Raw genomic sequence first — 56,178 nt, forward strand, 5'->3', positions numbered from 1 at the left:
GCCCGCGAGCGTCCGACCTTTGAACAGCTGGATGCCGATGGCGATGGCGCGCTGAGCCAGGCCGAACTGGCCGCCCAGGGCCAGAAACGCTTTGCGGCGGCCGATGCGGATGGGGACGGGCTGCTCAGCGCCGAAGAATTGGCGACCCGGGCGCAGGAAAGGATTGCCAAACGCACCGATGCTATGATCGAACGGTTCGACGAAAACGGCGATGGCGCGCTCAGCGCCGAGGAAATGCCGCAGCACCGGGGGCCGCAACGGATCCTGGAGCGGGCAGACACCGACGGCAATGGCACGATCTCCAAGGCGGAGTTCGATACCGCGCAGGCGATCCTCGATGCCGTGATGAAGAAGAAACATCACCGTGGCGGCCCGGACAAACGGGATCACGGCGCAGACGCGGAGTAAGTCGGATCCGGACGCAAGACTGCATATGCGGACCGTCAAACACCTGCCTTCCCATACCGGGGGGGCATCCATGATGGGGTTCGGACGGGCTGCGTCGGCACCGGCCCCCCGTGCGCCTGCGCCGGCAGAGGCGCCGGCCAGCGATGACGCCTTGCTGGTGCTCTATGCCAATGGCGATCCCGCCGCCGCCACGGAACTGACCCGGCGCCATGCGCCCCGGGTGCTGGGCGTGGCAACGCGGGTGCTCGGCAGCCGCGCCGAGGCCGAGGACGTGACCCAGGATGCGATGCTGCGCCTGTGGAAGGTCGCGCCGGACTGGCGCCCGAGCGAGGCGCAGGTGTCGACCTGGCTCTACCGGGTGACGATGAACCTCTGCATCGACGTCAAGCGCAAGGCGCGCGGCGGTCATGTGGACCTCGATGCCATTCCCGAACCGCCGGACCCCGCTGCCGGCGCGGCGGAGACGCTTCAGAACAGCGCCCGCCACGATGCCTTGCAGGCGGCGCTGATGACCCTGCCGGAGCGGCAGCGACAGGCGGTGGTGCTGCGCCACATCGAGGAACTGACGAACCCGGAGATCGCCGGGATCATGGAGATCAGCGTGGAGGCCGTGGAAAGCCTGACCGCGCGCGGCAAACGGACACTGGCCAAGGCTCTGGCCGGTCGTCGAGAGGAATTGGGGTATCAAGATGGCTGATCGCGAGAACCACCAGAACCAGCAGCAGGACGTCGACGCCTTGGAAACGCTCTTTGCCGAGGCGCGTGCGACACGTCCCGACACGGTGCCCGACGGGCTGATGTCCTCGATCACCGCCGCCGCCGCGGCAGAACAGGCGCTCCGGGCAACGCCGACGCCAGGACCTGCCGCTGCCAACCGCAACCGGAGCCCGCTTGGCCTGCTTCTGGCCGCCCTCGGCGGATGGCCCGCGGTGGGCGGCCTGGTGGCGGCCAGCTGTACCGGGCTGTGGATCGGCGTGGCGGGGCCGGAGGCGCTGTTGGGCGCGCCGGGGCTCGACAGTCTCGCGGCCTCCGCTACGGTAAGTGCCGATTACGCGGCCTATGAAACCTTCGATCTGGCCAGCGTTCTGGCCGAGGATGTGCAATGACACAGACATCAGACCCCAGAGCTTCGTCCCGGATGCCGCGCTGGCTGAAGGCGGTGTTTGCCCTGTCGCTCGCCGGCAACCTGGCGGTTGTCGGGCTGGTGGCCGGGGCAGCGCTGCGCGATGACGGGCCCCGTCGTCCCCGCCACAAGGCGCCGCCGCCGCCCGCCGCCGCCGAGGCGATCGGCGCAGTGATGTACCGCAGCTTTGAACCGGAGCAGCGCCGGGCGCTGCGGCAGCTGGCGGACGGGCCGTTTGACAACATCGTCGAACGCCGCATCGCGGAACTGACCGACCTGCTCGGCGTGATCCGGGCGGAGCCGCTGGATGTGGCGGTGCTGCGGGCGCGGATCGACGCACAGGCGCAATCCATCCAGCAGTTCCGCGGCGCCATGCAGGAGGCCTGGATCACCGAGCTGGAGACCATGACCCCGCAAGAGCGCGCCGCCTTTGCCGATCGGGTGGAAAAACACATCGCCCGGTTCCGCAAGCCGCGTCAGCCGGGCGGCAAGGACGGGGCTGCGTCCGGGCGCGACACCCGCGCGGATTGAGGCCCCGCCGCGCGCCCCCATGCGGGGGCGGTCAGGGGCGCGCCGTCCGATCCCTGACGGGGATGCGGCTCATCTCAGCGGGCGTCTGCCCGGCGGCCTCGCATCTCTCAGGGGGGGGCAGGATCGGCGGTCAGGCACCAGGGGCAAGAGGGGCGGCACCGGTGCCGAGCGGTTTTTCAAAGCGCCAGATCTCCAGCGGAAAAGCGCTCTCTGCGGTCTCCAGATCCACCACCTGCCGACCGGCATGGCTCCAGCCCGATTTTTCGTAAAAGCGGGCCGCGCGGGTGTTGCCAATGGCACAGGCCAGCCAGGCCCGGTGATGTCCGGCCGCGCGTATCCGGGTTTCCCCATCCTGCATCAGGGCGGCGGCGACGCCGGCACCGCGCGCTTGGGGCGCGACATACATCTGGTAGATCTCGTCGTCCTTGACCATGCAGAAGCCAAGCACCTCGGCGCCGTCGCAGGCCACCCGCGTCAGCGTCAGGTTACTCAGGCTGCGGTCGTGAAAGCTCTGCGGCGTGCGCAGGGCACGCAGCTCCGCGGGAACGATGTCACCATGTGCCTCATGCCACCCCGCCGCCCAGATTGCAGCAATCTGGCGGGCCTGGGCCGTGGTTGGAGTGTCCAATGTGAATGCCATGGCACAAGGCTATCGGGCGGGCGGCGTTTCGACAACCGGCGGATGTGGCCCGGTGCACGGATCCGATGCACGCTCCCCAACAGGTCGCGGCATATGGCGCCGTGTGTCCGGCCACCGCATCGAGGCCGGTTGCGGCGGGCGGATCGGCGGGAGGGGCGGTCCTGCGGGCTCAGGCGGCGGCAGTGCGCGGCGGCGCCTTGATCGCGGTGCGGTTGCGGCCCGCATTCTTGGCATCATAGAGCGCCCGGTCGGCGGCCGCAAAGAGCTCCTCGACCGCCAGGTCCGGACAGCCATCGCCCCCGCCGCCGCCGACCACTGCACCAATGCTGACGGTGACCGGGATCTGGGGGCCTCCCTGCAGTGCAAACGGGCTGGCGTTGATGGCATTGCACAGGCGGGTGGCCATGGCGGCGGTGTCACCGGCGTGAATGGCGGGCATCACCACCAGGAACTCCTCGCCGCCGATCCGGGCCAGCAGGTCGCCGCCGCGCAGTTCCGCCTTCAGGCGGCGGGCCGCCTCCACCAGCACCGCATCCCCGACCGGGTGGCCGTGCTGGTCGTTGATCCGCTTGAAATGATCGAGGTCGGCAATCATCACCGCGAAACTCTCGCCGCGATCCTGTGCATCCTGGGCCACCCGCTCCAGAAAGGGCTTGGCATAGCGGCGGTTGTAGAGCCCGGTCATCGGGTCCTCCATCGCTGCGCGCAGACCGTTGCGCAGGTTGTCGCGGATCACCTCGGCGCGGTGCTTGTGCTGCAGCTGGCTGGAGATCCGCAGTGCCAGCTCGTCGACCTGAAACCCACAGTGCAAGACGTCATGGGCACCGCGATCAAGTGCTTCGGCCGCGATCATCGCATCGGCCGGGTTGGGCACCGCGATCACCACGCTGTCGCGGGTGCTGATCCGCGCCCGCAGATCCGCCAGCAGCCGCAGGGCCAGCCCGGCGCAGGTCTCGTTCAGCTCGATCACGATCACATCGGGCACCGGGTTGCGCATCAGATCCTGGATCGCGTCGACGGTATAGGCCCGCAGGTCGTGGTCGACTTCGCCCGCCAGGCGGTGGCGCCATTTCTGCGCCGTCGCCAGATCATGGCAGACCAGGGCGACCCGGGCCGTCGGCTGGGGCAGCGGGGCGGTGCCGGTTGCCTCTTTCAGCGGCATCACGAAAGACGGCACGCCATCTTCGCGCAGATGCAGGTCCTCGTCCTGCAACCGCATGCGCAACAGGCTGCGGATGCGGGCCTGGAGGATCATGTCGTCCACCGGCTGCGGGAGCACCTCGTCGATCCCGGCCGAGAGCGCCATGATCCGGGTCGACCGGTCGTTCTGCGCACTCAGCGCGATGACCGGCACATTGGCCATCTGCGGGATCTGCGCCATCGCGCGCTTGATGCCGGCGGCATCGGCATCGGGCAGGGACATCGCGGTCAGGATCAGATCCGGGCGATTGTCGGCCACCAATGCCAGCGCGCTGGCCAGGCTGTCGGCCTGCAATACGTGATAGCAGGCGGCCGTCAGCTGCACCTTCAGAACGATGCGATTGGTGGAAACCCCATCTATGACCAGGATCGTGCCTTGCACGGCGAAACACCTTCATTTTCGGCTATGAGTTAATTTTGAGTGTTGATGAGACTGGTTAACAAACCCTTTCGGGGTTAGTGCAAATTGACGTAAAAGTGTCGACAAGGAGGCCGATATGCCAATTTCCGCCGATCACGCCGAGGTTTTGGGCTTAAAAGCGCTGAGCTGGCTGGCCAGCAGCGATGAACTGCTGCCGGTGTTCCTCGGCTCCAGCGGGGCGTCGATCTCGGATCTGCGCGATCGGGTCAACGATCCGGCGTTCCTCGGTGCCGTGCTCGATTTCCTGCTGATGGATGACGCCTGGGTGATGGCCTTCTGCGACAGCGCGGAGGTGGGCTATTCCGCCCTCACCGAGGCGCGCGCGATGCTGCCCGGGGGTGAACAGGTGCATTGGACGTGATAAGCGCAGGCGCATCACATTGGCCGATCAAGGATGCCCCATGACCCTCTCCGCGCTTCTCTTTGACAAGGACGGCACGCTGTTCGACTTCGCCATGACCTGGAACGGCTGGGCCAAGGCCATGCTGACCGACCTGGCCGCAGGGGACGGCCAGCGCCTGTCCGCCATGGCCGCGGCGGTGCGCTATGATCTTGCCACGGCGGCGTTTCGCCCCGACAGCCTGGTGATCGCCGGCACCAATGACGAGGTGGCCGAGGTGCTGGCGCCGCATGTGCCCCACATGGACCGGGTCGCGCTGGCCGACTACCTGATCCGCACCGCCGCCGAAGCGGAGCTGGCGCAGGCGGTGCCGCTGGCGCCCTATCTTGCGGCGCTGCGCACAGGCGGGCTGAAGCTTGGGGTGATGACCAATGACGGCGAACATTCGGCGCGCCGCCACCTGACCCGGTCCGGGGTCTACGACCACTTCCACATGGTGATCGGTGCCGACAGCGGCTATGGCGCCAAACCCGACCCGGAGCCGCTCCTGGCCTTCTGCGCCGCACAGGGGGTGCGCCCCGAGGAGACCGCGATGGTGGGCGACAGCCGCCATGACCTGATCGCGGGCCGCGCGGCCGGCATGCGCACGATCGGGGTGCTGACCGGCATGGCCAGTGCCGGGGACCTCGCGCCCCTTGCGGATGTAGTGCTGCCGAACATCGGCCATATCCCCGACTGGCTGGCAGCAGGGGACCAGCCCGCCTGACGACGCCCGGCGACCTGAATTTCGCGGCATATATAGGCGGGAAAGCGACATCGCGTGTCGGTAATGGACAGGTGTGTCTGGTTCTCGCCGGGGCACAGTAAGAGGGAACGGAAAACCAGGCATCACAGGGGGCATCATGTCGGAGACAGTTGCACGCAAGCGCCGCGGTGGCGGCAGGGCGGGGGCGGCGGCACGCCGTGGCACCGCCACGTTGGAGCAGATGCCCTGGAACCCTCCGACCAATATCGACCGTCCGATCGAGCCGCTGACCGAAGAGGGCATCGCCGCCATCCATGACGGGGCCATGCGCATCCTCGAGGAAATCGGCGTGCAGTTCCTCAACGACGAGGCGCTGGAGATCTTCAAGCAGGCCGGCGTCAAGGTCGAGGGCGAACTGGTCCGCATGGACCGCGACTTCGTGATGGAGATGGTGGCCAAGGCCCCGCGCGACTTCACCCTGACGCCGCGCAACCCCGACCGAGCGCTCCATGTCGGCGGCACCACGATGCTGTTCGGCAATGTCTCCTCGCCGCCCAACTATTGGGACATGGAGCTGAAGCAGAAAATCCCCGGCACCCGCGAACACTGCCGCAACCTGTTGAAGCTGACCCAGTATTTCAACTGTATCCACTTTGCCGGCGGCTACCCGGTGGAGCCGGTAGACCTGCATGCCTCGGTGCGCCACCTCGATGTGCTCTATGACAAGCTGACCCTCACCGACAAGGTGATGCATGCCTATTCGCTGGGCAAGGAGCGGGTCGAGGATGTGATGGAGATGGTGCGCATCGCCGGCGGCCTCAGCCATGAGGAATTCGACGCCAAGCCGCATATGTACACCAATATCAACTCCACCTCGCCGCTGAAGCATGACGAGCCGATGATCGACGGCTCGCTGCGGCTGATCCGGCGCGGCCAGCCGGTGATCGTGTCGCCCTTCACGTTGGCGGGGGCGATGGCGCCGGTGACCATGGCAGGCGCTGTGGCGCAGTCGCTGGCCGAATCGCTTTGTGCGATCGCCCTGTTCCAATACGTCGCCCCCGGCGTGCCCTGCGCCATCGGCACCTTTACCTCCAACGTGGACATGAAATCGGGCGCCCCGGCCTTTGGCACCCCGGAATACATGCGCTCCACCCAGATGACCGGCCAGATGGCCCGCTTTTACGGCCTGCCGATGCGCTCCTCCGGGGTCTGTGCCGCCAATGTGCCGGACGGGCAGGCGATGTGGGAGACCTCCAACTCGCTCTGGGCGGCGGTGCAGTCGGGCACCAACATGGTCTATCACGCGGCGGGCTGGCTGGAGGGCGGGCTGATCGCCAGCCCGGAGAAATTCATCATGGACTGCGAAGTCCTGCAGATGATCCAGCGCTACATGGATCCGGTGATCAACGCCACCGGCCCGGACGAGATCGCGCTGGATGCGATCCGCGAGGTCGGCAACGACGGCCATTTCTTCGGCATCCAGCACACCCAGGACCGCTATGCCACCGCCTTTTACCAGCCGTTCCTGAGCGACTGGCGCAACTATGAGGCCTGGGAAGCCGCCGGCGCCACCTGGACCGCTGAACGCGCCCACGGGATGTTCAAGCAGATTCTGGGCGAATTCGAGGAGCCGCCGATGGATCCGGCCATCCGCGAGGAACTCGCCGCCTTTGTCGAACGCCGCAAGGCCGAGGGCGGCGCGCCAACGGATTTTTAACGTTCTGTCCGGATTCCGGTCAATCAGGCAGTTTTCCGCAAAATGCCGCCCGCACCAGCCAATAATCGGTTGGAGCGGGCGGTTTTCTTGTCTTATGATGCCCGCGTAACGATCAAACGCGAAGACAGGATACGAGTTTTTGGGCACCTCTCCCGGCAGCTTTACGCATCATTTACGACGCAGGCTGTAGAGGGCATAACTGGAAAACATGCAGGCAGGGGAATGCAACAGCCGTGGCGCCAGGTCACCGGCCAGCGGGTTATTACCGCTGCGGGACGGCGCAGGGGCGGGGCAATGACGGGGGGGTCCCCTGTTTCAAATGCAGGTTCAATTTTAGCTATTCGGCCTTTCTTAAGCATGCTCGCCTAGGATCGGGTCAGGGTGAAGTAGGGAACAACCGTATGCACGGTTTGATTAACAGAGCTGTCCAGGCCTTTGTCTCCAGCACCTATGGAACAGGACGCTGGACGGACATCATGGACGCGAGCGGGCTTGGGTTTACCGAGTTCGAAGCGATGCTTGTCTACTCGGAAGAGCAATCCGAGCGCATGCTGCGCGCCGTGGAGCAGAATCTGGAACGGCCCTTGCCCGAGATCCTGGAGGATGTGGGGACCTTTCTGGTCTCCAACCCCCAGGTCGAGGCCCTGCGCCGCCTGCTGCGCTTTGGCGGCGTGAACTACGTCGATTTCCTGCACTCGCTGGATGACCTGCCGGATCGCGCCCGGCTGGCGGTGTCGGACCTGCGGTTGCCGGGGCTGGAGCTGATCGAACAGGCGCCGGGGCAATTCGACCTGCTGTGCCAGCCCGGCGTGCCCGGATATGCCCAGGTGATGACCGGCGTGCTGCGCGCCATGGCCGATGACTACGGCGCCCTTGTGTTCCTGGAGCAATCCGGCAGCCAGGACGGGGCGGATGTGATCTCCATCACCCTGGTGGAGAGCGAATTTGCCGAGGGGCGGACCTTCGATCTGGGAGCGCATACACTATGATGAGCTTTGACGATCTCGCCGGGTTTGCAAACCAACTGTGCCCGATGCATGTCATCATCGACGCCGAGGGTCAGGTGCTCAGCCACGGGCCGACCCTGCACAAGCTCTCGGGCGAGGACAGCTGGACCGGCAAGCCCTTCTTTGATGTGCTGGACCTGCAACGCCCGCGCTGGATCAAGACGATTTCGGATCTGATGGAAACCGCGGGCACCAAGCTGCATTTCCAGCTGCGCGCCGCGCCGCACACCCGCATGAAAGGCGTGCTGGTGCCGCTGCCAAACGGGCAGGGGGCCTTTATCAACCTGTCGTTCGGGATTTCGGTGCTGGATGCGGTGCGTGACTTCAACCTGACCAGCCAGGATTTCTCGCCCACCGACCTGACCATCGAAATGCTCTATCTGGTAGAGGCGAAATCCGCCGCGATGGAGGCCTCGCGCCAGTTGAACCTGCGCCTGCAAGGGGCCAAGATCGCGGCCGAGGAACAGGCCTTTACCGACACGCTGACCGGGCTGAAGAACCGCCGCGCCATGGATCATGTGCTCAACCGCCTGATCCTGGGCGGGCGCGATTTTGCGCTGATGCATGTGGATCTCGACTTCTTCAAGCAGGTCAACGACACCTACGGCCACGCGGCAGGCGATGCGGTGTTGCAGCGCGTGGCGGCGATCATGGTCGAGTGCACCCGCAAGTCCGACACGGTGGTGCGCGTTGGTGGCGATGAATTTGTGATTATTTTCGAAGGCTTGCTGGATCGCAAGCGGCTGTCCGATCTGGCCTGCCGCCTGATCACCCGCCTCGAAGAGCCGATCCAATACGGTGCCGAGAGCTGCCAGATCTCGGCTTCGGCAGGCACCACCCTGTCGACCTCCATGGCGCAGCCCGATGCGGCCGTGCTGCTGCACCAGTCCGATGTGGCGCTCTATGCCGCCAAACGGGCGGGCAAGGCGCAGCACATGTTCTACACCCCGCATCAGGAAACGGAGATGGTGGAGCCGGACAGCCGCTCCGCCTGATCCGTTCAATCCCAATCTGCCAAGGTCTCTGGCCCGTCCGCAATGACGCTGCGGGTGGGGTCTGTTGTGAGATCGCGCGCCGGGGGGGCGGCCGTCGGAGGGGGCTGCTGTGCACTGGCGTTGTGAAAACGGGGCTGCGGAAAATTGGTCTGCCCGGATTGGCCTCTATTGGAGCTTTTGACCGGGCCTGCGCTGCGCTACCCCGGGGGCACAGCCATCGTGGAGCACAGCCATGTCCAGCCATTCCCCCTCCGCCGCCACCCCGCGCATCCTGCCCAGCGTCTGCCCGTTGGATTGCCCCGACACGTGTAGCCTCAGCGTTGAGGTCACGGGCGATCAGATCACCTCTGTGCGCGGCTCTGACGCCAATCCGTTTACCGCCGGAGTGGTCTGCAACAAGGTCACGCGCGCCTATCCCGATTTTGTCCACGGCCCTGCGCGGCTGACCCATCCGTTGCGGCGGGTTGGCCCACGCGGGTCGGATCAGTTTGAGCGTATCAGCTGGGATGCGGCGCTGGACTTGGTGGTGGCGGGCTTTCGCGCGGCGATCGACGCCCATGGCGCTCAATCCATCCTGCCGCTGAATTATGCTGGCCCGCATGGCGAACTGGCCGGCGGCTCGCTGGATCGGCGGTTCTTCTATCGCCTCGGGGCGACCCGGATGAACCGGGGCCCGCTCTGCGGCGGGGTGCGCAGCCTCGCTTACGAGAGCCTTTATGGCAACGCGCCCGGCATGCCGCCCGAGCAGGCGCAGCACGCCGATCTGATCGTGGTCTGGGGCAACAATGTCACCGTCTCCAACCTGCATCTGACCCGTGTGGTGAAGGCCGCGCGGGCCAAGGGCGCGCGGCTGGTGGTGATCGACCCCAAGCGCATCAAGATCGCGCAGCAGGCTGACCTTTATCTTCAGGTCAAACCGGGCACCGATGTGGTGCTGGCCCATGCGCTCGCCACAGAGCTGGAACGGCGCGGGGCCTTTGATGCGGAGTTTATCGCGCAGTGGGTGCATGGCGCAGAGGCCTACATGGCCGAGGCGCGCAGATACTCCATTGAGGACGCCGCAGAAATCTGCGGTCTTGAGGTGCGCGACATCCTGCAACTGGCCGACTGGATGCAGGCGGCAGAGCGGCTCGCGACCTCCACCGGCAACGGGATGGAGCGTGGCCGCTCCGGCGGGTCCGGCCTGCGTGCGGCCATGGCGCTCAATGCGCTTCTGGGTCAACACGGGCGGCTGGGGGCCGGGGTGGTGGCCAAATCCGGCCTTGCCTCGCCCAAGACCCGGGCGCGACTGCAAGGCGATCACCTGATCGACCCCGACACACGGGTTGTGAACATCCTCGACGTGGCGCGGCTGATGCTGGACCGGGACCAGCCCACGCCGATCAATGCGGTGATGATCTACAACCACAACCCCGTGGCCACCCATCCGGATCAGGCCCGCATGATTGCGGCGCTCAGCCAGCCGGAGATGTTCACCGTCGGCTGTGACGTGGTGATGACCGACAGCATGGCCTATTGCGACGTGATCCTGCCTGCCGCGACCCATTTTGAACATGACGAGATCTTTGCCGCCTATGGTCAGAACTACGTGCAGCGCGCCGAGCCGGTGATCGCGCCGGTGGGGGAGAGCCTGCCCAATACGGAAATCTTTCGCCGTTTGGCGGCGCGCTTTGGCTATACCGAAGCCGCCCATCAGGCCTCGGACGTGCAGCTGATGGATGACGCCATGGACGCCAGCCATCCGCAGTTTGAGGGCCGCCCACCCAGCCAGATGCCGACCGACCGGGCGCTGGAAATGCAAAACAGCGACGGTGCGGCGCTGATCCTGTGCGATACGGTGACGCCGGACACGGAAACCGGCCGGATTGAACTCTTCAGCGCCGCGCTGGAGGCTGAAACCGGCTTTGGCGTGCCGCGCTTTGATCCGGTGCCGCAGGATCTGCCCTTGGTGCTGATTACGCCCAGTTCCGACAAACGCATCAACGCGACCTTCGGCAGCGCACCGCTCTCTGCCGGTCCCGAAAGCATCGAGGTCCACCCCGAGGACGCCGCCGCGCGCGGGCTTGAGGAGGGCGACACGGTCGAGGTGGCAAATGCCCGTGGGGCCGTGACCTTCCGTCTGAAGATCTCGGACGCGATGCAGCGCGGGGTGGTCTATGCCCCCAAGGGCACATGGCGCATCAGCTCCGAAACCGGCCTCACCGCCAATGCGCTGATCCCGGTGGAGGTGCGCACGGATATCGGGGATGGCGCCTGCTATAACGAGACCTTCGTGGAGCTGCGCGCCTATGGCGGGCATCACGCGGCCGAGTAGCGATCCCGCCAAACGCGACCAAAAGGCCGGGCCATGTGTCCGGTCTTTGCTTGTGTGCAAATTGGCTGAGGCATAGCTTTGGCTTTGGATCACTCTGAACGGACCAATTCCATGCCCGGTGACACGCCCGCCTTCATGCCGGATCGCACGTCAGATGTGCCGATCTTTGAGCAGATCTGTGCCTCGTTTCGGGGCCGTATCCGCTCCGGCGCGCTTGAGACCGGTGCCCGGCTGCCCGCCACCCGCGCGCTCGCGGGGGATCTGGGGGTGGCGCGGGCCACGGTGGTCACCGCCTATGAACAGCTCGTCGCAGAAGGTTATCTCGCGTCGCGTCGCGGTTCTGGTTACACGGTCTGCGCCATGGGTGAGGTGGAGCTGTCACCGGGCGCATCCGCAGCCCCTGCGCCCAAACTCAGCGAACGCGGCGATCTGCTGCTGGAGGCGGGCCAGCCCGATATGCGGCTGTTTCCGCATCGTGCCTGGGCGAAATGCGTCGCGCGCCTGTGCCGGACCCGGCCCGAGGACATGCTGACGGGCTGTGGCCGCTTTGGTCACCCGGAGCTGCGGCAGGCCATCGCCAGCCACGTGCGCGACTGGCGCGGGATCGCGGCACGTCCCGAACAGGTGCTGGTGACCTCTGGTGCGACCGAGGCGCTGGACATCTGCCTGCATGCGCTGGCCTCGGCTGAGGGCCGCGTCGGTGTCGAGGATCCGGGCTACCCGCCGATCCGCCGCTTTGCCGAGGCACAGGGCCGCCGCACCCGCGATCTGGCGTTGGATGCGCAGGGGGCAGAGGTGCCGAGGCTTGGGGATGAGACCGATGTGGTGGTGCTCACCCCCTCGCATCAATATCCGCTGGGCGGCGCGATGAGTGCGGGCCGACGGCAAGAGTTCGTGCGCTGGGCGGCGCAGTCGCAGGGCTGGATCATCGAGGACGATTACGATTCGGAGTTCCGCTACGCAGGCCGACCGATTCCGGCGCTGGCGGGCGTCGACGGGCAGGGGCGCACCGTCTACATCGGCAGCTTTTCCAAGATCTTCTCCAACAGCCTGCGGATGGGTTACATCGTGGCGCCCGAGGGGCTGATCGACCGGCTTGCGCAGGCGATGCGCATGAAGGGCGCGCGGGCCAGCGCCATGCCGCAGGCGGCACTGGCAGAGTTCATGCAGCGCGGCGAGTTCTACCGCCACCTGCGCCGCGTGCGCCGCACCTACGCCGAAAGACACCGCACGCTCATCGACCGCTTACGCCGGGATTTTGCCGATGTGGGTCACGTGGAGGATCATCACGCGGGCATGCAAGTGGTGCTGCACCTGCGCCCGGAGCTGTGCGATCAGGCCATCACCGCGGCAGCCCGCGCGGGCGGGGTGGGGGCGGAATCGCTCTCGACCTACAGCCGTCGCGCCGGGGCATATAATGGGGTGGTTCTGGGGGCCTGTCTCAACGATCTGGAGGAGCAGGCAGAGGCGCTCACACACCTGCGGCGGGCGATTTCCTCAACAGGATAATCCCCCGCCGCGCATGCAAATAGGGCGTGCGTGAGTGGTGGAACGTGCCAGTTTTCAAAATGAAAAATGGTACTCCGTAGGGGAATCGAACCCCTCTTTCCAGGTTGAAAACCTGGCGTCCTAACCGATAGACGAACGGAGCACACTTGGTGTGAGCGGGTGTTTACTGAAGCCACCCGGGCCGTGCAAGAGGAAAAATGCACAAACTGCAAAGTTTTTGCGACAGCCCGAATTTTCCGAATAATAGCATTTATATCAACGCGTTAAGCGCCGCATCTGAAGACAGAGCAGCGCAATCGCGACATCCACACGGGATGCGCATCAAATTTTTACGGGAGGAGAAAATGGTACTCCGTAGGGGAATCGAACCCCTCTTTCCAGGTTGAAAACCTGGCGTCCTAACCGATAGACGAACGGAGCACTCTTGGTGTGAGCGGCTGTTTAGGGTTTTGCGCCCGGTGCCGCAAGCGAAAAAATCGCCTGCGGCGCAAAATTCTTATCCACAGGCAAAATCCCCGCCAGATCTGGCGCGGCTCAGGCCTCCGCCGCATCCTCCAGCCGCAATTGCGCGCTTTGGCGGCCGCCCCAGGTGTTCACTTCCAGCCGTCCGGCCACATGAAACCGCGCGCCGCCATGCTCCAGCAGGCGCGGCCCAAGGGGCGTGTCAAACGCGCCAAAGGCGATGGCGTCAATGTTGCCGCCCATACCATCGGTGAAACTCACCTTGAGGTGCGATTCCCCAACCCGCTTGGCAAAGCGCACCGCCAGATCGGGAAAACCATAGCGCGGGGCAGGGGCTCCGGCCCCAAACGGCCCGGCCTGTTCGATCTGCTCGATCAGCTCCACCGTGGCAGCACCGGGCATCAGCATCCCGTCCAGCTTCAGATCCGCCGGGCCCAGATCACCCGCGCCCTGTTTGTCTAGGAGCTCCGCCAGCCGCGCCATTGCAGGCTCCAGCTGGTCGCGCGCCACCGTGAGGCCCGCCGCCATCTTGTGGCCGCCGCCTTTGAGCAAAAGCCCCTCCATCGCGACCTTCTGGATCGAGGCCCCAAGGTCGATGCCGGACACGGACCGTCCCGACCCTTTGCCCTCATCGCCATCAAGTCCGATCACCACCGCCGGGCGACCGGTGGCTTCTTTCAGGCGCGAGGCTACGATGCCCACCACGCCCGGATGCCAGCCTTCGCCCGCCGCCCAGACCAGCGGCGCGTCAAAGCCACGCTCCTCGGCCTGTTCCAGGGCGGCGGCGCGCACGGCGTTTTCAATGTCGCGCCGCTCGGTGTTGAGTTGATCCAGCCGTTCGGCAAGGGCTGCGGCCTCATGCGGATTATCCGTCGACAGCAGCCGCGCACCCAGATCCGCCTTGCCGATGCGCCCGCCTGCGTTGACGCGCGGACCCAGCAGGAACCCGAGGTGATAGGTGGAGGGCGCCGAATCCATCCGGCTCACATCCGCCAGCGCCACCAATCCTGCGCGCTGACGCTGTCCCATGACCTTGAGGCCCTGCCGCACCAGCGCCCGGTTGGCCCCAATCAGCGGCGCCACATCCGCCACCGTCGCCAGGGCCACCAGATCCAGCATCGCCATCAGATCCGGCCCCGCGCCAAGCCCCTTTTCACGGGCCTGACGGCGCACCTCCACCAGCATCAGGAACACCACACCGGCAGCGCAGAAATAGCCCAGATCGCCGTCTTCATCCTGCCGATTGGGGTTCACCACCGCCACGCAGTCGGGCAGGGTCTCGCCGCCGAGGTGGTGATCCAGCACCACCACATCCGCGCCCTTGGCCGCCGCGATCGGCCCATGCGAGAGCGTGCCGCAATCGACACAGACAATCAGGTCGTGATCGCGCGCCAGCGCTGCCATCGCCTCGTCATTGGGGCCATAGCCCTCGTCGATGCGATCGGGGATATAGAGCGTCGCCTGCTGACCCATCTGCCGCAGATAGACCAGCAACAACGCCGCCGACGATCCGCCATCCACGTCATAATCGGCAAAGATCGCAATCCGCTCGCGCCGCTCCACCGCGTGCAGGAACCGCGCAGCGGCGGTTTCCATGTCCTTCATCCGGCGCGGATCGGGCAGTAACTCCTTGAGTTGCGGTGTCAGGAATCCCGTTGCCTCATGCGCAGGAACACCGCGCCGTGCCAGCACCTGACAGACCGCCGGGGGCAGGCCGGTTTCCTGCGCCAGATGTTCACCAGCACGGGCCTGCTCCACACCGGGACCGATCCAGGACCGCCCGGTCAGAGAGGTCTCAACACCCAGAAAACTCAAATCCACTCTCCCGATCTTTTTGCAGAAAAGGCCGGACCCGCGCGGGACCCGGCCTTTCATCTTTTCCCAAATACCTAAATCCCGACCGCAGCTGCAAGCGCCGCGGCCCGATCAGGATTACTGATGCGCGCTCAGCGGCGTGCGGTAGGTCATGCGGCGCACCGATCCGGTCTTGGAGCGCATCAACAGCGTGGTGGTCTCGACCCAGCCCGGCTGGCGCTTGATGCGCGGCAGCAGCGAGCCACCGGTGACGCCGGTGGCGGCAAAGATCACATCCTGCGTGACCATCTCGTCACGGGCATAGATGCGGTCCAGATCGGTGATACCGGCCTTGGCGGCGCGGGCTTTTTCATCGTCGTTGCGGAACAAGAGACGGCCAAAGATCTGGCCCCCCATGCATTTCAGCGCCGCCGCCGCCAGCACACCTTCGGGTGCGCCGCCCTGGCCCATATACATGTCGATGCCAGTGACCTCGGCCTCGGCGCAGTGCATGACGCCGGCCACATCGCCATCGGTGATCAGGCGGATCGAGGCGCCGGTTTCGCGCACCTCGGCGATCATCGCCTCGTGGCGGGGGCGTTCCAGAATGCAGACGGTGATGTCCGAGGGCGCGCAGCCCTTGGCCTTGGCCAGCGCCTCGACCCGTTCACGCGGCGACATATCGAGCGAGACCACGCCCTCAGGGTAGCCCGGGCCAACCGCCAGCTTGTCCATATAGGTGTCGGGCGCGTGCAGCATGGAACCACGCGGCCCCATGGCGATCACGGTGAGCGCGTTGGGCATGTCCTTGGCGGTCAGCGTGGTGCCTTCCAGCGGGTCCAGCGCAATATCGACGCCGGGGCCGTTGCCGGTGCCCACTTCCTCGCCGATATACAGCATCGGCGCCTCGTCGCGCTCGCCTTCGCCGATCACCACCACGCCGGCAATGTCCAGAAGGTTCAGCTGCTCGCGCATGGCGTTCACGGCGGCCTGGTCGGCGGCCTTCTCGTCGCCGCGCCCGATCAGCGGGGCAGAGGCTAGGGCGGCCTGTTCCGCAACCCGGGCCAGGCCCAGGGACAGCAGGCGATCATGAAACGGCGCGTCGGCGGTGGTCGATGTCATTCCCAATATTCCTATCTCAAACTTGCGCGATCCAGCCCGGCATAGCCCGCCCGGCCCCAAAGGGGCAAGGCTGCGGCAGGGCTGGTGTCGCTAACAACACGTCTTTTGCGTTTCTCTGGCGCGGATCGGCGGCGCGTTGCCAGCCGCCGGTCCGCATGCGCCGATCTTAGGGCAGCAATGTCACAGTTCTTCGATGCGCAGCGCCACGGGCGCGCCTTCGACCACACCGGTGGCCGCCAGTGCCTCCAGCGCCTGGTCCAGCATGGCGGAGGTGCATTTGTGGGTCACGATCAGCACCGGCGCGACGGTGGTCGCGTGGTCATACTGGCGCATCCGGTGGATCGACACGCCCGCATCCCCCAGCGCCGAAGCCACTTTGGCCAGCGCGCCGGGTTTGTCCTGCAAGGCCATGCGCACGTAGTAGGGCGCCGGCAGGCCGGTCTGGGCGGCGGGTTCCTCGGAGAGGGTGGCCGCGGGCTGACCAAAGGTGGCAATCCGCAAGCCGCGCGCGATGTCCAGCACATCGCCCATCACCGCGCTGGCGGTGGGGCCTTCACCGGCGCCGGGGCCGCGCAGCACCACCTGGTCGATGGCGTCGCCCTCGATCACCACCATATTGGTGCCGCCCTCCAGCTGCCCCAGCGGCGAATTCGCGGGCACAAGGCAGGGGGTCATGCGCTGCTCCAGCCCGCGGGCGGAGCGCTGCGCCACGCCCAAGAGTTTGATCCGGTAGCCCATGTCGGCGGCGTGGCGGATGTCCTCGATGGCGATGCGCTGAATGCCCTCGAGCTTCACATCGTCAAAGGCGGGTTTGGTGCCGAATGCGATCGAGGCCAGAAGAGCCAGCTTGTGACCGGCGTCGATGCCGCCCACGTCCAGCGTCGGGTCGGCTTCGAGAAAGCCCAGGTCATCGGCCTCTTTGAACACGGTTGCATAGGGCAGGCCGGCGGTCTCCATCCGGGTCAGTATGTAGTTGCAGGTGCCGTTCATGACGCCCATGACGCGGGTGATCTCGTTGCCCGCCAGCCCCTCGGTCAGGGATTTGATCACCGGGATGCCGCCCGCAACGGCGGCCTCAAAGCGGATCACGCGGCCATTGGCCTCGGCCTGTTCGGCCAGCGCCTGACCGTGGATGGCCAGCAGCGCCTTGTTGGCGGTGACCACATCCTTGCCCGCGGCGAGGGCCGCTTCGGTTGCAAGCTTGGCGGGGCCCTCGTGACCGCCCATCAGTTCGACAAATACATCCACGTCATCGCGGCGCGCCAGTGCAACCGGATCGGTCTCCCAGGCGTAGTCCTTCAGCGACACGCCGCGATCCTTGGTGGCGTCGCGGGCGGAGACGGCGGTGATGACCACCGGACGACCAGTTCGTGCCTCCAACAGGGCAGCATGGCGGCGAATGATCTTCACCACGCCAATGCCGACCGTGCCCAAACCTGCAATCCCCAGTCGAAGCGGTTCAGTCATAGTGGAGGTCCTTATTGTCTTGACGATCTATGGGTTCGATGTCGCCTTAGCGACTCTGGCCCGGCGGTGCAATGTTCAACACGGTGAAGCTGCGGATCAGGGCTGGCGGCGGCGCAGCGCCTCCGCCCGGCTGCGCAACCGGTCCGCGCGGGCATCCAGCGCCTCCGAGAGTTCGGCGCTTTCCTCCTCGGGCAGCGGCTGCTGCGCCAGCGCGGTATCGAGCGGCAGCAGCTGCGGGTAGGGCTGGCTGCGCAGATCCGCGGGCAGGCGGTCCTCCAGCTGAGGCACGCGCGAGCAGGCGGCCGTCACGCTCAGGAGGGCACAGGCCGACAGCACCGTCAGGCGCGCCAGTCGGGGCGCAAGAGGCATCGGGGTGGTCTGTCTGGCAGGCATGGCAATACCGCGTGTTCGGTCCGGGATTTCGCCCTTGATGCACAAATGCGCCTGCGGGTACAAGTTAATCCGCGCAGCACGCCATGGTGCTTTTATCTGAACAGATGTTCAGATACCTTGGGTCTATGGCACGTACCCAAGGTTCTCATTCCGATATCACCGGCCCCCGTATCCGCGCCGCAGCGCAGGAGCTGTTTGCCCGTCACGGCTATGCCGCCGTCTCCATGCGTCAGATTGCGGGCGCGGTCGGGGTGCAGGCCGGGGCGCTTTATAATTATACCGCTGACAAGCAGAGCCTGCTGTTCGACCTGATGCAGGCGCATATGGAGGGGTTGCTGTCCGCATGGGCCGCAGAAGAGGTGCCGGTCGATGTGATGGGGCAGCTGGAGGGCTTTGTGCGGTTTCACATCCGCTACAATCTGGAACGCCCGGATGCGGTTTTTATCGCCTATATGGAGCTGCGTAACCTGACAGAAGAGAACTTTACCAGGATCGAAGACCGTCGCCGCGCCTATGAGGATCAGCTGGAGGGCATCCTGAAGGCTGGCGTCGCGCAGGGGCTGTTTCAGGTGCCCGACACCAAGATCGCGGCACTCGCGGTGATTGCGATGCTGAATGGGGTTTTGACGTGGTATCGCGACGGCGGGCGGCTGTCTTTGGTGGAGGTGGAGACGCTCTATTGGGACATGGTGCGCAAATCGGTGGGGGTGTAGGTCACATGGCACTGTTGGCCTTACAGTCGGAGCGGTTGCGGGCGGTTCCCCTCGCGCGACTGTCGCCACAGGATCGCGAAGCGCTTTTCGAACCCGAGGTGGTGGCCTATCTGCCGGACGGGTTTCAGGGACTGGAGACGGATGCCGCACGTTGCGCGCTGCTGGACGGGGTGCAGCAGGAGGCGGAGGTCGTGGTGCTATCCACCCGGGCCGGCGAGGCGATCGGTCTGCTGATCCTGTCGCATGGGGCTGCCGGTGATCGCCTGCGTCATCTCGGGTATCTCTTTGTCCGGGCGGCCTGGGGGCAGGGATACGCCAGCGAGATGCTGCGCGCGCTTCAGGACCTGTATCGTGGCCAGCCTGTGATCCTGTCCGGTGGTGTGATGGCGGACAATGCCGCCTCTGCCCGTGTGCTGCAGAAATGCGGTTTTGTCCCGGGAGAGGCGAGCGAGGCTGGTGAGGTCACCTATATCTGGGATGCGCAGCGCGGCTGAGGGTGCCAAGCGGAGCGCTTCCGCGCGCTTTTATTCTGCTGGGGGCGAGGTGATGGCTGTTTGCAGGCCGGAGTGTCTGGCGCTGGCGTTTTAGAACAAGGCTGCTGAGACGGTCCTGAGGGGCAGGTCTGCCCTCAGGAGCCGCGTTTAAGTGTGATGAGGTTGGGCGCGTCAAGGGCACGCCGCCCGTGCCGGGCGGGGCCGCTGGCCCCCTTGACCCGATCCGCGTCTGTTGTGGGCTATTGCGACATGAAGAGTGAGCAGCGCTGAAGCGCCGCTCACAGAGAAAAGTGGGCACCGGTTTTCCGGATCAGGGGGCGGGCCAGCGCCGCTCGCAGGGAAAAGTGGGCACCGGTTTTCCCGATCAGTGAGCGGGCCTTATAAATGTCCCGTTGCGCAGCTCGGCAAAGGCCTTTTGCAGCTCGGCCTGGGTGTTCATCACGATGGGGCCGTGCCAGGCTACGGGTTCCTCGATGGGCGCGCCGGAGATCAGCAGGAAGCGCACGCCCTCGGGGCCCGCTTGCACGGTGATCTCGTCGCCGGTGCCAAAGCGCACCAGCGTGCGGTCGCCGGACATGTCGCGGATGTTGACCTCCTGGCCTGCGACCTCTTTTTCCAGCAGCACGCCTGTGGGACGCGAGGCATCGGCAAAGGCCGCCTGACCGTCAAAGACATAGGCGAAGGCGCGGCGGTAGGTGTCGATCTTGAAGGTCTTTTTCACGCCCGCAGGCACATAGACATCGAGATATTGCGGATCGGCAGCAATACCGTCGACCGGGCCGCGCTTGCCCCAGAATTCGCCCACGATCACCTTCACCCGGGTGCCGTCGTCGTCGATCACCTCGGGGATGTCCTTGCCCTGCACGTCCTGATAGCGCGGCGCGCACATCTTCTGGCTGCCGGGCAGGTTGCCCCAGAGCTGGAACCCGTGCATCTGGCCCTTCTGGTTGCCGCTGGGCATCTCCTGATGCAGGATGCCGGACCCGGCGGTCATCCACTGCACATCGCCCGCACCCAGGGTGCCGGTGTTGCCGAGGCTGTCGCCATGTTCGACGGAGCCTTCCAGCACATAGGTGATGGTCTCGATGCCGCGATGGGGGTGCCATGGAAAGCCCTGTTGGTAGAGCTCGGGGTGATCGTTGCGAAAGTCGTCAAACAGCAGGAAGGGATCCAGCTCGCTGGGGTCCTGAAACCCGAAGGCACGGTGCAGATGCACGCCGGCGCCCTCCATCGTCGGTTGGGCGGCGCGTGTTTCCAGTATTGGACGCAGGGACATGGGGGTTCTCCTGATGAGAGGTTGCTGAGCCAAAGATAGGCGGATCTTGTGCCCGGTAAAATCTGCACAGGCTCACCGGGGCTGTGCATGGGTGCAGAGGAGGGGCGTCTGCTCCATTCCCGGCACCGGGCGCTGCGCCGATGTCGTTTTCACACGCGCCAGCGGCGGTGCGGCGGGTCAGGCTGGGGCAAACAGGGCGGCAGGGAGCGCAGATCATGAGCGATGCAATGAAGGTCGGATTTGTCGGCCTGGGCAATGTTGGGGGCAAGCTGGCGGGCAGCCTGCTGCGCAACGGGATCGACCTGCGGGTGCATGATCTCGACGCGGTGAAATGCGCCGATTTTGTCGCCCGGGGCGCCACGCTGGCCGAAAGCCCGGCGCATCTGATGGCGACCTGCGAGGTGGTGATCACCTGCCTGCCGTCGCCCGCCGCCTGCGACGCGGTGCTGCGCCAGATGCTGCCGGAGGTGCGCGCCGGCAAGATCTGGATCGAGATGTCCACCACCGACGCTGCCGAGGTGGCGCGGCTGGCCGAGCTGGTGGAGACCCGCGGCGGGCTGGCGATGGAATGTCCGGTCTCGGGCGGCTGCCACCGGGCCGACACCGGCAATATCTCCATCTTCGTGGGCGGTCCGCGCGCGGGCTTCGACCGGGTGCTGCCCTTGATGACCATCCTCGGGCGGCGGGTTCTGCACACCGGCGACCTCGGCACCGCCAGCACCCTCAAGGTGATGACCAACTACCTGGCCACGGCCAATCTGCTGACGCTCTGCGAGGCGATGGTGACGATGAAGGCCGCCGGCATGGACATGGCCACCACCTACGAGGCGATCCGGGTCTCCTCCGGCAACAGCTTTGTGCATGAGACCGAAAGCCAGCTGATCCTCTCCGGCGCGCGCGACGTGAATTTCACCATGGATCTGGTGATGAAGGACATCGGCCTGTTCCAGGACATCGCGGATCGTCACAACGTGCCGCTGGAGCTGTCGCCCGAGATCATCCGCATCATGGCGGACGGGCAGGCGCGGTTTGGCGAGCGGGCGCAGTCCGACCAGATCATCGAGCGGCTGGAGGAGGTCGCGGGTGTCAGCGTGCTGGCCGACGGGTTTCCCACAGCGCTGGTCGACGACGAACCCGAAGAGCGCGGCTACGAGGTCAGCGCCCGCCGCCAGGACGCGCAATAGGGCTGTTCGCGGCGGATGTTTTTCGCTACCCCTGCCACGACGATCTGAGGGAGACGCGATCCATGACCAGCCCGCATGACACTGACGAGGTCTTTGCCACCGTTGCGGCCTCGCCCGCACGCCGGGTGATGGGGGTCTCCATGCTGGTGGGGCTGGGGCTGCTGACGCTTTATGTGGCGATGGCCAGCGCGCCGGGGCTGGCCTGGCAGGGGTTTCTGCTGCTGGTCTCGGGCGGTGCGCTCTGGATGGGCCATCGCATGTGGCAGGCCACCGCCCATCATATCGAGCTGACGGCCAAGGGGCTGCGCTGCTCCGACGGGACCGAGATCATCCGCATCGCCGACCTTGAGGTGCTGGATCGCGGGTTCTTTGCCTTCAAGCCCTCCAACGGCTTTCTGATGCGCAGCAAGACCCCGGGCACGCGCTGCTGGTATCCCGGCCTCTGGTGGCGCATGGGCCGCCGCATCGGCATCGGCGGCGTGACGCCGGGCTCGCAGACCAAGACGATGACCGAAATCCTCGCCGCCATGATGGTCGAACGCGACGCGGGCTGAGGTATTGGCCCGACGCGCCACATCCCCGGGGCGTCGGGCCTCTGCATGTCTCGTTCAGGTGACGCGTTGATAGACCCGGATGCTGTGGCCCGGATTGCTGCGCATATGATAATAGATTGCGTAGTGGATCTGCGAATTGCTCGTGGTCCAGCCCGTGATGGATCGTTTGTGGTGTAGGCAATAAGCGTTGTACTGAATGCCCTTGGCGTCATTTTCCGCAGGAACCTCAAACAGAGGCTCGGCGCCGGTGTCGTCAAAATCGACAAGAACTTCTTCAAAATCATCCATGATTCTTTTTCCTCCTCCGAAATGAATGCGCCCAGCCTAATCGGAACTCTGGCAGATTTCGACAATTCGCTGTTCAGGCGCCGTCAGCTCCCTTCTGGCGCGTGTCGCGCATCTGCACCGCTCTAAACGACAGGCTTGACGCAGGCCCGGGCAGGGGCTAAGCGCTGGGGCAGGGGTGCAGACCCCCGCCGCCTGCGGGCCCTTGGCCTTGGTGAAGTTCTGCGGACATCTCTGTCTATCGATCATCCTCCACGCATATCGCGCGGGTGGTAATGCGGGCTCCATCCTGTTCTTGCGCGACTCTTGCAAGAGGAGATCGGGGATATGACGTCTTCCCCCACCAACCATTTTTTGACCGGACGATTGGGTCCGACCTATGCCAAAACCGCCTTGCCCATCATCTTTGTGATGGGGATGAACGGGTGTCTCACGGTGGCCGATGCGCTGTTTCTCGGCCATTTCGTCGGGCCGGAGGCGCTGGCCGCCGTCACCTTGATGTTTCCCGCCTATATGCTGGTGGTGGCACTGGCGACGCTGGTGGCCAGCGGCATGTCGAGCCGCCTTGCCCGACACCTCGGGGCGGGCGACACACCAGCGGCGCAGGCGGATTATGCCGGCGCGCACGGGCTGGCGCTGGCGGTTGCGGTGGCGCTGATGGTGGGCTTTGTGCTCTGGGGCGATGCGGTGACGCAGGCCGCCGCCGGGGGCGATGCCACACTGGCCGCCATGGGCCACACCTACCTGCGCATCACCGTGGGCTGTACGCCGCTGCTGTTTGTGCTGTCGGTCAACTCCGATGCGCTGCGCAACGAGGGCCGCGCCGGGCTGATGGCGCTGATGAGCCTTGTGGTCTCGCTCTCCAACATCGCCTTCAACTACCTGCTGATTGCCGAGGCCGAAATGGGCGTGGCGGGCTCGGCGCTGGGCACCGCCCTGGCGCAGGCCCTAGCGCTGGCGCTGATCCTCGGGTTCCGGCTGCGCGGCGAGACGGTGCTGCGCCCGGCCGTGCTGTGGCAACAGAGCCTGCTGGCGGGCTGGGGGCGGATGCTGGCGCTGGGCGCACCGCAGAGCCTCAACTTCATCGGCATCGCGCTGGGATCGGCGGCGATCATGGTGGCGCTGCAATGGCTGCGCACCCCGGAGTACGCCCAGACCGTCGCGGCCTACGGGGTGATCACCCGGCTTCTGACCTTCACCTTCCTGCCGCTTCTGGGGCTGTCGCACGCGATGCAGAGCATCACCGGCAATCTCTTTGGCGCCGGCGACGGGCCGCGGGTGCGTCAGAGCCTCCGGCTCGCGATCTGGATCGCGCTGATCTACTGCGCGGTGACGCAGGCGACCCTCAGCCTCGGGGCCGGGTGGATCGCGGGCTGGTTCGTCTCCGATCCGGGGGTGATATCCGAGGTGGCGCGCATCCTGCCGGTGCTGGGCGCGTTGTTCGTGCTGGCGGGGCCGCTGATGATGGTGGCGATGCATTTCCAGGCCATCGGGGATGCGGTGCGGGCGGCGGTGCTGGGGCTGTCCAAACCCTATCTGTTCTCGATCCCGCTGACCTTTGTGCTGGCGGCGCGGATCGGCGAGGGGGGCATCTGGCTGGCGGCCCCGGCGGCAGAGGCGTTGTTGTTGCTGCTGACCCTTGCGGTGCTGTGGCAGCGGCGCCGGTCACACAGGGGCGCCACCGCGCGCCGCGCCGGGATGGAGGGACGCGCATGAAACCCGCTCTCCCCTCCCTTGCCGAGGCGAAGGCCCGCGCCCGCGACTGGCGTCGCCAGCAGGCCGACGCCGGCACCCCGGTGACCCACAGCGCGGCGCTGGAGCATGTGGCGCATGCGCTTGGCTTTCGGGACTGGAACGCCTGCGCGGCGATGCTGGGCCGGCAGCGGGCGCAGCGCCTTGCCCTCGGCGCCCGGGTGGCGGGCCGCTACCTGTCGCAGCCCTTCACCGCGCGGATCATCCGCGCCACCCCGGCGGCGGGGCGGCCCGGCTGGGTCCGGCTGGAACTGGATCTGGATCAGCCCGTGGATGTTGTCACCTCGACGCGGTTTTCCAACCTGCGCCGGCGCATCAGCGGTGTCATCGGACCCGACGGCCACAGCCGCGAACGGACCTCGGACGGGCAGCCGCATCTGGTGATCGACCCGCTTGCCCCCGACGGCGACAGCTAGCGCGCGTCTGGGGGGCGCAAACCAAATGGACCGCCGGCATTCTGCGCGGCGGTCCGATGTGCCATGTCCAGACAGCACCTCTGTGATGTGGGGCGATCCCGCCGCGGGGGCGGCATTACAGGATCGCGTCATCCACTTCGTCATCATGGGCCGGGCCATCGCTGATGACCGAGCCCTCATAAGCCACCTGAGAGGCAAAGCGCGGGCGGGTGAACACGAGGTTGTACATGTTCTGCGTGCCGATATTGACCGCAAAGACCGGCTCCACCACGTTCCAGGTTTCCACCACGATCACCCGTTCCTCGTCCGGCATGATCGGCAGCTTGTCGGCGATGCCGCTGACGGTGTCGTCGGTCCAGACGTCCATCTCGTCGCCGCGTTCCACCGACCAGTCGACGTAATAGGCATCGGTGTCCTCGTCCCAGCGCACCACCGACACCCGCATCGAGATCTCGGTGTCGGAGCGGATCATCGCCTGCGACAGCGCATAGATACTGTCGATATAGTCGTCGTTCAGCGCCGTCGTCTCGCGCGAGATCAGGTCGGCGATCGTATAGGTCGCCTTGCTGTTCACCGCCTCCTGCCGGAACAGGTCAAACAGCGTGTAGGAGACGGCAAAGACGATCAGCAGCAGCGGCAGCGACAGCGCCGCCTCGACAGAGACAAGACCGTCTTCGCGATGCCGGAACCGGCGCAGGGCAGGGAGAATACGCTGAAACATGATCTACTTTGGCTCCTGTACAAAGGCGCTGGCGGCATAGAGGCGGATGCGCCCGTCACCGTCTTTCTGCAACTTGTCGCCCAGCCCCCAATAGGGAAACAGCGGCGAGAAGCTCATGCAGGCGCGCAGGAACATCAGGTCGTTGGAGTCGCCGTTGACGAAGGTGGTGACCGGATTGACCTCCTCGACGGACTCGACGCAATCGGGGGTGGTGTCGACCCCGGCCCAGTTGAACGGATCGAGCTGCACCATTTCCAGCCGCAGCGACTGCGTGCAGGTGGTGACCAGCCCGGTGCGGGCACAGATCGCATCGCGGATGGTGTCATGTTGCATGTTGCCGCCGGTGCCGAGCCGGATGTCGCGCACCGTCAGGTCCACGGCCCGGTCCAGCATCACCTGGCGCAGGGTGATGACGCCCAGCTCCACCGAGGAGAACAGGATCATCATCAGCAGCGGGAACACCACCACGAATTCGACCGAGGCAACGCCCTCCTCGTGCCGGCGAAAGCGGCGCAGACAGGAGGCAAGACGCAGGCGAAGGGGCAGGCGGCGGGTCATTCTGTCAACCTCAGCTGGCGGATGGCAGAGGCGATCGAGGCAAAGGCGTCCGAAATCTCCAGCCCGTCCACATCATAGTAATGCGAGTCGGAGCTGGCGCATTGACGCAGCACTTCCTGGCCGCCGTAGGGGGCTTCGAAACCGATGGTGAAGACGATGATGCCCGCTTCCTTGGCCGCGGTGCAGATCGCCTGCGTCCGGGTGTTCTTGGCGCTGGCGCCCACAGAGTTGTAGACGTCGTAGTACCATTCGTCCCGGGCGTCGTAGAAATTCATCCAGTCGTAGAACAGGTAGTAGTAGATGTACTGCAACGGGGTATCCGCAAACAGCGCGGCAAAGCTCAGTTCCTCGGCCGTGCCGGGTTCGTCCACGGTCACGGTCTTCCAGCGCCCGTAGTAGCAGTAGCCGTTATAGACCGTGCCGGTGCAGACCTCGTCCTCGTAGGAGCCATTGCCATAGGGATGGTCCATCCAGCGGTTCTTGTTGTGCCAGTAGTATTTGTTGTAGGAGCGCTGCGGATTGTAGGTGGAGTAGACGTTCGCGTCCTCATTGTACCAGACTTCTGAATTGCCGCTGCGGCGGCTGTCGTTGACCCGGGGCTGGTGGGTGTTCTGACCGTCGGTCATCAACACCACCACCTTCAGCGTGTCGGTGTCGGAGTAGCTGGTGGGACGGCTGGCAAACTTGGCGTCGACCAGCGCATCCTCCCCCACCGTCAGGGCCGAGATGATCGGCTGGACTGACGGGTCGAGCAGCGCAACGCCCCATTTCATGCCGATGTCCAGCGACGTGTTCTCTGAATGGTTGAAATCGTCGATATAGTCCTGAAGCGTGTCGACATCGTCTTCGAGCAGGATCGTCGTGCGCTCCGGATTGTCATCATGCGAAGCGCAGGTCGGCTGGTAGACATGCCGATTGTTATCGCGCTGGTCACTGGTGTTCCAGATGCTGAAATGCATCGTGCGTTCATAGGTCTTCAGCGTGCTGAGGCTGGTGGTGGAAAAATCGCTGCTGTCGAAATTCAGGCAGTAGGAGACGTCGTGTGCGTCCTCGACCGAGAGCTGGTCGAGGAACTGCGCCGGCATCGACACCTGGGTCGAATAGGGCACGATCGACATCGACATCTTGTCGTCCTCGGTATTGTCCGACATGGTCTGGACAAATTCCTTGGCCGCCAGCTTCAGGTTCACCAGCCGGTCGTTGTGCTGCATGGAGCCGGACACATCCAGCACCAGCGAGATTTCCACATTGCCGATGCTTTCCTCGGCGGTGGCCGCCGCATAGAGCGGCAGCGGATCCTTGACCCCGGCGACCTGCATCCATTCGGGATCAAAATCGGCATCGACGCTGGCAGAGACCCGCTTCGAGGTGGGCGTCACCTGCGCATCCGGGGTGCGGTAGTATTCGCCAACGCCGGATTTGCTCATGTAGTCCTGCACCACCGCCGCCGGTTCCAGCTCCTGATCGAGGTCGGCAGCCGCCAGCACCGCCCGGTCCAGCGCGTATTGCACATGGGTGCGGTCGCGCTCCAGGCGCACCAGGTCGACCCCGATGCCAAGCACCGCCAGCATGCAGATGAGGGTCACGAACATCGGGTATTGCAGCACACCGCTCTCGTCGGCGCGGAACCGGCTCAGGCCCGCACGTCCGCGCGCCCGCCAGCTGTTCAGGCGCTCTGTTCCGGCCAGAGCTGTCGTCGTCCAGAAACTCACAGTCATGTGTCCATACTTTCCATCGGCCCGCAGGATCCCGGCGCGAACCCGGCGCGATCCCGTGCATCCCCTTGTCGCGGTCAGAATGGTCCACGCGTCCCGTTCCAAAAGGCTGCCAAGCCGTGCGGGTCTGCCCGGTTGGTGCGGGCGGTGACTCGCAGAAGGCAGGGCTGCACAGCTGGTGTCGCGCGGACGTGGTGCCGCTCTTTAGGATTGATTGACAAAGATGGCTGAACTGGGGCAGCTCCGCGCCGCAAATGGCACTTTTCAGAAGAGTTTGAAGCTAATCCCAACAAGCGCCGCGCGGTTGTTTGCGGTCCGGAAACAATCCGCCGGAGCGCCGGGAAACGGTGTTCATTTCCGATTCGTTTCCGCTAACGTTTTCAAACTGCCGAAAATTTGTGCAAAAGCCCGGGATAAATGGTCGCAGTCCGTAACGTTCTCTGCATAGATGGGGGGCACCATAACTCCTTGAGTCGTTTCAGAAGGACGGGATCATCCCATGAGCAATCTCAAAGAACCCAGCTTCCGCGAAAGTGTGGATCTCATGTTCAACCGCGCGGTGGCGCTGATGGACCTGCCGCCTGGACTTGAGGAGAAGATCCGCGTCTGTAACGCCACCTACACGGTGCGTTTCGGCGTGCGCCTGCGCGGTCAGATCCATACGTTCACCGGCTATCGCTCGGTCCATTCCGAACATATGGAACCGGTGAAGGGCGGCATCCGCTATGCCATGGGCGTGAACCAGGACGAGGTCGAGGCGCTGGCGGCGCTGATGACCTACAAATGTGCCCTGGTCGAAGCGCCCTTCGGCGGTTCCAAGGGCGGTCTGCGCATCGACCCGCGCCAATACGAGGAACACGAACTGGAATTGATCACCCGCCGCTTTGCCTATGAGCTCGCCAAGCGCGACCTGATCAACCCCTCGCAGAACGTGCCCGCGCCCGACATGGGCACTGGCGAGCGTGAGATGGCCTGGATGGCGGACCAATACGCCCGCATGAACACCACCGACATCAACGCCCGCGCCTGTGTCACCGGCAAACCGCTCAATGCGGGCGGCATCGCTGGCCGGGTCGAGGCCACCGGCCGCGGCGTGCAATATGCGCTGCAGGAATTCTTCCGCTACGAGGAAGACAAGGCCAAGGCCGGTCTCTCCGGCACGCTGGATGGCAAACGCGTCATCGTGCAGGGTCTCGGCAACGTGGGCTACCACGCTGCCAAGTTCCTCTCCGAGGAGGACGGCTGCAAGATCGTCGGCGTGATCGAGCGAGACGGCGGGCTGTTTGATGAAAACGGTCTCGACATCGAGGATCTGCGCGCCTGGATCGCCAAGCACGGCGGCGTCGATGGCTACCCCTCGGGGCGCTACATCAAGGACGGCGCCAAATATCTCGAGGCCGATTGCGACATCCTGATCCCGGCGGCTCTGGAAGGGGTCATCAACCTCTCCAATGCCGAGAACATCCAGGCCAAGCTGATTATCGAGGCCGCAAACGGCCCCGTGACCGCCGGCGCCGACGAGATCCTGCGCAAGAAGGGCGTCGTGATCATCCCTGACATGTATGCCAACGCCGGCGGTGTGACGGTCTCCTACTTCGAGTGGGTCAAGAACCTGTCGCACATCCGCTTTGGCCGCATGCAGCGCCGCCAGGAAGAGGCGCGCCACCAGCTGGTGGTCGATCAGCTGGAAATGCTGTCGGAAAGCATGGGCAAGGCCTGGTCGCTCGATCCCAAGTTCAAGGAGAAATACCTCCGCGGCGCGGGCGAGCTGGAACTGGTGCGCTCGGGTCTCGATGACACCATGCGCATTGCCTACCAGTCCATGCGTCAGGTCTGGCACGAGCGTGACGACGTCACCGACCTGCGCACCGCCGCCTATCTGGTCTCCATCGACAAGGTGGCCTCCAGCTACCGCGCCAAGGGCCTCTGAGGCACGCGGACGGCAATTAACAACAACGGCGGGTCTCCCCCCGCCGTTTTTTGTTTCAGCTCCCGAGGGAGATGTGCCGTTGTCGCGGAGTGGCGATGTCCCCGCAAACCGGGCCCGCTTGGCTAGCCAAAACCCACGTCGGGCGCGATGACCTGACTGATCCGTCCCCCGGTGTTCACCGCGCTGTAGATTGATCGTGGCGGGCGGGCGGCGCTATCGACGCTGCGGCAGACCCAGTCCCGCGCCTCCATGGATTTCAACGACTGCGACAGCGCCCGATCCGTGATCGTCGGCAGCTGCCGCTTGATCTCGGTGAAATGGCTGGGCCGGTGCAGCGATGTCAGAACCGGCAACGTCCATGACCGGCGCAGCAGGGGCCAGTCCTCTTCCGTTGCAACATCGCGGATCTTGTCGGCAAGCGCCGCCACCGTCTTGCCCAGAGGTGTCAGCCGGAATTCCGGCCGCAGCGGGTGGCCGTAGCCCGGGTTGCGCTCCAGCAGGCCCAGGTCGATCAGGTGATCCATGCTCTGTGCAAAGGCGGTCCTGCCGGCCCCCGTCGCCGCCAGCAGCGGCGCCTGTCGCCCGGCGACACCCGAATGCAGGCTCGACAAGATCGGCAGTGCCCAGGCCCGTGAGGTGATGTTGACAAACAGCCTAATGTCCATAAAGTATAGTTAGTATATTTTGAATCATAAGGAAAGCCCATGTCTCTTATTTCCGTCGACCAGACCATCACCCTTGCCCTGTCCGTCACCGACCGCCATGCCAGCGCCGACTGGTATCAAAACATGCTGGGGTTCGAGCTGCTCTATCATGCCGATGACGCGGGCTGGTCCGAGATCCGCACCAACACGCCCGGAGTTGTCATTGGCCTGGGCGAGCACACCCGGCCCGCACCCGGCAACTGCGTGCCGGTCTTCGGAATCGCGGATCTGGACGCGGCGCGGCAGCAGCTGGAGCAGGCCGCGGTGAAATTCGATGGCGAGACGGATGTCGTCGAGGGCATGGTCAAGACCGCGACCTTTTACGACCCCGACGGCAACGCACTGATGCTGGCGCAGGACCTGACCGGCGCAAACGGGTAACCCGCTACTGTCGTCAGGCCTCCGCGCCGTGCTTGCGTCTTGCCGGCAGCGCACCCTTTGCATCCGACGCGCGGGCGCGGCACATTTCAGTGTCGCGCCCGTGTGTGGTGTGCCCGTCCGTCAGGCGCCCGTCCGTATTGTGCCCACCCCTGTGGCCGGGCTTGCCCGGGGCACGGATATTTTGCTCTAAAATTGCACTGGACATAAGTGCCCAGTTCGTGGCCATCTGCGCAAGAGACTGCCGCGATGTCGCTGGTGGGGCTAGGAGCGGGCGCGCAAACCCGCTAGCACTAGGGCGACAGGGCGGGCCATCCGGCATGGCGCGGCAGCAAGACAGTGTTTGGGGAGTGGGCCATGGGGATTTCAGATCGATTTTCGGGCTGGCGGGTGCTGAAGGAAGGGCTGACCGGCAACAAGGGCTGGACCGCCCACTGGCGCGACCCGGAACCGAAACGCGACTATGACGTGGTCATCGTCGGCGGCGGCGGTCACGGGCTGGCCACGGCCTATTACCTCGCCAAGGAACATGGCCTGCGCAATATCGCGGTGCTGGAAAAGGGCTATCTCGGCGGCGGCAATGTCGGGCGCAACACCACCATCGTGCGCGCCAATTACTACCTGCCGGGCAATTCGGAGTTCTATTCCCACTCGCTGAAGCTCTGGGAGGGGATGGAGCAGGACCTCAATTACAACGCGATGATGTCCCAGCGCGGCATTCTCAACCTGTTCCACAACGACGGCCAGCGCGATGCCACCATCCGGCGGGCCAATTCGATCATCAACCAGGGGGACGATGCGGAGATCCTCTATCGCGACGAGCTGAAAAAGCTGGTGCCCTTCCTGAATTATGACAACAATCGCTTCCCGATCATGGGCGCGCTGTTGCAGCGCCGGGCGGGCACCGCGCGCCATGATGCGGTGGCCTGGGGCTATGCCCGCGGGGCGGACCAGTTTGGCGTTGATCTGATCCAGAACTGCGAGGTCACCGGCATCGATGTCGAGGGCGGCAAGGTGGTAGGCGTGCAGACCGCGCGCGGCCCGATCCGGGCCAAGAAGGTCGCTTTGGCCGCCGCCGGCCGCTCCAGTCAGGTGGCGGCGATGGCCGGGCTGACCCTGCCGATCGAGAGCCACGTGTTGCAGGCCTTTGTCTCCGAAGGGCTGAAGCCGGTGATCGACCATGTGATCACCTTTGCCGAGGGGCATCTCTATATCAGCCAGTCCGACAAGGGTGGCCTGGTGTTTGGCAGCTATCTGGATTTCTACAGTTCTTATGCGGCGCGGGGGAACCTGCCGATGCAGGAACACACGATGGAGGCGATTGCCGCCATGGTGCCTGCGGTGACCAAAGCGCGGCTGCTGCGCAGCTGGGGCGGCATCATGGACATGACGCCGGATGGATCGCCCATTATCGATCATACGCCGATCGAGGGGCTCTATCTCAATGCGGGCTGGTGTTATGGCGGTTTCAAGGCGACACCGGCCTCGGGGCATTGTTTTGCGCATCTGATCGCCACCGACCGCCCGCATGCGGCGGCCACGGGGTTCAAGCTGGACCGCTTCCGCAGCGGCTATGGTCTGATGGATGAGGAGGGCACCGGTGCGCAACATAATCTGCACTAAGCGCCTGTGGCGCAGCTGGGGAGCCTCCGGCGGGGATATTTTTAAGAAGATGAAGGGGCGGTTGTCATGAGGATCACCTGTCCGCTGTGCGGCGCGCGGGATCGGCGCGAATTCACCTACAAGGGCGCGGCCTTGCCGGTGCCTGCTCTGGAGGATGGGGTGGCGGAATGGGACGCGCATGTGCATCTGCGCGACAACCCCGCCGGACCCCTGGAGGAGCTGTGGCAGCATGACATGGGCTGCGGGGCGTGGCTGAAGGTCTCGCGCAACACCGCCACCCATGAGATGCTGGGCGTGGCGCTGGCGCAGGACGCGGGCCTTGCGATCGAGGAGGGCCAGTCATGAGGATCACGGGCAAGGGGCTGGTGTCCGGCAATCGGACCATCAATTTTTCGTTTAATGGCAAGGATTACATGGGGCTGGAAGGCGACACGCTGGCCTCGGCCCTGTTGGCCAATGATGTGCATCTGGTGGGGCGGTCGTTTAAATATCACCGTCCGCGTGGCATCCTGACCGCAGGGTCTGAAGAGCCCAATGCGCTGGTCAGCACCGGCAAGGGCGCGGCGCGGGATCCAAACATTCGCGCCACCCAGCAGGAGCTGTTTGAGGGGCTGGCAGCGCAGAGCCAGAACTGCTGGCCCTCGGTCGAGCGCGATGTGATGGCGGTGAACGATCTGGCCGCGCCCTTTCTTGGGGCCGGGTTTTATTACAAGACCTTCATGTGGCCCGCGCCCCTGTGGGAAAAGCTTTATGAGCCGATCATCCGCCGCGCGGCGGGGCTTGGGGCCTTGTCCGGGGCGGCCAACAAGGACCCTTACGAGAAGGCCTTTGCCTTTTGCGATCTGCTGGTGATCGGGTCTGGCCCGGCCGGGCTGATGGCGGCACTGACGGCGGGGCGTGCGGGGGCGGATGTGATCCTCGCTGAGGATGACAGCCGCATGGGCGGGCGTCTTCTGGCAGAGGTTGAGGAGGTCGACGGCAAGCCCGCGCATGTCTGGGTGGCAGAGGTGCTGGCGGAGCTGGAGGCCATGGACAACGTGCGTCTGATGACCCGCACCGCGGTCACCGGCGTCTATGATCACGGCACCTATTCGGCGCTGGAGCGGGTCTCGCACCACCTGCCGCCGAGCCAGTCCCTGAAGACCGCGCATCGCCCGCGCGAGTGTTTCTGGCGTATCGCCGCCAAAGCCTCGGTGCTGGCGGCGGGGGCTATTGAGCGTCCCATCGCCTTTCGCAACAACGACCGCCCCGGCATCATGATGGCGGGGGCGGTGCGGGCCTATCTCAATCGCTGGGGGGTGGCCCCGGGTGAACGGATCACCGTCTTTGCCAACAACGATGACGCCCACCGCACCGCGCGGGATCTGGTGGCGGAGGGCGTGCATGTCACCGCCGTGATCGACAGCCGCCATGACGCGCCCGATAGTGGCGAATTCCCCGTCATCAAGGGCGCGATGATTTGCGACAGCGCCGGGCGGCAGCGGCTGGAGAGCGTCACCATCCGCAGCGTCAATGGCGAGGAAAAGCTGCAAACCGATTGTCTGGCCGTATCCGGCGGCTGGAACCCCTCGGTGCATCTGACCTGCCACATGGGCGCGCGTCCGGAGTGGAACCGGGAGCTGGCGGCGTTCCTGCCAAAACCGGATGCGGTGCCGGGCATGGTGGTCGCAGGGGCCGCCAATGGGGTGTTTTCCACCCATGGTGCGCTGGCCGAGGGGGCTCAGGCCGCCGTCACCGCACTGGCCGGCATTGGCATATCGGTTGACGCTGTTCCCCTGCCAGAGGCCAGCGATGCGCCCTACCGGATCAGCCCCTTGTGGGCGGTGCCGGGCAAGGGGCGGGCGTGGCTGGATTTCCAGAACGACGTCACCGTCAAGGATGTGGCGCAGGCGGCGCGGGAGAACTTCCGCTCGGTCGAACATATGAAGCGCTACACCACCCAGGGCATGGCCACCGATCAGGGCAAGAACTCCAACGTGGCCGCCTTGGCGGTGCTGGCCGATGCCACCGGGCGCAGCATTGCGGAAACCGGTGTCACCACCTTCCGCCCGCCTTTTGTGCCCACATCCATTGCCGCGATGGGGGCAGGGGCCGAGGATCAGGGCTTCAAGCCGCAGCGCTATCTGACCTCGCATAAGGCATCGCTGCAGCGTGGTGCGGCCAATATAGAGGTCGGCTTGTGGTATCGCGCCAGCTATTTCGCCAAGGACGGCGAGAGCACCTGGCGGCAATCCTGCGACCGCGAGGTCACCATGGTGCGCAATGCGGTGGGCGTCTGCGATGTCTCGACGCTGGGCAAGATCGACATTCAGGGACCGGACGCGGCAGAGCTGCTGGATCTCGCCTATACCAATCTGTTCTCCACGCTGAAACTCGGGCGCGTGCGCTATGGTCTGATGCTGCGCGAGGACGGCTTTGTCATGGATGATGGCACCACCGCGCGGCTGGGGGAAAACCACTATGTGATGACCACCACCACCGCGGCGGCGGGGCAGGTGATGGCGCATCTGGAATATCTCACGCAGGTGGTGCGCCCGGATCTTGATGTGCGGTTCACCTCTGTGACCGATCAATGGGCGCAGTTCTCGGTGGCCGGTCCCAAGGCGCGCGATCTGATCGACGCGCTGGTGGATGAGGACGTCAACGCTGAGACCTTCCCCTTCATGGCCTGCGGGGCGATCACCGTGTCGGGCGTGGCCGGGCGCCTGTTCCGGATCTCGTTTTCGGGCGAGCACGCCTATGAGATCGCGGTGCCCGCGCGCTATGGCGAGGCGCTCTATCGCCTGCTGCTGGAGCGGGCTGAAACCTTAGGCGGTGGTCCTTACGGGATGGAGGCGCTGAATGTGCTTCGGATCGAGAAGGGCTTTATCACCCATGCGGAGATCAACGGCACCGCCACCGCCTTTGACCTTGGCATGCAGGGGCTGGTCTCGAAAAAGAAATCCTGCTGGGGCGAGGCTTTGTCGGAACGGGACGGGCTGATGGATGACGACCGGATGCGGCTTGTGGGCCTCAAACCCGTGGGCGCGATGCAGGCGCTCAGCGCTGGGGCGCATCTCTTTGACCCGGACGCCACGGTGGAGCGGGTCAATGACCTTGGCTATGTGACATCGGTGGGGTTCTCGCCGACGCTGGGACATATGATCGGGTTGGCGATGCTGTCGGGCGGGCCGGACCGGATGGGCGATACCATCCGGCTGGTGGATCACACGCGGGGCATCGACACCCTGTGCGAAGTGGTGAACCCTGTGTTCTTTGACCCTGAGGGAGGGCGCGTTCGTGGCTGAGACTGAGATGCAACTTGCCGCTAAAACCCCCTGCGCGGGGCTGGTGCCGCTGACCATTGGTGATGTGACCCTCACAGAGGACACCCCCGCCGCCATGACCCTGATCGCGCCCTACAAGGGGCAGGAGAAACCGCTGAGCGATGCGTTGAACGCCGCGCACGGCATGGGGTTTCCAGCGCCCAACCGCGCCACCGGCAAGGCGGAGGCCCGCGCGATCTGGTTCGGCCGGGCGCAGGCGCTGCTGGTCGGCCCTGCGGCCGATCCCAAACTGGCGGCGCATGCAGCACTCACCGACCTTAGCGATGGCTGGGCGGTGGTGCGGCTGGAGGGCGCGCACGCCGAGGAGGTGATGGCCCGTCTGGTGCCCATTGATCTGCGGCCACAGGTGTTCAAACGCGGCCACACCGCCCGCACCGAGCTGAAACACATGATGGCGTCGATCACGCGGCTGGGGCCAAACACCTTGCAAATCATGGTGTTCCGCTCTTTTGCGGCGACGCTTGTTCACGATCTGAAAAGAGCCATGGAAGCCGTGGCGGCACGGGGCTAGATTAACCGGGATCACGAAACTGATTCCGGAGCTGATCCATGATCCGCAAGATCCTTGTCGCCGCGACCCTCGCGGCGCCCCTTCTCGCCACCCCCGCGTTCTCCGCTGCCGAACTGGGCAAGGAGGAAAGCTGCAAATACCAGGGGCAGGTGATGGCCGCCGTGCAACAGGCGCGGCTTGACCGGGTGGCCGAGGACAAGGTCGAAGAGACCATCCGCGCCAGCGATCCCGAATGGCCGGAGAATTTCTCCAACGCGATCCCGCAGCTCACCCAGCATGTCTATCAGATGAAGCGCCGCGATCTGAAGAACATCGATCTGGGCGAGATTTTCGAGACCCAATGCGTCGACAACTGGGACCAGATCCAGGAAATGAAGAAGAACCTCTCTGGAAACTGATCTGAACCTGCGTTTGGGCGGCCCCGCACCGGGCCGCTCATCCCGCACACAACTGGATTTTGTGTGAATGTCGCTGCCGCCCGGATTCCTTGATGAATTGCGCACCCGTGTCAGCCTGACCGACGTGGTCGGGCGCAAGGTCATGTGGGACCAGCGCAAAAGCCAGCCGGGCAAGGGCGACATGTGGTCTCCGTGCCCCTTTCATCATGAAAAAACCGCGTCCTTTCATGTGGATGACCGCAAGGGGTTCTATTACTGCTTTGGCTGTCACGCCAAGGGCGACGCGCTGAAATTCGTGCAGGAGACGGAGAATGTCTCCTTCATGGAGGCGGTGGAGATCCTCGCGAGCGAAGCAGGCCTTGAGATGCCCAAGCGCGACCCCAAGGCGGCAGAGAAACAAGACCGCCGCACGCAGTTGGCCGAGGTGATGGAACAGGCGGTGCACTACTTCCGCCTGCAACTCAAAACCCAAGGGGCGAGCGAGGCGCGCGCCTATCTGGCCCGCCGTGGACTGGATGCGGCAGCGCTGGATCGCTGGGAGATCGGCTTTGCCCCCGATGGCTGGCAGAACCTCTGGGACGCGCTCAAGGGCAAGGATGTCGCCGATGATCTGATCCTCGGTGCGGGGCTGGCCAAGCCCTCGAACAAGGGCAAGAAGCCCTATGACGTGTTTCGCAACCGGATCATGTTCCCGATCCGCGATGCCCGGGGCCGGGCCATTGCATTCGGCGGCCGCGCCATGGACCCCAATGACAACGCCAAATACCTGAACTCGCCGGAAACCGAGCTGTTTGACAAGGGGCGCAACCTCTACAACCACGGTCCCGCGCGGGCGGCCTCGGGGCGGGGCAGCACGCTGATCGTGGCTGAGGGCTACATGGATGTGATCGCGCTGTCCGAGGCGGGGTTTGCCTCCGCCGTGGCGCCCCTGGGCACGGCGGTCACCGACAATCAGCTGCATTTGCTGTGGCGGATGTCGGACGAGCCGGTGATTGCGCTGGATGGGGACACCGCCGGTCTGCGCGCGGCGATGCGGCTGATCGACATGGCGCTGCCCTTGCTGGAGGCCGGCAAGAGTCTGCGGTTTGCCATCATGCCCGAGGGCAAAGACCCGGATGACCTGATCCGCGCTGAGGGGCCGGAGGCGGTGCAGGCAGTGCTGGATCAGGCGATCCCGATGGTGCAACTGCTGTGGCGCCGCGAGACCGAAGGCCGCGTCTTTGACAGCCCGGAACGCAAGGCGGCGCTGGACAAATCCCTGCGCGAAAAGATCAAGCTGATCCGCGATCCTTCGATCCGGCTGCACTATGCCGAGGACATCAAGGAGCTGCGCTTTCAGCTCTTTCGCGGCAACCGCGGTGGCGGCGCACAGGGGGGCACCGGCTATGGCCAGCGTCCCGGTGGCTACCAGCCGCGCTCCCGTGCCCAGGGCGGGTTTCGCGACGGCCAGCGGGTGCCCTGGGGCGCGCCGCCGCCGCCGCGCAGCACCACCCGGGCCTCGATCGTGGCCGCGGCCGAGGAACAGGAGTTCGCCCGGGTGCGCGAGGCGGTGATTCTGGCCACCGCGATCACCACCCCGACGGTGATCCCGGAATTCGAGGTCAACCTGGAACGGCTGCAATGTCAGGACATGGAGCATGCGCATCTGCGCGACCTGATCCTGCGCTACGGAATCGACGCGCCGGAGCGGCTGCGCGATGAAATTGCCTATGCTCTGGGACCGGATGCCCTTGAAAACCTGCTGTCGCTGCGCCATGTGGCTATTAGCCCCTGCGTGCGAAAACCCGGCGATCTGGATATGGCCAGCCTGACCCTGGCGGAGGAATTCGCAAAACTCGAAAGCATGGCGGGGCTTCATGCCGAGCTGGCGGAAGCCGAGGAGGATCTGGACGGTCTGGCGGACGAGGCCCTGACCTGGCGTTTGCGTCAGGCGGCAGAGGCCCGCAACCGGGCTGTACGCAGCGAGAATGAGGACAAGGCAACATATGATGTGGGTGAAAACGGGGCGCGACTCAATCGGGATGAGCGCGATGCCTTCGGCGACCTGCTCAAGCGAATCGGTTTCACTGGCGAATGACGAATCAGCGGTGTTTGTGGCGGTCAACTGTGACCCCGACGCCGCGATGAGTCGTTTTGCTAAGGAAGCCTGAAGAAAAATTGGGTAAACGGGGTGACGAATCAGATGACCGCTCTAAAGATTCGCTCCACCCGAATCGCCCGCAGCCCCTTAGAGGAGCAATGAATGGCCGCCAAAGATACTGACGACCGCAAGCCTGACGACCAGGAGCCTGAAATCTCGCTCGACATGAGCCAGGCCCAGGTCAAGAAGATGATCGCCGAAGCCCGTGAAAAGGGCTACATCACCTACGATCAGCTCAACCAGGTCTTGCCGCCGGATCAGGTCTCCTCCGAACAGATCGAGGACGTCATGTCCATGCTGTCGGAAATGGGCATCAACATCATCGAGGATGAAGAGGCCGAGGAGGAGGAGAACAAGGGATCCACCGAGCTGGTCTCCACCGAATCCAACCGCGAAGTGGCGGTGGCCGGGGCCCAGGCGGAGAAGCTGGACCGCACCGACGACCCCGTGCGCATGTACCTGCGCGAGATGGGCTCGGTCGAGCTGTTGTCGCGCGAGGGCGAGATCGCCATCGCCAAGCGCATCGAGGCCGGTCGCAACACCATGATCCTCGGGCTCTGCGAAAGCCCGCTGACCTTCCAGGCGATCACCATCTGGCACGACGAACTGCTGTCCGAGGACATTCTGCTGCGCGACGTCATCGATCTGGAGGCCACCTTTGGCAACCAGATGGATGAAGAGGGCGACGTGGCCGAGCCGGTCGTCGACACCAGCGCCGTTGCCGGTGCCGCCAAGCCGGAAAAGGACAAGGACACCAGCCCTGAACTGGACGCCGACGGCAATCCGATCCTCAACAACGACGACGATGACGACGATGATGACGATCAGGCCAACATGTCCCTCGCGGCCATGGAAGCGGCGCTGAAGGATCGGGTGCTGGAAACGCTGGAACGGATCTCCAGCGACTTTGCCATGCTGTCGGAAATGCAGGACCTGCGGATCTCGGCGACGCTGAACGAAGACGGGTCTTTCTCGGCCGAGGACGAGGCCAAGTATCAGCAACTGCGCTCCGAGATCGTGGAACTGGTGAACGGGCTGCATCTGCACAACAACCGCATCGAGGCGCTGATCGACCAGCTCTATGGCATCAACCGCCGCGTGATGCAGATCGACAGCGCGATGGTGAAGCTGGCCGACCAGGCCCGCATCAACCGCAAGGAATTCGTCGACGCCTATCGGGGCCGCGAGCTGGACCCGAACTGGCTGGCGGAAATGGGCGAAAAACCCGGTCGCGGCTGGCAGATGTTCATCGAACGCTCCACCGACAAGGTCGAAGAGCTGCGCGCCGACATGGCGCAGGTGGGCCAGTACGTCGGTCTCGACATCTCGGAATTCCGTCGCATCGTGCAACAGGTGCAAAAAGGTGAAAAAGAGGCCCGTCAGGCCAAGAAGGAAATGGTCGAGGCCAACCTGCGCCTCGTGATCTCCATCGCCAAGAAATACACCAACCGTGGCTTGCAGTTCCTCGACCTCATTCAGGAAGGCAACATCGGCCTGATGAAGGCGGTGGACAAGTTCGAATACCGCCGCGGCTACAAGTTCTCGACCTATGCGACGTGGTGGATTCGTCAGGCGATCACCCGCTCGATCGCCGATCAGGCGCGCACCATCCGTATTCCGGTGCATATGATCGAGACCATCAACAAGCTGGTCCGCACCGGCCGTCAGATGCTGCACGAGATCGGCCGCGAGCCGACGCCGGAAGAACTGGCCGAAAAGCTGCAAATGCCGCTCGAGAAGGTCCGCAAGGTGATGAAGATCGCCAAGGAGCCGATCTCTCTCGAAACCCCGATCGGGGACGAGGAAGACAGCCAGCTGGGCGATTTCATCGAGGACAAGAATGCCGTGCTGCCCTTGGACAGCGCCATTCAGGAAAACCTCAAGGAGACCACCACACGGGTCCTGGCCTCGCTCACCCCGCGCGAAGAACGGGTTCTGCGGATGCGGTTTGGCATCGGCATGAACACCGACCACACGCTCGAAGAGGTCGGCCAGCAGTTCTCGGTGACCCGCGAACGGATCCGCCAGATCGAAGCCAAGGCGCTGCGGAAGCTCAAGCATCCGAGTCGGAGCCGCAAGCTGCGCAGCTTCCTCGACCAGTAAGCGCGGCCAGACCTGCATGACCAGGCCGGCGCGAGCCGTCCGGGGCGACAAGACTGGAACAACCAGACTGGCACATCAAAACGGGCGTCCCTCGCGGGGCGCCCTGTTTTTTTGCCACAATCGGCTGCCCGCGGCGGGCCCTTTGACCGCTGGCGGAGCGGCCCTGCACCGCGCCCCGAGCGCCTTGGGTCGAGGGTGTGCGTTAACCATTCGGAAACCCGGATTATTGATTAGAATTTTCGATCAATTATTTTCCTCCTGCGGGGCTGTGCTAGCCTGCGCACAGACACCGGGGGGTGAAGATGAGTGGACAAAACGACATGGCGAGCGCGCTGGGGGCGCTCGACCGCAAGCTGGATGCGCTGGACACGATGACGGAGGTGAACTCCTTTCTGGTGTCGGTGCTGCGCGAGCATGAGCAGGACCTGATCCGCATGAGCCCGCAGGAAACCCGCGAATTGCTGCGGCAAAAGGCGCGCGCGGTCTATCGCCCGGATGGCGGCACAAAACCCAACGCAAAGGCGCTGGAGCTGCTGGAGGAAACGCTGGGGCAGGGTCAGAGCGCGGACATCATTCCGTTTCCGACACGCCGCTGATCAGGGGCGAACCGGGGGGCTGACCCGCCGCACCGGGGGGGGCGGGGGCGATCTGATGCGCGACGGGTTGTCGTCAGCCCGCGCGCGGATTACATCAGGGACACCCGGTCAAAAGGATGTCCCGCATGCCCGCACGTTTCTTCGCCACCGTCCAGACCCGCGCCCTTGCTGCCGGAGCCGCCGCGCTGATGGTGGCGGGCTGCACCGAGATGCCGGACCTCGGTCCACAGGCGGACTATTATTCGACCCGCACCCAGGCCCGCATCTACGTGCTGGACAATGGCGATTTCGAGGTGGTGCCTCCGATCGGCGCCGAAGGGGCCGCCTATTGGTGCGCCGCCTCCGACTATGCCCGGCTCCGGTTGCAGGCGGATTACGCGCAGGATCTCTATGTGGTGAAGGGGCGCGCCCCCAGCACGGTGACGGGACGGATCGACACCATCACGTTTTCCCTCAACGGGGTGCCGCGCGCCGAAGAGCCCCCCTTCATCCGCCGCTCCTACAGCTTCAAGCCGGGCGACAGCTTCAGCGTCTCCGCCGCCGAGAGCTTCTGCCGGGATCTCCAGCCCTATCTCCTGTTCTGAGCGGTGATGCTGCAACGGGAGGTCAGCGTTTCGACCCGGGGGCAGGGGCTCTACGAGGTCACCCGCGAGATCCGCGCCCTGGTGGCAGATTGGGGGCGGACGCAGGGGCTGCTGACCCTGTTTGTGCGCCACACCTCCTGCTCGCTGCTGATCCAGGAGAACGCCGACCCGGAGGTGCAGGGCGATCTCAGGGCCTATTTCGGGCGTCTGGTGCCGCCCTCGACCCACCCCGACATGTCCTACCTGCGCCACACCTACGAAGGCCCCGATGACATGCCCGCCCATATCAAGGCGGCGATGATGCCGGTGAGCCTGTCGATCCCGGTGTCGGAGGGGCAGATGGTGCTGGGCACCTGGCAGGGGATCTATCTGTTCGAACATCGCGACGCGCCGCATCAGCGCCGCATCTTTGCGCATCTCGCCTGAGCGGCGCCGGCACCGGCGCAATGGGCACGCAGATTGTCCAAGGTCTAGCGGTTGCATTTCCCCTCTACCCAAACCCTAGCTGCTCCCCTATAGTTGTGGATAAATGCGCAAACCTGCGCACAAGAACGATCTGTCTCGAGGGGAGGGGCCCGAGCATGCGCTGCCCGTTTTGCGGAAATGTCGATACGCAAGTGAAGGATTCGCGCCCGGCGGAGGATCATGTCTCGATCCGACGGCGCCGGTTCTGCCCGGCCTGCGGCGGCCGTTTCACCACCTACGAGCGGGTCCAGCTGCGCGACCTCGTGGTGGTCAAGACCAATGGCAAGCGCGAGGATTTCGACCGTGACAAGCTGGAACGCTCGATCCGGATCTCGATGCAGAAACGCCCGGTGGAGCCGGAACGGATCGACCAGATGATCTCCGGCATCGTGCGCCGTCTGGAGAGCATGGGCGAGACCGATATCGCCTCCAAGAAGATCGGCGAAATCGTGATGGAGGCTCTGGCCCGCATCGACACGGTGGCCTATGTTCGCTTTGCAAGCGTCTACAAGAACTTCCAGGCGGCCGATGATTTCGAGGACTTCGTGCACGAGCTGCGCCCCCCGGTGCCGCCCGAGGCCTAAGTCCCGGCCCGGCTGCCTGAACACAGCCCGGGGAAAGGTCTGATCCAGTGAGCAAAAGCGACCATCGGTTCATGGGGCTTGCCCTGTCGCTCGGGCGACGGGGGCAGGGGCGCACCTGGCCAAATCCGGCGGTGGGCTGCGTCATCGTAAGTCAGGGCCGCGTGGTGGGCCGGGGCTGGACCCAGCCCGGTGGCCGCCCGCATGCCGAACCCATGGCGCTGGCGCAGGCCGGTGCAGCCGCCCGCGGGGCCACCGCTTATGTCAGCCTGGAGCCCTGCTCGCATCACGGCAAGACACCCCCCTGTGCGCAGGCGCTGATTGATGCAGGCATCGCCCGCGTGGTCGCCGCGATCGAGGACAGCGATCCCCGCGTCAGCGGTCAAGGCTTTGACATGCTGCGCGCCGCGGGCATCGAAGTCACCACCGGGATCCGCACCGAGGAAGCCGGCTTTGACCACGAGGGGTTCTTTCTCAGAACCGAACAGGGCCGCCCTTTTGTGACGCTGAAACTCGCCTCCAGCTTTGACGGGCGCATCGCCACCGGATCGGGGCAGAGTCAGTGGATCACCGGCCCCGAGGCCCGCCGCATGGTGCATGCGATGCGCGCGCGTCACGACGCGGTCATGGTCGGGGCAGGCACCGCGCGCGCCGATGATCCCTCGCTCACCGTGCGCGATCTTGGCATCGATCACCAGCCCGCCCGCGTGGTGGTCTCCCGCCACCTTGACCTGCCGCTGATGAGCAAACTGGCCCGCAGCGCCGCGGACATCCCGCTCTATCTGTGTCACGGAACCGGTGCCGACACAGAACGCCTGCGCGCCTGGGAGGGGCTGGGGGCCCAGCTTCTGTCCTGCAACACCCTCGGCACCCAGCTTGACCCGCATGACGTGCTGCACCAGCTGGGCAGCGCCGGGCTGACACGGGTGTTCTGCGAGGGCGGTGGCGCACTTGCCGCCACCCTGCTGGCGCATGATCTGGTGGACGAACTGATCGGTTTCAGCGCCGGTGTGGCGATCGGGGCCGAAGGCCTGCCGTCCATTGGCGCGCTTGGCATTGGCCAGCTGGCCGAGGCGCCGCGGTTCGACCTGATCGAGACCCGCCCCGTCGGCGCCGACATCCTGCACCGCTGGCGCCGCCCCCAAAGTTGAGACCGCCCCCCCCTCTTCATCTTCTTAAAAATATCCCGGAGCGCGAGGCAGCGCCTCGCATCCTGGCTCAGCGCCAGAGCGGCGCGAATGAGGCAAACAAACCCTGCAGTTTCGACAGGCTGCGGTTCATCGGGCCGGGGGCGGGCAGATCGCCCTTGATCAGCCGATCCACCGCCACTTCCGGCGAACAGGGCAGGTTGGAAACCGGGTCGAAATAGCGCGGATAATCAATCAATGCCGCATGGGCCAGCCCCAAAATGCCGGGGCGTGCATCGCGCCAATGGGGCGCTTCCAGCCGATCTCGCGTCAGCCCCCAGCCTGCATAAAACGGCAGCCCCACGCAAGTCACCGGCACCCGGCGCAGCAGGGCTTCAAACCCCAGAAGCGAGGTCATGGTCCAGACCTCATCGACGCTGTCAATCAGCGCCGCCGGATTGGCGTGTTCGGCCACCACATCGGCCCAGGTCTCGGCATGCTTGATGCGCCCCTTGCGCAGGCCGGCCTCCACATCGGGATGCGGTTTGTAGATCACCACCGCATTTGGGCGGGCGGCGCGCACCGCCTGCAACAGCTTCATATTGCTGTTGATCTTGCCCGCGCCGAGTAGGATCGAGGCGTCATCCTCGACCTGACCGGGCACCAGCACCCGGTGGCCTTTGGGCAGATCCGGCAGCGTGCCGTCGAGGTTATATTTCGTGACCTCATGCTTGATCAGCCGCATCACCAGTGTTTCCACCCGGCGTTCCTGTTGCGGCGTCAGCGTCACCCGCTCGCGGATCAGATCGTCCAGATCGCTGTGGCGGGTGGGGTCGTAGTAGATGCCCTGACGGTCGAGCACGAGCGAGAGCGGCGGCACCAGTTCCGCCCCCAGCCCGCGCGAGCGCAGAAAGCCATCCTCAAGATGATGCGCCCCGGCGTGGTCCTTGGTGGCCTTGCTGGCCCAGACCATCCAGTTCTTGCCGCTCTTCTTGGCGGTCTTGGTCTTCTCCGTAAAGGTCATGCGCTTGTGCTGACCAAAGAACCGCTGTAAGGGCGCGCGTTTCCACAGGCGGATTTCCGATGCAGCCCAGCCCGCGCGGTCCTCGCGCCACGCCCGCACCTGCGCCTCCAGCGAGTCGATCACCTGTTCGAGCTGGCACAACCGGTCGTGATGGGGATCATACCATGTGGGATAGAGGATCATCGCCGCCGCAAAAAGCTGCGCGCGCGTCAGGCGACGGTGGCGGCCGGGTGGGGGAAATTCGTCCTGCGTCAGCCCCCAGCCCGCATAAAACGGCTGGCCAAAGATGCGCGGGTTGTGACCGGCCAGAATAGCCTCGAACCCCAGTTGCGACGACACCGTATAGACGCCGACCGCGCCCTCCAGCAGCAGATGCGGCGAGACCGGCGCGTCAAACAGCTCCACCCGGTCACTGGTATCGCGCGCGTCGAAATAGCCCGGGCGGTGGCCCTTGCTGGTTTCGGGGTGGGTCTTGATCAGCACGCGCGCGCCGGGGTTTTCCTCCTGCGCAAAGGCGAGCATTTCCTGAAACCGCCCCTGATCGGCACCGGGAAAGGGGATGGACGCCTTCACAGAGGCATCCTCGCGCAGCTGATCCACCACCAGCACATAGCCGGGTTCTGGCGGCGGCACATCGGGGTGGAAGGCGTTGTATTTGCTCAGATGTGCGTCCTGCAAACGCGCCATGGCATCGCGCGCCCGTTTCATTAGGGCGCTGTCATCAAGCGGGTGGTCTTTCAGCAGCGTGACCAGATCGCTCGACAGGGAGGGGTCAAAATGCACGCCGGTGCGGTCGATCAGCAGGCCCAGCGGCGGCTCTCCGCTGCGACCCGGATGCACCGAGCGCAAGAATGCATCCTCAATCCGCACCAAGGGCGCGCCATGCTCCTCGGCGATTTTCTTGCCGCGATGGGCGGTGGGGCTGTCGCCCCAGATGCCGACCAGATCGCCCTCCTTGGGCAGGCCAAGACGGATGTCATACCCGGCCAGATCAAGGATACGGCGCACGCGGGACTGGGTCAGAAAGCCGCCGTTATACACAAACAACCGGGAGCGCTGGCTCCCGGTTTTTGTCTCCTCCGGATGCGGCAAAGGCCCTTGCATCATCTGCGCTTAGCTGCCGCCGAACAGGGTCTCGACACTTGCGGCCGTGGACAGCGGGCTGGTCAGAAGCGACAGCGTCTTGGTCCACTGGGCATAGGGTGCTTCGGTCACATAGATGGTGTCACCGTCGCGGATCACGAAGTCGCGGGCGATGAACAGACCGTTGGGTTGGGTGAGGTTCAGCACGTAGATCATCCGCTGTGCGCCGATCAGATCGTCCCGGCCCAGCACCTGATTGGAGATCGCCTCGGCCTCGTTGCGGAATACAAAGACACCGGTGGGGTCGGAGGCGGTGGCAATCAGGCCACCGACCTGCGCGATGGCCTCCAGCGCGGAGAGGTTCTGGCTCTCGAAGGGCACGCGGGCCTGTGCGGCGGTGGCCCCCAGCGCGGTAAAGGCGCGGGTGTCGCCCTCCACCAGGATCTTGTCGCCGTTGCGCAGCGCGATGTCGAGCTCGGGGTGGTCATAGAGGTCCTCGAACCAGATCTTGCCGGTGTGGCCGCCGCGAATGACGGAGACCTGCGCGATCTCGGGTTCGATCGCCACGCCACCGGCCTGCGCCAGCATGGTGGCCAGCGTCCGGGTGGGGCGTTCGATCGGATAGACACCCTGCGCGCCGACGGCGCCGGTCAGGCTGACGGTGGCGCCATCGCCCGCAAGCCGGCGCACCTGCACCTGCGGATCGGGGGTCTGATCTTCGAGCTTCTTGGTGATCGCCTCGCGCAGCTGGTCGGGCGTATTGCCGGAGGCGCGCACGCGGCCCGCATAGGGCACAAAGATATAGCCTGCACCGTCGACCTGCACTTCTTCGAGCAGGGTGGCATTGGCCCCGGCGCTGGCCAGGAGGCCGTCGTCGACGTTTTCCCAGATCGTCAGACCGAGGATGTCGCCGGGGCGGATGATGTCGGAGGTCAGAACGGATGCATTGGCGAACTGGTCGGAAAAACCAAGTGCGGGCACCACGGCGGTGGCACGGGCAACGCGGTCATTGACCGCCACCACAAAGGCGTCGCCCTGTTTCTGCACGGACCCTGCAAAGATCTGACGTTTGTTCGGGCCCACCTTGGGCAGCCCGCATGATGCTGCGAGGGCGACCGCAGCCAGCAAGGCCACGGGGCGCGCCCATCGTAAAGTCATGGGTTTCACTGCTCGGTCTCCTCGACCTATGTTTATTTTGCCTCAAGTTTTGCGCCCAAATTAGCGGACTGTCACGCAAAAATCCAGTCGCGCCTGTATTCGGGTTCAGCTCACAACGCGCAAGTGTTGCCGTGGTGCTGCTGTCCCGCGCAGGAGCGCATCATAGGGATCGTCGGCAGAAAGCATCATATCCACCACTTGCCGCAGCAATTGCCGCCGCCCGGAGCGGGAATAGAACCCGCCGGGAAACTGCGAGGTTTCCAGCAGATAGCGGCGATATTGCTTGTAGGCGCGGCCATCGGGGCGGGCGGGGGTGGCAAAGAACTCCGCCAGGCTCTGGGTCGAGGAAAATTCAGGCTTGTCGTAGACCGCGCGGCCAAAGACCTTGAGCGGCAAGCCGCGCCACAGCACCTGCTGACCGGCGGTGGAGTTGACGGTGACGGCGGTGCGGGCCTCGTTCAGAAGGCCCGCGAGCTTGCCTCCGCGCACGTAGTGGACCCGCCCCTCGACGCCATGTTCGGCTGCAAGCCGTTTGAGCGCGCGCCGGATCGGGGCGCGGCCATCCTCAAGCGGATGTGCCTTGAACACCAGATGATGGTGGCGCGGCGCGCCCTCGGCAAATCCGGCCACGACCACCTCGAGGAATTCGGTGATGGTGGAAAAGGGCGAGTGGGCCTGAAAGGCGCTGTCATGCTCCAGCTGCAACAGCGCCAGATGATAGGGAAAGCCGCCGCGCTGGATGCCGGCGGTGGCAAGACGGCGGTGCAGCGCATGCAGCGGCATCATCAGCAGGCGGTTGAGATAGAGCTGGAATTCCTTGGTCACCGGCAGCGCGCGGTGGGGGCGGAAATTGCGATAGCCCTGGTTCCAGAACATGACGAACCAGTGATAGAGCGCGCCATAGATCACATGCTGACGGGTGTCGCCCCAATGCGCCGGGGGCATCGGCAGCTCCAGCTCGCTACGGGCCAGCGCCTGTTTCATCTTCGCCACCGGCATCTGCATCAGGCGCGAATTGCCATTGGTGCCGTCGCGTTCGTAGGTGACCCAATAGGGGCGCAGATAGCCCTCTTCGAAGGTGTGCACGGTGACGCCCCGGCTCCGTGCGATTTCGATCGCATGGGCGTGGACCGGGCGGGTGTCGCCATAGAGCACGATATCGGTGACCGCATGGTCCTCCAGCAGCGCCGCAAACCGATCGGGCCAGGCCTCCGGCGTGTCGCGATAGGCGATATAGCTGTGTCGGTCGGGCCAGAACATGCGATCCCCGGCGTTGAAGCCAACCCGGCGGACCGCGCATCCGGCGGCCTTCAGCATGCGTCCCAATGCGCCAAAGAAGGGTCCATGCGGCCCTTGCAGGAACAGGAAACTGCGTGTGTCGTGCGAGTTCTGCGACATTTATGCTCGATCTGGCCTCTTGGCGGGCGAGGATGGCGGCGGCCACCTGCAACATGGTTACGCTGGCTTTAACCGCAATCTATGGGGAAAGTATGACCATTTGCTTGCCGGGGGCAAGCTGGCTCTTGAGCCGGGGGCGGGCAGGGGCTAGCTCTGGTCGGGAGGCGCCCGCACGACACGGGCGCGGCACTATCAAGGAGTTCGCCCATGTTCACCGGGATCATCACCGATGTGGGAACCATCACCGAGCTGGAGCAGGAAGGCGACCTGCGCGCCCGCATCCAGACGGCCTATGACACCGGCAGCATCGACATGGGGGCCTCGATCGCCTCGGACGGGGTCTGCCTGACGGTGGTGGCGCTGGGGCCGGATTGGTATGACGTGCAGATCTCGGCCGAGACCACCTCCAAGACCAACATCGATGCGCGCGGCAACCACAAGGGCTGGTTTGTCGGCAAGCGGGTCAATCTGGAACGGGCGCTGAAGGTCGGCGACGAGCTGGGCGGCCATATCGTGTCGGGCCATGTGGATGGCGTCGCCGAAGTGGTCGAGATGCGCGACGAGGGTGACAGCACCCGCGTGACGCTGCGCGCGCCCAAGGATCTGGCGCGGTTCATCGCGCCCAAGGGCTCGGTTGCGCTCAACGGCACCTCGTTGACGGTGAATGAGGTGGAGGGCTGCGATTTCGGCATCAACTTCATCCCGCACACCAAGGAGGTCACCACCTGGGGCGATGTCAGCGTCGGCGATCTGATCAACCTCGAGATTGACACGCTGGCCCGCTATGTGGCGCGCTTGCAGGAGAGCCTGTGATGGCAGCTGGCAAAGGGTCGGGGCCGGGACAGGCGCCGGGACTGGGGCACAATGGCGGCCCCAGCATGGAGCCGGGGCGGCTGTGGCGCACCCATGCCTGGCGCTCGGCGCAGAAGAAGCTGATGCCCAACACCATTCCCAAGCTGGTGCTGCACATGCGCCTGAAACGCGCCGCTGAGCTGGGCATGGACTACAAGACCTATGCCAAGGTGCGCCAGACCTCCGGTCAGGACGTGCTGGGGCTGTTGTTCTCGGCCAATGCGCTGCGGCTGTTTGGGGGTCCTGCGATCCCGGCGACAGAGGCGGCGGTGCTGGGGCAGCTGGACGGGGCCGGGCGTCTGGCCCTGGTCTATCGCCCGCTGCGGCCCGCGCAGGTTCAGGCCGCAAACCCGGCCACGCTGGATGCGGTGGGGCCGGCGCCGGTCTTTACCGAGGGCTGGGGCGCGATGCGCGACAAGGTGCAGGGCGTGATGCGCGAACGTGGCCTGTCCGGTGCCTCGGTGGTGGTGATCGGGGATGCGCCGCTGGAGCGCGAATGGACCACCGCCGGCCGGGCCGCGGCCTATCTGAGCGCGGCGGAATATTTCGGCGGCAACGCGACGCGGGCGTAACCCGCGCGTCGAAACCCCGGGCACGCTGTGTCGCGCCCCGCCGGTGGCCCGTTATATCGGGCGGTGATCTGTGCGCTGCGGTGATGCGAGATCAGATCCTGTGATCGGTGTCAGATCAGATGACTTCAGGTCAGTCAGATAAAGAGGGCGGCGCCGCCACAGGGGCGGAGGTGGCCGGGGGTATCCCCCGCGTGCTCAACGTTATCTCTGCACTGCTCCCCACGTGGGGAAGCCGTTTCCTGGTGTTTGGCCGGGGGCTTTACTCCCGGCCGGGGATCGCGATCCGGTGCAGACTAGCGCGGCGGGGTGAGGAAATCGCCACCAGGGCGCGCGGAGGGGTGGCAACGGCGCATGGCATATCGTTGCCCGTCGATGCGCAGGGGAGGGCGCCCGCCCGCAGGTTGGGAAGATAAGTTCCCGCCCGCAGGTGAGACAGGGGGGCTCCCGCCCACAGGTTAAACGGGGGGGGCTCCCGCCCCCGGGGCACGCATCACGGATGCGCCCCCCGGCGTTGGGCCGGGCGCGCCGCCCCTGCCGGGGCGGCGCGCGGCGCAGGCCGCAGTGGTGTCGCAAAACCGAGCCTCTGTGCAGGGATGCGCCGGTCGCGTGCAGGGATGTGCCGCTTGCGGGGCTGGTATTTGCCCCATTCGTGGTCTATCCCGACGGACACAAACCTGGCGCGGACGGGGCTTTCCCGCTCGCGCGCCCCCATCAGCAAAAGGCCATCCGCCCATGAGCTATGAAACGCCCGGTCCCGTCGAAGCCGAACTGCGCGACGCCATCAGCCCCATCGAAGAGATCATCGACGCCGCTCGCGCCGGTCAGATGTATATCCTGGTGGACCACGAGGATCGCGAGAACGAGGGCGATCTGGTGATTGCGGCGGAGTTTGCCGATGCGGAGGCCATCAACTTCATGGCCACCCACGGGCGCGGGCTGATCTGCCTGCCGATGACCGCCGAGCGCATCGACCGGCTGGGGCTGCCGATGATGGCGGTGAACAATTCCTCGCGCCACGAGACCGCCTTTACGGTGTCGATCGAAGCGCGCGAGGGGGTCTCCACCGGGATCTCGGCCGCGGATCGGGCGCTGACCGTCGCCACCGCGATCAACGAGCAGAACACCATGGCGGCGATCGCCACGCCGGGCCATGTGTTCCCGCTGCGGGCCAAGCGGGGCGGGGTGCTGGTGCGCGCCGGCCATACCGAGGCGGCGGTGGATATCTCCCGTCTGGCCGGCCTGAAACCCGCCGGGGTGATCTGCGAGATCATGAAGGAAGACGGCACCATGGCGCGGCTGCCGGACCTGGTGGAGTTTGCCAAGCAGCATGGCATGAAGATCGGCACCATTTCCGATCTGATTTCCTATCGGACCAAGAACGACAATCTGGTGGATGAGACCGCCCGCTCGACCGTGACCTCGGAATATGGCGGCGACTGGGAGATGCGGATCTTCACCGACCAGACCCATGACGTGGAGCATGTGGTGCTGATCAAGGGCGACATCTCCACGCCCGAGCCGGTGCTGACCCGGACCCATGCGCTGCATGAAGCCTCGGATCTGTTGGGGCTGGGGCCAAAACCGGCGGGCGAGCTGCCCAAGGCGATGCAGCTGGTGGCCGAAGAGGGGCGCGGTGTGGTCTGCCTGTTCCGCCAGCCGCGCAATGCGCTCTATGCCTCGGACGAGGACGGGGTGCGCACGATCAAGCAGACCGGCCTTGGCGCGCAAATTCTGAATAAACTCGGCGTCGAGGAGCTGATCCTGCTCACCGACTCGCCGGAAACCAAATATGTTGGGCTGGATGCCTATGGGCTGTCGATCGTCGGCACCCGTCCGATCCTGTCCCGTGACAGCTAAAGGAGGCCTGCGTCATGGCCGGACATGAAAGCCATTACATCCTGCCGCGCCCGGAATTCGACAAGCCGGTGAAGCTGCTGATCGTGGTGTCGCCCTATTACAAGGACATTGCCGACAATATGGTCGCCGGTGCGGTGGCCGAGATCGAGGCCGTGGGCGGCTCTTACGAGGTGGTCGAGGTCCCCGGCGCGCTGGAGATCCCCACCGCCATCGGCATTTCCGACCGGGCGTCGAACTTTGACGGCTATGTGGCGCTGGGCTGCGTGATCCGCGGCGAGACCACCCATTACGACACGGTCTGCAATGACAGCTCGCGGGCGATCCAGCTCTTGGGTCTTCAGGGGCTGTGCATCGGCAATGGCATCCTGACGGTGGAGAACCGCAAACAGGCCGAGGTGCGCGCCGATCCCGCCGACCAGAACAAGGGCGGCGGCGCGGCGGCTGCGGCCTTGCATCTGATCGCGCTCGCGCGTAAGTGGGGCGCCCAGACCAAGGGAGTCGGCTTCAAGCCTGCCTCCGACTCCTATCGGCTCGCTTGATTCTCTAACAACGGAACGCCCCCGCCATGACCTCGACAGACGCCCCGAACCCGGGCCCCAAACCGGGCAAGAACAAGACGCAGGCCCGCTCTGCCGCGCGTCTCTATGCGGTGCAGGCGCTGTTCCAGATGGAGCATAGCGATCTGTCCTTCGACAAGGTGATCGCCGAGTTCGAGAACCACCGCTTCGGGGCCTCCTACGAGGAGGGCGAGTTTGCCGAGGGCGACACCAAGCTGTTTCGCAAGCTGTTGCGGGACGCGGTCAATCATCAGGCAAAGATCGACCAGATGACCGACCGCGCGCTGGTGGCGAAATGGCCGATCGCCCGCATCGACCCGACCCTGCGGGCGCTGTTCCGCGCGGCGGGAGCGGAGTTCGTCGAGAGCGATACGCCGGTCAAGGTGGTGATCAACGAATATGTCGACATCGCGCGCGCCTTCTTTCCCGAAGGGCGCGAGGCGAGTTTCGTCAATGCGGTGCTCGACCATATGGCCCGCGAGGCCAAGCCCGAGGCGTTCTGAACGCTGCGCTTGCGGCGGTTTCCCCCGAACCTTTGGACCCTGACCCCGGAGCGCGCGCTGGCGCGCTCTGTTCGTGTGTGGGGGGCTTTGCAGGGCGATAGGCGGGCATTGCACCGTGACAAGACGCGCCGGGCGCCGCGTTCGGACATCGGTGCCGGTGGCTGTGGCGCGCCTTCATGATGCATCAATGCGACGGGTTGTTGATGCTTTGCGACGTGCGGGCGGCGTGCAGCGCCCGCCAACCCCTATATTATGCACAATAAACAACCAGTTGTTTGCTTTGCCCCGCAAAACCTGTCAGCTTATAGGCCAAGGACAGTTGTTCCAATTTCGGGAACCAACTGCCGACCCGGAAACAAAAACGCCCACGGGGGCTGCCAGAAACAGGAGGGGAAATGTTTCAGAAAATAGTCGTGCCAGTGGACCTGGCGCATGAAGCCGCATTGCAGAAAGCGCTGCAAGTGGCGGTGGGGATGGCGAAGGCCCATTCGGCCGAGCTGTGTTATGTCGGGGTGGCCTCGGCTACTCCGGGCGCCGTTGCCCGCACGCCCGAGGAATACAAGGACAAGCTGGAGAAATTCGCCGAAAGCCAATCCGCCAGCCATGGGGTGCAGGCCAGCAGCCATGCCATCATGACCCATGATCCCACGACGGATCTCAACAAGGCGCTGGAGCAGGCGATTGCCGACCTCAAGGCGGATCTTGTCGTCATGGCCACGCATGTTCCGAATATCTCGGATTACATCTGGGCCGGTCACGGGGCCCATGTGGCTGCCCATAGCACCGCCTCGGTGCTGTTGGTGCGGGATTGACTGACATCGAATTGAAACTCCGAAACGAAAGGCGGTACCTATGACCGACCAAACGCCGGAAACGTCCGACGGCATCCCAAGCCCGGACGGCGCAGCACATATCATCGAAACGGAATATGAAATCGGCCAGGACAATGTGGAGGGGTCTGTCGGCCCGTTGGGGTTTGACATCCACAACCCGGTCTTTGCCATTTCGGGCCTCGCGATCGTGGCCTTTGTGTTTTACACGCTTGCCCTGCCAGAGCAGGCGGGCTCCATTTTCTCCTGGCTGTTCAGCACGGTCACCAAGGGCTTTGACTGGTTCTTCCTCGGTGCCGCGAATATCTTTGTGATCTTCTGTCTGTTCCTGATCGTGACGCCCTTTGGCAACGTCAGGCTGGGCGGCACCGAAGCAGAGCCCGACTACAGCTATATCGGCTGGTTCGCGATGCTGTTCGCAGCCGGTATGGGCATCGGTCTGATGTTCTACGGCGTTTCTGAACCGCTGAGCCACTTTGCATCCTCCATGGGCGGCACCGCCGCCGAGGATGGGGTGCGCACCGACTGGGCACCGCTGGGGGCCGCCGGGGGCGACGAGGCCGCAGCCGTGCGTCTGGGCATGGCGGCGACGATCTTTCACTGGGGTCTGCACCCCTGGGCGATCTATGCCGTGGTGGCGCTGGCGCTGGCCCTGTTCAGCTACAACAAGGGTCTGCCGCTGACCATCCGCTCTGCCTTCTACCCGATCTTTGGGGATGCGGTCTGGGGCTGGGTTGGTCACGTGATCGACATCCTGGCGGTGTTTGCAACGCTGTTTGGCCTGGCGACCTCGCTCGGCTTTGGCGCGACGCAGGCCAACGCGGGTCTGAACGAGCTGTTTGGCATTGCGGTCAGTTCCACCACCGAGGTGATCCTGATTTCGGCCATTACCGCGATCGCGCTGGTCTCGGTCATGCGCGGCCTCGATGGCGGCGTGAAGGTGCTGTCCGAGATCAACATGGGTCTGGCGTTCCTGCTGCTGATCTTTGTGCTGCTGGTGGGTCCGACCGTGTTCCTGCTGTCGCTGTTCTGGGATTCGCTGCTGGCCTATCTGCAGTTCCTGCCGGCGTTGTCGAACCCGGTGGGGCGTGAGGACGTCAACTTCATGCAGGGCTGGACCTCGTTCTACTGGGCCTGGTGGATTTCCTGGTCGCCGTTTGTGGGCATGTTCATCGCCCGCGTCAGCCGGGGCCGCACCGTGCGGGAGTTCATCACCTGCGTGCTGCTGATCCCGTCGCTGGTCTGCGTGTTGTGGATGAGCGTCTTTGGCGGCACCGCGATGTTCCAGGTGATCTCCGATGGCTACACCGCCGCGCAAGAGGCGGACCTGCCGGTGAAGCTGTTCAAGATGCTCGACGTGATGCCGCTGGCCGGGATCACCTCGCTGGTGGGCATCGTTCTGGTCATCGTGTTCTTCGTGACCTCCTCGGACTCCGGCTCGCTGGTGATCGACACCATCACTGCGGGCGGCAAGGTCGACGCGCCGGTGCCGCAGCGGGCGTTCTGGTGCATCTTTGAGGGTGCGGTGGCGATCGTGCTGCTGCTGAGCGCCGGAGGCTTGCAGTCGCTGCAGTCGATGGTGATCTCCACCGGCCTGCCGTTCACGGTGGTGCTGCTGGTAATGTGCTACGCGATCCTGCGGGGCCTGATGAGCGAGCGCAAGAACACCTGAGCCGCGAGCCCAGTGTGAAACGAGAAACGGCGCCCCGGTGGGCGCCGTTTTGCATTGCTGGTGGGGTCAGCCCTTGGCCGGTTTGTCCAGAAGGGCCTGCAACTGGCGGCGCGTCGCCTCGTCCAGCCGGTCCAGATGCACCGTCAGGCTTTTGCCGTCGGCGCTGGCCTCGGTCGGGGGCAGGGTGCCGGCACGGCCCGGGGCGATGGCATAGGGGTGCACGTCGCGGGTGATGCCCTTGAACTGCATCGGCGGCATCGGCTCGGCGGCCACGAAGTCGCGCACATGGGCGTAGGTTTCATGGCTCATCACGATGCCGCCGGGTTCCGCCGCCGCTTCCAGCCGCGCGG

54 protein-coding genes and 2 tRNA genes (2 of these 56 running past the window's edge) are annotated in these 56,178 nt (G+C 65.0%); 38 read left to right on the forward strand and 18 right to left on the reverse strand.

Features of this window, described 5'->3' with window-relative positions; all coding sequences use genetic code 11:
* The 4 genes from MHM97_RS14060 to MHM97_RS14075 form a co-directional block, all read left to right on the forward strand.
* A protein-coding gene (locus tag MHM97_RS14060) for an EF-hand domain-containing protein (RefSeq protein WP_239323002.1) crosses the window boundary here: on the forward strand, positions 1–408 show its 3' portion. 90 nt of this gene lie to the left of the window's left edge; 408 of the gene's 498 nt are visible here — the last part of the coding sequence; its start codon lies beyond the left edge, outside the window; the stop codon is at positions 406–408.
* A 73-nt stretch (positions 409–481) separates the two neighbouring features.
* On the forward strand, positions 482–1,105 hold the full coding sequence (locus MHM97_RS14065) for an RNA polymerase sigma factor (protein WP_239323120.1): 624 nt from the start codon (positions 482–484) through the stop codon (positions 1,103–1,105).
* A complete protein-coding gene (locus MHM97_RS14070; RefSeq protein WP_239323003.1) occupies positions 1,098–1,514 on the forward strand; it encodes a hypothetical protein in 417 nt (138 codons plus the stop codon). Before MHM97_RS14065 ends, MHM97_RS14070 begins: the two co-directional genes overlap by 8 nt.
* A complete protein-coding gene (locus MHM97_RS14075) occupies positions 1,511–2,062 on the forward strand; it encodes a periplasmic heavy metal sensor (RefSeq protein WP_239323004.1) in 552 nt (183 codons plus the stop codon). The genes MHM97_RS14070 and MHM97_RS14075 overlap by 4 nt, the downstream gene beginning before the upstream one ends.
* A gap of 130 nt (positions 2,063–2,192) precedes the next feature.
* Here MHM97_RS14075 and MHM97_RS14080 read toward each other — a convergent pair whose 3' ends face one another.
* Positions 2,193–2,702, reverse strand: coding sequence for a GNAT family N-acetyltransferase (locus MHM97_RS14080; RefSeq protein ID WP_239323005.1), 510 nt, complete (start codon positions 2,700–2,702; stop codon positions 2,193–2,195).
* 169 nt (positions 2,703–2,871) lie between these two features.
* Positions 2,872–4,284, reverse strand: coding sequence for a diguanylate cyclase (locus MHM97_RS14085; RefSeq protein ID WP_239323006.1), 1,413 nt, complete (start codon positions 4,282–4,284; stop codon positions 2,872–2,874).
* 115 nt (positions 4,285–4,399) lie between these two features.
* On the opposite strand from MHM97_RS14085, the gene MHM97_RS14090 reads away from it, so the two are divergent.
* The 7 genes from MHM97_RS14090 to pdxR all read left to right on the forward strand — a co-directional run bounded on the left by MHM97_RS14090 (position 4,400) and on the right by pdxR (position 12,950).
* The gene (locus tag MHM97_RS14090; protein ID WP_239323007.1) at positions 4,400–4,684 is read left to right on the forward strand and encodes a DUF3572 domain-containing protein; all 285 of its coding nucleotides are present in this window, start codon (positions 4,400–4,402) and stop codon (positions 4,682–4,684) included.
* Positions 4,685–4,724: 40 nt separating this feature from the next.
* On the forward strand, positions 4,725–5,429 hold the full coding sequence (locus tag MHM97_RS14095) for an HAD family hydrolase (protein ID WP_239323008.1): 705 nt from the start codon (positions 4,725–4,727) through the stop codon (positions 5,427–5,429).
* A gap of 136 nt (positions 5,430–5,565) precedes the next feature.
* Complete coding sequence (locus tag MHM97_RS14100) at positions 5,566–7,125, forward strand: trimethylamine methyltransferase family protein (RefSeq protein ID WP_239323009.1); 1,560 nt, start codon at positions 5,566–5,568, stop codon at positions 7,123–7,125.
* Between the two features lie 401 nt (positions 7,126–7,526).
* Positions 7,527–8,114: a heme NO-binding domain-containing protein gene (locus MHM97_RS14105; RefSeq protein WP_239323010.1), complete on the forward strand. Its 588-nt coding sequence runs from the start codon at positions 7,527–7,529 to the stop codon at positions 8,112–8,114.
* Positions 8,111–9,127 (forward strand): GGDEF domain-containing protein, encoded by a 1,017-nt coding sequence (locus tag MHM97_RS14110; protein WP_239323011.1) that lies wholly within the window; start codon positions 8,111–8,113, stop codon positions 9,125–9,127. The genes MHM97_RS14105 and MHM97_RS14110 overlap by 4 nt, the downstream gene beginning before the upstream one ends.
* 232 nt (positions 9,128–9,359) lie before the next feature.
* Positions 9,360–11,441: a molybdopterin-containing oxidoreductase family protein gene (locus MHM97_RS14115; RefSeq protein ID WP_239323012.1), complete on the forward strand. Its 2,082-nt coding sequence runs from the start codon at positions 9,360–9,362 to the stop codon at positions 11,439–11,441.
* A gap of 111 nt (positions 11,442–11,552) precedes the next feature.
* Positions 11,553–12,950, forward strand: a complete 1,398-nt coding sequence (gene pdxR / locus MHM97_RS14120; protein WP_239323013.1) for a MocR-like pyridoxine biosynthesis transcription factor PdxR — start codon at positions 11,553–11,555, stop codon at positions 12,948–12,950.
* A gap of 67 nt (positions 12,951–13,017) precedes the next feature.
* Here the strand turns inward: pdxR and MHM97_RS14125 are convergent.
* From MHM97_RS14125 to MHM97_RS14150, 6 genes are all read right to left on the reverse strand, one after another.
* A tRNA-Glu gene (locus MHM97_RS14125) sits at positions 13,018–13,092 on the reverse strand.
* A 203-nt stretch (positions 13,093–13,295) separates the two neighbouring features.
* Positions 13,296–13,370, reverse strand: a tRNA-Glu gene (locus MHM97_RS14130).
* A 114-nt stretch (positions 13,371–13,484) separates the two neighbouring features.
* Positions 13,485–15,227, reverse strand: a complete 1,743-nt coding sequence (gene recJ, locus MHM97_RS14135) for a single-stranded-DNA-specific exonuclease RecJ (RefSeq protein ID WP_239323121.1) — start codon at positions 15,225–15,227, stop codon at positions 13,485–13,487.
* A 117-nt stretch (positions 15,228–15,344) separates the two neighbouring features.
* Positions 15,345–16,328, reverse strand: coding sequence for a class II fructose-bisphosphatase (glpX, locus tag MHM97_RS14140; protein ID WP_239323014.1), 984 nt, complete (start codon positions 16,326–16,328; stop codon positions 15,345–15,347).
* Positions 16,329–16,508: 180 nt separating this feature from the next.
* Positions 16,509–17,795, reverse strand: a complete 1,287-nt coding sequence (locus tag MHM97_RS14145; protein WP_239323015.1) for a homoserine dehydrogenase — start codon at positions 17,793–17,795, stop codon at positions 16,509–16,511.
* 96 nt (positions 17,796–17,891) lie between these two features.
* Complete coding sequence (locus tag MHM97_RS14150) at positions 17,892–18,164, reverse strand: hypothetical protein (protein WP_239323016.1); 273 nt, start codon at positions 18,162–18,164, stop codon at positions 17,892–17,894.
* 149 nt (positions 18,165–18,313) lie between these two features.
* Between MHM97_RS14150 and MHM97_RS14155 the strand changes: the two genes are divergently transcribed.
* Together MHM97_RS14155 and MHM97_RS14160 are read left to right on the forward strand one after the other, a co-directional pair.
* A complete protein-coding gene (locus tag MHM97_RS14155; RefSeq protein ID WP_239323017.1) occupies positions 18,314–18,901 on the forward strand; it encodes a TetR/AcrR family transcriptional regulator in 588 nt (195 codons plus the stop codon).
* A 5-nt stretch (positions 18,902–18,906) separates the two neighbouring features.
* The gene (locus MHM97_RS14160; protein ID WP_239323018.1) at positions 18,907–19,395 is read left to right on the forward strand and encodes a GNAT family N-acetyltransferase; all 489 of its coding nucleotides are present in this window, start codon (positions 18,907–18,909) and stop codon (positions 19,393–19,395) included.
* Positions 19,396–19,759: 364 nt separating this feature from the next.
* On the opposite strand, the gene MHM97_RS14165 is transcribed toward MHM97_RS14160, so the two are convergent.
* A complete protein-coding gene (locus tag MHM97_RS14165; protein ID WP_239323019.1) occupies positions 19,760–20,671 on the reverse strand; it encodes a pirin family protein in 912 nt (303 codons plus the stop codon).
* 227 nt (positions 20,672–20,898) lie between these two features.
* Here MHM97_RS14165 and MHM97_RS14170 point away from each other — a divergent pair, with 227 nt between their 5' ends.
* Both MHM97_RS14170 and MHM97_RS14175 read left to right on the forward strand, forming a co-directional pair.
* Positions 20,899–21,855 carry an NAD(P)-dependent oxidoreductase gene (locus MHM97_RS14170; protein WP_239323122.1) on the forward strand — a complete coding sequence of 319 codons (957 nt, stop codon included), beginning with the start codon at positions 20,899–20,901 and terminating at the stop codon, positions 21,853–21,855.
* 62 nt (positions 21,856–21,917) lie between these two features.
* The gene (locus MHM97_RS14175; RefSeq protein ID WP_239323020.1) at positions 21,918–22,409 is read left to right on the forward strand and encodes a hypothetical protein; all 492 of its coding nucleotides are present in this window, start codon (positions 21,918–21,920) and stop codon (positions 22,407–22,409) included.
* 54 nt (positions 22,410–22,463) lie between these two features.
* On the opposite strand, the gene MHM97_RS14180 is transcribed toward MHM97_RS14175, so the two are convergent.
* Positions 22,464–22,697, reverse strand: coding sequence for a hypothetical protein (locus MHM97_RS14180; protein ID WP_239323021.1), 234 nt, complete (start codon positions 22,695–22,697; stop codon positions 22,464–22,466).
* A 324-nt stretch (positions 22,698–23,021) separates the two neighbouring features.
* On the opposite strand from MHM97_RS14180, the gene MHM97_RS14185 reads away from it, so the two are divergent.
* Complete coding sequence (locus MHM97_RS14185; RefSeq protein WP_239323022.1) at positions 23,022–24,410, forward strand: MATE family efflux transporter; 1,389 nt, start codon at positions 23,022–23,024, stop codon at positions 24,408–24,410.
* Positions 24,407–24,862 carry a glyoxalase superfamily protein gene (locus MHM97_RS14190; protein WP_239323023.1) on the forward strand — a complete coding sequence of 152 codons (456 nt, stop codon included), beginning with the start codon at positions 24,407–24,409 and terminating at the stop codon, positions 24,860–24,862. The genes MHM97_RS14185 and MHM97_RS14190 overlap by 4 nt, the downstream gene beginning before the upstream one ends.
* A gap of 115 nt (positions 24,863–24,977) precedes the next feature.
* Here MHM97_RS14190 and MHM97_RS14195 read toward each other — a convergent pair whose 3' ends face one another.
* The 3 genes from MHM97_RS14195 to MHM97_RS14205 are packed head-to-tail and all read right to left on the reverse strand — an operon-like array spanning position 24,978 to position 27,859.
* On the reverse strand, positions 24,978–25,583 hold the full coding sequence (locus tag MHM97_RS14195) for a TadE/TadG family type IV pilus assembly protein (RefSeq protein WP_239323024.1): 606 nt from the start codon (positions 25,581–25,583) through the stop codon (positions 24,978–24,980).
* Positions 25,584–25,586: 3 nt separating this feature from the next.
* Positions 25,587–26,141, reverse strand: a complete 555-nt coding sequence (locus MHM97_RS14200) for a TadE/TadG family type IV pilus assembly protein (RefSeq protein ID WP_239323025.1) — start codon at positions 26,139–26,141, stop codon at positions 25,587–25,589.
* The gene (locus MHM97_RS14205; RefSeq protein ID WP_239323026.1) at positions 26,138–27,859 is read right to left on the reverse strand and encodes a TadE/TadG family type IV pilus assembly protein; all 1,722 of its coding nucleotides are present in this window, start codon (positions 27,857–27,859) and stop codon (positions 26,138–26,140) included. The genes MHM97_RS14200 and MHM97_RS14205 overlap by 4 nt, the downstream gene beginning before the upstream one ends.
* A gap of 496 nt (positions 27,860–28,355) precedes the next feature.
* Here MHM97_RS14205 and MHM97_RS14210 point away from each other — a divergent pair, with 496 nt between their 5' ends.
* Positions 28,356–29,786: a Glu/Leu/Phe/Val family dehydrogenase gene (locus MHM97_RS14210; RefSeq protein ID WP_239323027.1), complete on the forward strand. Its 1,431-nt coding sequence runs from the start codon at positions 28,356–28,358 to the stop codon at positions 29,784–29,786.
* Positions 29,787–29,908: 122 nt separating this feature from the next.
* On the opposite strand, the gene MHM97_RS14215 is transcribed toward MHM97_RS14210, so the two are convergent.
* Positions 29,909–30,451: a winged helix-turn-helix transcriptional regulator gene (locus MHM97_RS14215; protein WP_239323028.1), complete on the reverse strand. Its 543-nt coding sequence runs from the start codon at positions 30,449–30,451 to the stop codon at positions 29,909–29,911.
* Between the two features lie 39 nt (positions 30,452–30,490).
* On the opposite strand from MHM97_RS14215, the gene MHM97_RS14220 reads away from it, so the two are divergent.
* The 13 genes from MHM97_RS14220 (at position 30,491) to ribD (ending at position 44,346) form a co-directional block, all read left to right on the forward strand.
* Positions 30,491–30,871, forward strand: a complete 381-nt coding sequence (locus MHM97_RS14220) for a VOC family protein (RefSeq protein WP_239323029.1) — start codon at positions 30,491–30,493, stop codon at positions 30,869–30,871.
* A 354-nt stretch (positions 30,872–31,225) separates the two neighbouring features.
* Positions 31,226–32,491: a sarcosine oxidase subunit beta family protein gene (locus MHM97_RS14225; RefSeq protein WP_239323030.1), complete on the forward strand. Its 1,266-nt coding sequence runs from the start codon at positions 31,226–31,228 to the stop codon at positions 32,489–32,491.
* A gap of 66 nt (positions 32,492–32,557) precedes the next feature.
* Positions 32,558–32,836, forward strand: a complete 279-nt coding sequence (locus tag MHM97_RS14230; protein ID WP_239323031.1) for a sarcosine oxidase subunit delta — start codon at positions 32,558–32,560, stop codon at positions 32,834–32,836.
* Positions 32,833–35,778 (forward strand): sarcosine oxidase subunit alpha family protein, encoded by a 2,946-nt coding sequence (locus MHM97_RS14235; protein ID WP_239323032.1) that lies wholly within the window; start codon positions 32,833–32,835, stop codon positions 35,776–35,778. Before MHM97_RS14230 ends, MHM97_RS14235 begins: the two co-directional genes overlap by 4 nt.
* A gap of 7 nt (positions 35,779–35,785) precedes the next feature.
* A complete protein-coding gene (locus MHM97_RS14240) occupies positions 35,786–36,328 on the forward strand; it encodes a sarcosine oxidase subunit gamma (RefSeq protein ID WP_239323123.1) in 543 nt (180 codons plus the stop codon).
* Positions 36,329–36,366: 38 nt separating this feature from the next.
* On the forward strand, positions 36,367–36,726 hold the full coding sequence (locus tag MHM97_RS14245; protein WP_239323033.1) for a hypothetical protein: 360 nt from the start codon (positions 36,367–36,369) through the stop codon (positions 36,724–36,726).
* Positions 36,727–36,793: 67 nt separating this feature from the next.
* The gene (gene dnaG / locus MHM97_RS14250) at positions 36,794–38,803 is read left to right on the forward strand and encodes a DNA primase (protein ID WP_239323034.1); all 2,010 of its coding nucleotides are present in this window, start codon (positions 36,794–36,796) and stop codon (positions 38,801–38,803) included.
* A 165-nt stretch (positions 38,804–38,968) separates the two neighbouring features.
* Positions 38,969–40,969, forward strand: a complete 2,001-nt coding sequence (gene rpoD, locus MHM97_RS14255; protein ID WP_239323035.1) for an RNA polymerase sigma factor RpoD — start codon at positions 38,969–38,971, stop codon at positions 40,967–40,969.
* Positions 40,970–41,271: 302 nt separating this feature from the next.
* A complete protein-coding gene (locus MHM97_RS14260; protein ID WP_239323036.1) occupies positions 41,272–41,565 on the forward strand; it encodes a hypothetical protein in 294 nt (97 codons plus the stop codon).
* A gap of 125 nt (positions 41,566–41,690) precedes the next feature.
* The gene (locus MHM97_RS14265) at positions 41,691–42,149 is read left to right on the forward strand and encodes a hypothetical protein (protein ID WP_239323037.1); all 459 of its coding nucleotides are present in this window, start codon (positions 41,691–41,693) and stop codon (positions 42,147–42,149) included.
* Between the two features lie 6 nt (positions 42,150–42,155).
* The gene (locus MHM97_RS14270) at positions 42,156–42,575 is read left to right on the forward strand and encodes a secondary thiamine-phosphate synthase enzyme YjbQ (RefSeq protein WP_370645734.1); all 420 of its coding nucleotides are present in this window, start codon (positions 42,156–42,158) and stop codon (positions 42,573–42,575) included.
* Positions 42,576–42,730: 155 nt separating this feature from the next.
* A complete protein-coding gene (gene nrdR / locus MHM97_RS14275) occupies positions 42,731–43,198 on the forward strand; it encodes a transcriptional regulator NrdR (protein WP_239323038.1) in 468 nt (155 codons plus the stop codon).
* A gap of 47 nt (positions 43,199–43,245) precedes the next feature.
* A complete protein-coding gene (gene ribD, locus MHM97_RS14280) occupies positions 43,246–44,346 on the forward strand; it encodes a bifunctional diaminohydroxyphosphoribosylaminopyrimidine deaminase/5-amino-6-(5-phosphoribosylamino)uracil reductase RibD (RefSeq protein ID WP_370645735.1) in 1,101 nt (366 codons plus the stop codon).
* 67 nt (positions 44,347–44,413) lie between these two features.
* Here ribD and MHM97_RS14285 read toward each other — a convergent pair whose 3' ends face one another.
* From MHM97_RS14285 to MHM97_RS14295, 3 genes are all read right to left on the reverse strand, one after another.
* A complete protein-coding gene (locus MHM97_RS14285) occupies positions 44,414–46,453 on the reverse strand; it encodes a capsular polysaccharide biosynthesis protein (RefSeq protein ID WP_239323039.1) in 2,040 nt (679 codons plus the stop codon).
* Positions 46,454–46,459: 6 nt separating this feature from the next.
* Positions 46,460–47,587: a polysaccharide biosynthesis/export family protein gene (locus tag MHM97_RS14290; RefSeq protein WP_239323040.1), complete on the reverse strand. Its 1,128-nt coding sequence runs from the start codon at positions 47,585–47,587 to the stop codon at positions 46,460–46,462.
* A 105-nt stretch (positions 47,588–47,692) separates the two neighbouring features.
* Positions 47,693–48,985 carry a capsule biosynthesis protein gene (locus MHM97_RS14295; RefSeq protein WP_239323041.1) on the reverse strand — a complete coding sequence of 431 codons (1,293 nt, stop codon included), beginning with the start codon at positions 48,983–48,985 and terminating at the stop codon, positions 47,693–47,695.
* A 207-nt stretch (positions 48,986–49,192) separates the two neighbouring features.
* Here MHM97_RS14295 and MHM97_RS14300 point away from each other — a divergent pair, with 207 nt between their 5' ends.
* The 7 genes from MHM97_RS14300 to MHM97_RS14330 all read left to right on the forward strand — a co-directional run bounded on the left by MHM97_RS14300 (position 49,193) and on the right by MHM97_RS14330 (position 55,828).
* Positions 49,193–49,798 carry a riboflavin synthase gene (locus tag MHM97_RS14300; protein WP_239323042.1) on the forward strand — a complete coding sequence of 202 codons (606 nt, stop codon included), beginning with the start codon at positions 49,193–49,195 and terminating at the stop codon, positions 49,796–49,798.
* Complete coding sequence (locus tag MHM97_RS14305) at positions 49,798–50,409, forward strand: hypothetical protein (protein ID WP_239323043.1); 612 nt, start codon at positions 49,798–49,800, stop codon at positions 50,407–50,409. Before MHM97_RS14300 ends, MHM97_RS14305 begins: the two co-directional genes overlap by 1 nt.
* Before the next feature lie 732 nt (positions 50,410–51,141).
* On the forward strand, positions 51,142–52,266 hold the full coding sequence (gene ribB, locus MHM97_RS14310; RefSeq protein WP_239323044.1) for a 3,4-dihydroxy-2-butanone-4-phosphate synthase: 1,125 nt from the start codon (positions 51,142–51,144) through the stop codon (positions 52,264–52,266).
* Between the two features lie 14 nt (positions 52,267–52,280).
* Entirely contained in the window at positions 52,281–52,805 is a 525-nt protein-coding gene (locus tag MHM97_RS14315; protein ID WP_239323045.1) for a 6,7-dimethyl-8-ribityllumazine synthase, read from the forward strand.
* 26 nt (positions 52,806–52,831) lie between these two features.
* On the forward strand, positions 52,832–53,326 hold the full coding sequence (gene nusB / locus MHM97_RS14320) for a transcription antitermination factor NusB (protein WP_239323046.1): 495 nt from the start codon (positions 52,832–52,834) through the stop codon (positions 53,324–53,326).
* Between the two features lie 395 nt (positions 53,327–53,721).
* On the forward strand, positions 53,722–54,138 hold the full coding sequence (locus MHM97_RS14325) for a universal stress protein (RefSeq protein ID WP_239323047.1): 417 nt from the start codon (positions 53,722–53,724) through the stop codon (positions 54,136–54,138).
* Between the two features lie 40 nt (positions 54,139–54,178).
* Complete coding sequence (locus tag MHM97_RS14330; protein ID WP_239323048.1) at positions 54,179–55,828, forward strand: BCCT family transporter; 1,650 nt, start codon at positions 54,179–54,181, stop codon at positions 55,826–55,828.
* A 66-nt stretch (positions 55,829–55,894) separates the two neighbouring features.
* Here MHM97_RS14330 and MHM97_RS14335 read toward each other — a convergent pair whose 3' ends face one another.
* On the reverse strand, positions 55,895–56,178 hold the 3' portion of the coding sequence (locus MHM97_RS14335; RefSeq protein WP_239323049.1) for an adenylate/guanylate cyclase domain-containing protein. The gene runs 1,267 nt beyond the window's last position; the window shows 284 of its 1,551 coding nt (coding positions 1,268–1,551); its start codon lies beyond the right edge, outside the window — the gene reads right to left on this strand; its stop codon occupies positions 55,895–55,897.

Source organism: Epibacterium sp. Ofav1-8 (assembly GCF_022348185.1).
Taxonomy (GTDB): Bacteria; Pseudomonadota; Alphaproteobacteria; order Rhodobacterales; family Rhodobacteraceae; genus Epibacterium.

Bases quoted from the DNA above. Each gene is read 5' to 3' on its own strand.
- MHM97_RS14065 (WP_239323120.1), top strand. From the start codon at position 482: ATGGGGTTCGGACGGGCTGCGTCGGCACCGGCCCCCCGTGCGCCTGCG.
- MHM97_RS14070 (WP_239323003.1), top strand. From the start codon at position 1,098: ATGGCTGATCGCGAGAACCACCAGAACCAGCAGCAGGACGTCGACGCC.
- MHM97_RS14075 (WP_239323004.1), top strand. From the start codon at position 1,511: ATGACACAGACATCAGACCCCAGAGCTTCGTCCCGGATGCCGCGCTGG.
- MHM97_RS14080 (WP_239323005.1), bottom strand. From the start codon at position 2,702: ATGGCATTCACATTGGACACTCCAACCACGGCCCAGGCCCGCCAGATT.
- MHM97_RS14090 (WP_239323007.1), top strand. From the start codon at position 4,400: ATGCCAATTTCCGCCGATCACGCCGAGGTTTTGGGCTTAAAAGCGCTG.
- MHM97_RS14095 (WP_239323008.1), top strand. From the start codon at position 4,725: ATGACCCTCTCCGCGCTTCTCTTTGACAAGGACGGCACGCTGTTCGAC.
- MHM97_RS14100 (WP_239323009.1), top strand. From the start codon at position 5,566: ATGTCGGAGACAGTTGCACGCAAGCGCCGCGGTGGCGGCAGGGCGGGG.
- MHM97_RS14105 (WP_239323010.1), top strand. From the start codon at position 7,527: ATGCACGGTTTGATTAACAGAGCTGTCCAGGCCTTTGTCTCCAGCACC.
- MHM97_RS14110 (WP_239323011.1), top strand. From the start codon at position 8,111: ATGATGAGCTTTGACGATCTCGCCGGGTTTGCAAACCAACTGTGCCCG.
- MHM97_RS14115 (WP_239323012.1), top strand. From the start codon at position 9,360: ATGTCCAGCCATTCCCCCTCCGCCGCCACCCCGCGCATCCTGCCCAGC.
- pdxR (WP_239323013.1), top strand. From the start codon at position 11,553: ATGCCCGGTGACACGCCCGCCTTCATGCCGGATCGCACGTCAGATGTG.
- glpX (WP_239323014.1), bottom strand. From the start codon at position 16,328: ATGACATCGACCACCGCCGACGCGCCGTTTCATGATCGCCTGCTGTCC.
- MHM97_RS14145 (WP_239323015.1), bottom strand. From the start codon at position 17,795: ATGACTGAACCGCTTCGACTGGGGATTGCAGGTTTGGGCACGGTCGGC.
- MHM97_RS14150 (WP_239323016.1), bottom strand. From the start codon at position 18,164: ATGCCTCTTGCGCCCCGACTGGCGCGCCTGACGGTGCTGTCGGCCTGT.
- MHM97_RS14155 (WP_239323017.1), top strand. From the start codon at position 18,314: ATGGCACGTACCCAAGGTTCTCATTCCGATATCACCGGCCCCCGTATC.
- MHM97_RS14160 (WP_239323018.1), top strand. From the start codon at position 18,907: ATGGCACTGTTGGCCTTACAGTCGGAGCGGTTGCGGGCGGTTCCCCTC.
- MHM97_RS14165 (WP_239323019.1), bottom strand. From the start codon at position 20,671: ATGTCCCTGCGTCCAATACTGGAAACACGCGCCGCCCAACCGACGATG.
- MHM97_RS14170 (WP_239323122.1), top strand. From the start codon at position 20,899: ATGAAGGTCGGATTTGTCGGCCTGGGCAATGTTGGGGGCAAGCTGGCG.
- MHM97_RS14175 (WP_239323020.1), top strand. From the start codon at position 21,918: ATGACCAGCCCGCATGACACTGACGAGGTCTTTGCCACCGTTGCGGCC.
- MHM97_RS14180 (WP_239323021.1), bottom strand. From the start codon at position 22,697: ATGGATGATTTTGAAGAAGTTCTTGTCGATTTTGACGACACCGGCGCC.
- MHM97_RS14185 (WP_239323022.1), top strand. From the start codon at position 23,022: ATGACGTCTTCCCCCACCAACCATTTTTTGACCGGACGATTGGGTCCG.
- MHM97_RS14190 (WP_239323023.1), top strand. From the start codon at position 24,407: ATGAAACCCGCTCTCCCCTCCCTTGCCGAGGCGAAGGCCCGCGCCCGC.
- MHM97_RS14195 (WP_239323024.1), bottom strand. From the start codon at position 25,583: ATGTTTCAGCGTATTCTCCCTGCCCTGCGCCGGTTCCGGCATCGCGAA.
- MHM97_RS14200 (WP_239323025.1), bottom strand. From the start codon at position 26,141: ATGACCCGCCGCCTGCCCCTTCGCCTGCGTCTTGCCTCCTGTCTGCGC.
- MHM97_RS14205 (WP_239323026.1), bottom strand. From the start codon at position 27,859: ATGACTGTGAGTTTCTGGACGACGACAGCTCTGGCCGGAACAGAGCGC.
- MHM97_RS14210 (WP_239323027.1), top strand. From the start codon at position 28,356: ATGAGCAATCTCAAAGAACCCAGCTTCCGCGAAAGTGTGGATCTCATG.
- MHM97_RS14215 (WP_239323028.1), bottom strand. From the start codon at position 30,451: ATGGACATTAGGCTGTTTGTCAACATCACCTCACGGGCCTGGGCACTG.
- MHM97_RS14220 (WP_239323029.1), top strand. From the start codon at position 30,491: ATGTCTCTTATTTCCGTCGACCAGACCATCACCCTTGCCCTGTCCGTC.
- MHM97_RS14225 (WP_239323030.1), top strand. From the start codon at position 31,226: ATGGGGATTTCAGATCGATTTTCGGGCTGGCGGGTGCTGAAGGAAGGG.
- MHM97_RS14230 (WP_239323031.1), top strand. From the start codon at position 32,558: ATGAGGATCACCTGTCCGCTGTGCGGCGCGCGGGATCGGCGCGAATTC.
- MHM97_RS14235 (WP_239323032.1), top strand. From the start codon at position 32,833: ATGAGGATCACGGGCAAGGGGCTGGTGTCCGGCAATCGGACCATCAAT.
- MHM97_RS14240 (WP_239323123.1), top strand. From the start codon at position 35,786: ATGCAACTTGCCGCTAAAACCCCCTGCGCGGGGCTGGTGCCGCTGACC.
- MHM97_RS14245 (WP_239323033.1), top strand. From the start codon at position 36,367: ATGATCCGCAAGATCCTTGTCGCCGCGACCCTCGCGGCGCCCCTTCTC.
- dnaG (WP_239323034.1), top strand. From the start codon at position 36,794: ATGTCGCTGCCGCCCGGATTCCTTGATGAATTGCGCACCCGTGTCAGC.
- rpoD (WP_239323035.1), top strand. From the start codon at position 38,969: ATGGCCGCCAAAGATACTGACGACCGCAAGCCTGACGACCAGGAGCCT.
- MHM97_RS14260 (WP_239323036.1), top strand. From the start codon at position 41,272: ATGAGTGGACAAAACGACATGGCGAGCGCGCTGGGGGCGCTCGACCGC.
- MHM97_RS14265 (WP_239323037.1), top strand. From the start codon at position 41,691: ATGCCCGCACGTTTCTTCGCCACCGTCCAGACCCGCGCCCTTGCTGCC.
- MHM97_RS14270 (WP_370645734.1), top strand. From the start codon at position 42,156: ATGCTGCAACGGGAGGTCAGCGTTTCGACCCGGGGGCAGGGGCTCTAC.
- nrdR (WP_239323038.1), top strand. From the start codon at position 42,731: ATGCGCTGCCCGTTTTGCGGAAATGTCGATACGCAAGTGAAGGATTCG.
- MHM97_RS14285 (WP_239323039.1), bottom strand. From the start codon at position 46,453: ATGATGCAAGGGCCTTTGCCGCATCCGGAGGAGACAAAAACCGGGAGC.
- MHM97_RS14290 (WP_239323040.1), bottom strand. From the start codon at position 47,587: ATGACTTTACGATGGGCGCGCCCCGTGGCCTTGCTGGCTGCGGTCGCC.
- MHM97_RS14295 (WP_239323041.1), bottom strand. From the start codon at position 48,985: ATGTCGCAGAACTCGCACGACACACGCAGTTTCCTGTTCCTGCAAGGG.
- MHM97_RS14300 (WP_239323042.1), top strand. From the start codon at position 49,193: ATGTTCACCGGGATCATCACCGATGTGGGAACCATCACCGAGCTGGAG.
- MHM97_RS14305 (WP_239323043.1), top strand. From the start codon at position 49,798: ATGGCAGCTGGCAAAGGGTCGGGGCCGGGACAGGCGCCGGGACTGGGG.
- ribB (WP_239323044.1), top strand. From the start codon at position 51,142: ATGAGCTATGAAACGCCCGGTCCCGTCGAAGCCGAACTGCGCGACGCC.
- MHM97_RS14315 (WP_239323045.1), top strand. From the start codon at position 52,281: ATGGCCGGACATGAAAGCCATTACATCCTGCCGCGCCCGGAATTCGAC.
- nusB (WP_239323046.1), top strand. From the start codon at position 52,832: ATGACCTCGACAGACGCCCCGAACCCGGGCCCCAAACCGGGCAAGAAC.
- MHM97_RS14325 (WP_239323047.1), top strand. From the start codon at position 53,722: ATGTTTCAGAAAATAGTCGTGCCAGTGGACCTGGCGCATGAAGCCGCA.
- MHM97_RS14330 (WP_239323048.1), top strand. From the start codon at position 54,179: ATGACCGACCAAACGCCGGAAACGTCCGACGGCATCCCAAGCCCGGAC.